General features: G+C 56.7%; 47 protein-coding genes and 3 pseudogenes (1 of these 50 running past the window's edge). 25 read left to right on the plus strand and 25 right to left on the minus strand.

The window, feature by feature from the left end; all coding sequences use genetic code 11:
• Nucleotides 1-743: 743 nt before the first annotated feature.
• A protein-coding gene (locus AC1D2N_RS23430) for an IS6 family transposase (RefSeq protein ID WP_245275440.1) occupies nucleotides 744-1,428 on the minus strand; the annotation gives its coding sequence in 2 pieces (ribosomal slippage) (nucleotides 744-1,367 and nucleotides 1,369-1,428; 684 coding nt in all).
• On the opposite strand from AC1D2N_RS23430, the gene AC1D2N_RS23435 reads away from it, so the two are divergent.
• The 3 genes from AC1D2N_RS23435 (at nucleotide 1,427) to AC1D2N_RS23445 (ending at nucleotide 2,404) form a co-directional block, all read left to right on the plus strand.
• Nucleotides 1,427-1,657 carry a hypothetical protein gene (locus AC1D2N_RS23435; RefSeq protein WP_018517195.1) on the plus strand — a complete coding sequence of 77 codons (231 nt, stop codon included), beginning with the start codon at nucleotides 1,427-1,429 and terminating at the stop codon, nucleotides 1,655-1,657. The genes AC1D2N_RS23430 and AC1D2N_RS23435 overlap by 2 nt on opposite strands.
• A 172-nt stretch (nucleotides 1,658-1,829) precedes the next feature.
• Nucleotides 1,830-2,108, plus strand: a complete 279-nt coding sequence (locus AC1D2N_RS23440; protein WP_018517194.1) for a type II toxin-antitoxin system ParD family antitoxin — start codon at nucleotides 1,830-1,832, stop codon at nucleotides 2,106-2,108.
• A 2-nt stretch (nucleotides 2,109-2,110) separates the two neighbouring features.
• Entirely contained in the window at nucleotides 2,111-2,404 is a 294-nt protein-coding gene (locus tag AC1D2N_RS23445; RefSeq protein WP_018517193.1) for a type II toxin-antitoxin system RelE/ParE family toxin, read from the plus strand.
• A gap of 179 nt (nucleotides 2,405-2,583) precedes the next feature.
• Here AC1D2N_RS23445 and AC1D2N_RS23450 read toward each other — a convergent pair whose 3' ends face one another.
• Complete coding sequence (locus AC1D2N_RS23450) at nucleotides 2,584-3,600, minus strand: zinc-dependent alcohol dehydrogenase family protein (protein ID WP_477982103.1); 1,017 nt, start codon at nucleotides 3,598-3,600, stop codon at nucleotides 2,584-2,586.
• 389 nt (nucleotides 3,601-3,989) lie between these two features.
• Here AC1D2N_RS23450 and AC1D2N_RS23455 point away from each other — a divergent pair, with 389 nt between their 5' ends.
• The 9 genes from AC1D2N_RS23455 to AC1D2N_RS23495 all read left to right on the plus strand — a co-directional run bounded on the left by AC1D2N_RS23455 (nucleotide 3,990) and on the right by AC1D2N_RS23495 (nucleotide 17,216).
• Complete coding sequence (locus AC1D2N_RS23455; protein ID WP_115156440.1) at nucleotides 3,990-5,078, plus strand: alpha/beta fold hydrolase; 1,089 nt, start codon at nucleotides 3,990-3,992, stop codon at nucleotides 5,076-5,078.
• 651 nt (nucleotides 5,079-5,729) lie between these two features.
• Nucleotides 5,730-7,568, plus strand: coding sequence for a methyl-accepting chemotaxis protein (locus tag AC1D2N_RS23460; protein ID WP_018517190.1), 1,839 nt, complete (start codon nucleotides 5,730-5,732; stop codon nucleotides 7,566-7,568).
• A gap of 37 nt (nucleotides 7,569-7,605) precedes the next feature.
• On the plus strand, nucleotides 7,606-8,580 hold the full coding sequence (locus AC1D2N_RS23465) for a sugar ABC transporter substrate-binding protein (protein WP_018517189.1): 975 nt from the start codon (nucleotides 7,606-7,608) through the stop codon (nucleotides 8,578-8,580).
• 541 nt (nucleotides 8,581-9,121) lie between these two features.
• Nucleotides 9,122-10,471, plus strand: a complete 1,350-nt coding sequence (locus tag AC1D2N_RS23470) for an adenylate/guanylate cyclase domain-containing protein (RefSeq protein ID WP_018517188.1) — start codon at nucleotides 9,122-9,124, stop codon at nucleotides 10,469-10,471.
• 448 nt (nucleotides 10,472-10,919) lie between these two features.
• Nucleotides 10,920-12,125 carry an MFS transporter gene (locus AC1D2N_RS23475; RefSeq protein WP_477982106.1) on the plus strand — a complete coding sequence of 402 codons (1,206 nt, stop codon included), beginning with the start codon at nucleotides 10,920-10,922 and terminating at the stop codon, nucleotides 12,123-12,125.
• Nucleotides 12,126-12,402: 277 nt separating this feature from the next.
• Entirely contained in the window at nucleotides 12,403-13,446 is a 1,044-nt protein-coding gene (locus tag AC1D2N_RS23480; RefSeq protein WP_018517186.1) for a tartrate dehydrogenase, read from the plus strand.
• A 19-nt stretch (nucleotides 13,447-13,465) separates the two neighbouring features.
• Nucleotides 13,466-14,923, plus strand: a complete 1,458-nt coding sequence (locus AC1D2N_RS23485) for an NAD-dependent succinate-semialdehyde dehydrogenase (protein ID WP_446957082.1) — start codon at nucleotides 13,466-13,468, stop codon at nucleotides 14,921-14,923.
• A gap of 314 nt (nucleotides 14,924-15,237) precedes the next feature.
• Nucleotides 15,238-16,347 (plus strand): CapA family protein, encoded by a 1,110-nt coding sequence (locus tag AC1D2N_RS23490; protein WP_018517184.1) that lies wholly within the window; start codon nucleotides 15,238-15,240, stop codon nucleotides 16,345-16,347.
• An 86-nt stretch (nucleotides 16,348-16,433) separates the two neighbouring features.
• Nucleotides 16,434-17,216, plus strand: coding sequence for an SDR family oxidoreductase (locus AC1D2N_RS23495; RefSeq protein ID WP_065276575.1), 783 nt, complete (start codon nucleotides 16,434-16,436; stop codon nucleotides 17,214-17,216).
• Between the two features lie 56 nt (nucleotides 17,217-17,272).
• Here AC1D2N_RS23495 and AC1D2N_RS23500 read toward each other — a convergent pair whose 3' ends face one another.
• A complete protein-coding gene (locus AC1D2N_RS23500; protein ID WP_018517182.1) occupies nucleotides 17,273-18,223 on the minus strand; it encodes a LysR family transcriptional regulator in 951 nt (316 codons plus the stop codon).
• Nucleotides 18,224-18,371: 148 nt separating this feature from the next.
• Here AC1D2N_RS23500 and AC1D2N_RS23505 point away from each other — a divergent pair, with 148 nt between their 5' ends.
• Nucleotides 18,372-19,964 carry a class I adenylate-forming enzyme family protein gene (locus AC1D2N_RS23505; RefSeq protein WP_065276576.1) on the plus strand — a complete coding sequence of 531 codons (1,593 nt, stop codon included), beginning with the start codon at nucleotides 18,372-18,374 and terminating at the stop codon, nucleotides 19,962-19,964.
• Nucleotides 19,965-20,137: 173 nt separating this feature from the next.
• Here the strand turns inward: AC1D2N_RS23505 and AC1D2N_RS23510 are convergent, their stop codons facing one another.
• The 7 genes from AC1D2N_RS23510 to AC1D2N_RS23540 form a co-directional block, all read right to left on the minus strand.
• Nucleotides 20,138-20,536 carry a Zn-ribbon domain-containing OB-fold protein gene (locus tag AC1D2N_RS23510; protein WP_063828065.1) on the minus strand — a complete coding sequence of 133 codons (399 nt, stop codon included), beginning with the start codon at nucleotides 20,534-20,536 and terminating at the stop codon, nucleotides 20,138-20,140.
• A gap of 2 nt (nucleotides 20,537-20,538) precedes the next feature.
• Nucleotides 20,539-21,699, minus strand: a complete 1,161-nt coding sequence (locus AC1D2N_RS23515) for a thiolase domain-containing protein (RefSeq protein WP_018517179.1) — start codon at nucleotides 21,697-21,699, stop codon at nucleotides 20,539-20,541.
• Entirely contained in the window at nucleotides 21,696-22,790 is a 1,095-nt protein-coding gene (locus AC1D2N_RS23520) for an amidohydrolase family protein (RefSeq protein WP_128408771.1), read from the minus strand. Before AC1D2N_RS23520 ends, AC1D2N_RS23515 begins: the two co-directional genes overlap by 4 nt.
• Nucleotides 22,787-23,365: a carboxymuconolactone decarboxylase family protein gene (locus AC1D2N_RS23525; RefSeq protein ID WP_065276600.1), complete on the minus strand. Its 579-nt coding sequence runs from the start codon at nucleotides 23,363-23,365 to the stop codon at nucleotides 22,787-22,789. The genes AC1D2N_RS23520 and AC1D2N_RS23525 overlap by 4 nt, the downstream gene beginning before the upstream one ends.
• 5 nt (nucleotides 23,366-23,370) lie before the next feature.
• Nucleotides 23,371-24,189, minus strand: coding sequence for an SDR family NAD(P)-dependent oxidoreductase (locus AC1D2N_RS23530; protein ID WP_065276578.1), 819 nt, complete (start codon nucleotides 24,187-24,189; stop codon nucleotides 23,371-23,373).
• Between the two features lie 92 nt (nucleotides 24,190-24,281).
• The gene (locus AC1D2N_RS23535) at nucleotides 24,282-26,150 is read right to left on the minus strand and encodes a flavin-containing monooxygenase (RefSeq protein ID WP_020572909.1); all 1,869 of its coding nucleotides are present in this window, start codon (nucleotides 26,148-26,150) and stop codon (nucleotides 24,282-24,284) included.
• A 153-nt stretch (nucleotides 26,151-26,303) separates the two neighbouring features.
• Nucleotides 26,304-26,957 carry a GntR family transcriptional regulator gene (locus tag AC1D2N_RS23540; protein WP_018517173.1) on the minus strand — a complete coding sequence of 218 codons (654 nt, stop codon included), beginning with the start codon at nucleotides 26,955-26,957 and terminating at the stop codon, nucleotides 26,304-26,306.
• Nucleotides 26,958-27,143: 186 nt separating this feature from the next.
• Between AC1D2N_RS23540 and tcuA the strand changes: the two genes are divergently transcribed.
• The gene (gene tcuA, locus AC1D2N_RS23545) at nucleotides 27,144-28,553 is read left to right on the plus strand and encodes an FAD-dependent tricarballylate dehydrogenase TcuA (protein WP_018517172.1); all 1,410 of its coding nucleotides are present in this window, start codon (nucleotides 27,144-27,146) and stop codon (nucleotides 28,551-28,553) included.
• On the plus strand, nucleotides 28,543-29,646 hold the full coding sequence (gene tcuB / locus AC1D2N_RS23550; protein WP_018517171.1) for a tricarballylate utilization 4Fe-4S protein TcuB: 1,104 nt from the start codon (nucleotides 28,543-28,545) through the stop codon (nucleotides 29,644-29,646). Before tcuA ends, tcuB begins: the two co-directional genes overlap by 11 nt.
• Before the next feature lie 220 nt (nucleotides 29,647-29,866).
• Here the strand turns inward: tcuB and AC1D2N_RS23555 are convergent, their stop codons facing one another.
• From AC1D2N_RS23555 to AC1D2N_RS23575, 5 genes are all read right to left on the minus strand, one after another.
• Nucleotides 29,867-31,105 carry an NAD(P)-dependent oxidoreductase gene (locus AC1D2N_RS23555; RefSeq protein WP_477982110.1) on the minus strand — a complete coding sequence of 413 codons (1,239 nt, stop codon included), beginning with the start codon at nucleotides 31,103-31,105 and terminating at the stop codon, nucleotides 29,867-29,869.
• A 19-nt stretch (nucleotides 31,106-31,124) separates the two neighbouring features.
• Entirely contained in the window at nucleotides 31,125-31,910 is a 786-nt protein-coding gene (locus AC1D2N_RS23560) for an SDR family NAD(P)-dependent oxidoreductase (protein WP_018517169.1), read from the minus strand.
• A 96-nt stretch (nucleotides 31,911-32,006) separates the two neighbouring features.
• Nucleotides 32,007-32,852, minus strand: a complete 846-nt coding sequence (locus tag AC1D2N_RS23565) for an SMP-30/gluconolactonase/LRE family protein (protein WP_018517168.1) — start codon at nucleotides 32,850-32,852, stop codon at nucleotides 32,007-32,009.
• A 97-nt stretch (nucleotides 32,853-32,949) separates the two neighbouring features.
• Nucleotides 32,950-33,693, minus strand: a complete 744-nt coding sequence (locus AC1D2N_RS23570) for an SDR family oxidoreductase (RefSeq protein WP_018517167.1) — start codon at nucleotides 33,691-33,693, stop codon at nucleotides 32,950-32,952.
• 117 nt (nucleotides 33,694-33,810) lie between these two features.
• Nucleotides 33,811-34,776 (minus strand): sugar ABC transporter substrate-binding protein, encoded by a 966-nt coding sequence (locus AC1D2N_RS23575; RefSeq protein ID WP_018517166.1) that lies wholly within the window; start codon nucleotides 34,774-34,776, stop codon nucleotides 33,811-33,813.
• Between the two features lie 719 nt (nucleotides 34,777-35,495).
• On the opposite strand from AC1D2N_RS23575, the gene AC1D2N_RS23580 reads away from it, so the two are divergent.
• The 6 genes and pseudogenes from AC1D2N_RS23580 to AC1D2N_RS23605 all read left to right on the plus strand — a co-directional run.
• Nucleotides 35,496-36,713: an ABC transporter permease gene (locus AC1D2N_RS23580; protein ID WP_104891214.1), complete on the plus strand. Its 1,218-nt coding sequence runs from the start codon at nucleotides 35,496-35,498 to the stop codon at nucleotides 36,711-36,713.
• Nucleotides 36,714-37,146: 433 nt separating this feature from the next.
• Entirely contained in the window at nucleotides 37,147-38,124 is a 978-nt protein-coding gene (locus AC1D2N_RS23585) for a Bug family tripartite tricarboxylate transporter substrate binding protein (protein ID WP_026242387.1), read from the plus strand.
• A 137-nt stretch (nucleotides 38,125-38,261) separates the two neighbouring features.
• Entirely contained in the window at nucleotides 38,262-39,743 is a 1,482-nt protein-coding gene (locus AC1D2N_RS23590) for an aldehyde dehydrogenase (RefSeq protein WP_018517163.1), read from the plus strand.
• A 167-nt stretch (nucleotides 39,744-39,910) separates the two neighbouring features.
• Complete coding sequence (locus AC1D2N_RS23595; protein WP_018517162.1) at nucleotides 39,911-40,396, plus strand: tripartite tricarboxylate transporter TctB family protein; 486 nt, start codon at nucleotides 39,911-39,913, stop codon at nucleotides 40,394-40,396.
• A 10-nt stretch (nucleotides 40,397-40,406) separates the two neighbouring features.
• Nucleotides 40,407-41,900 (plus strand): tripartite tricarboxylate transporter permease, encoded by a 1,494-nt coding sequence (locus tag AC1D2N_RS23600; RefSeq protein WP_018517161.1) that lies wholly within the window; start codon nucleotides 40,407-40,409, stop codon nucleotides 41,898-41,900.
• 53 nt (nucleotides 41,901-41,953) lie between these two features.
• Nucleotides 41,954-42,090, plus strand: a pseudogene (locus AC1D2N_RS23605) (MFS transporter); the annotation flags it as partial.
• Nucleotides 42,091-42,101: 11 nt separating this feature from the next.
• Here the strand turns inward: AC1D2N_RS23605 and AC1D2N_RS23610 are convergent.
• Together AC1D2N_RS23610 and AC1D2N_RS23615 are read right to left on the minus strand one after the other, a co-directional pair.
• Nucleotides 42,102-42,593 (minus strand): annotated as a pseudogene (locus tag AC1D2N_RS23610) (IS6 family transposase); the annotation flags it as partial.
• Nucleotides 42,587-43,495: a LysR family transcriptional regulator gene (locus AC1D2N_RS23615; protein ID WP_477982113.1), complete on the minus strand. Its 909-nt coding sequence runs from the start codon at nucleotides 43,493-43,495 to the stop codon at nucleotides 42,587-42,589. The gene AC1D2N_RS23615 and the pseudogene AC1D2N_RS23610, both read right to left, overlap by 7 nt.
• Nucleotides 43,496-43,588: 93 nt before the next feature.
• Here AC1D2N_RS23615 and AC1D2N_RS23620 point away from each other — a divergent pair, with 93 nt between their 5' ends.
• Together AC1D2N_RS23620 and AC1D2N_RS23625 are read left to right on the plus strand one after the other, a co-directional pair.
• Nucleotides 43,589-44,713 carry an HlyD family secretion protein gene (locus tag AC1D2N_RS23620; protein WP_130747931.1) on the plus strand — a complete coding sequence of 375 codons (1,125 nt, stop codon included), beginning with the start codon at nucleotides 43,589-43,591 and terminating at the stop codon, nucleotides 44,711-44,713.
• 5 nt (nucleotides 44,714-44,718) lie between these two features.
• Nucleotides 44,719-46,287 (plus strand): MFS transporter, encoded by a 1,569-nt coding sequence (locus tag AC1D2N_RS23625; RefSeq protein WP_130747930.1) that lies wholly within the window; start codon nucleotides 44,719-44,721, stop codon nucleotides 46,285-46,287.
• A 117-nt stretch (nucleotides 46,288-46,404) separates the two neighbouring features.
• On the opposite strand, the pseudogene AC1D2N_RS23630 reads toward AC1D2N_RS23625, so the two are convergent.
• The 4 genes and pseudogenes from AC1D2N_RS23630 to AC1D2N_RS23645 form a co-directional block, all read right to left on the minus strand.
• Nucleotides 46,405-46,575: pseudogene (locus AC1D2N_RS23630) on the minus strand (IS6 family transposase); the annotation flags it as partial.
• A 238-nt stretch (nucleotides 46,576-46,813) separates the two neighbouring features.
• Complete coding sequence (locus AC1D2N_RS23635; RefSeq protein ID WP_477982116.1) at nucleotides 46,814-48,055, minus strand: DUF3422 domain-containing protein; 1,242 nt, start codon at nucleotides 48,053-48,055, stop codon at nucleotides 46,814-46,816.
• Nucleotides 48,056-48,496: 441 nt separating this feature from the next.
• Nucleotides 48,497-49,321: an SDR family NAD(P)-dependent oxidoreductase gene (locus AC1D2N_RS23640; RefSeq protein ID WP_018517154.1), complete on the minus strand. Its 825-nt coding sequence runs from the start codon at nucleotides 49,319-49,321 to the stop codon at nucleotides 48,497-48,499.
• A gap of 72 nt (nucleotides 49,322-49,393) precedes the next feature.
• Nucleotides 49,394-49,708: a hypothetical protein gene (locus tag AC1D2N_RS23645; protein WP_130747929.1), complete on the minus strand. Its 315-nt coding sequence runs from the start codon at nucleotides 49,706-49,708 to the stop codon at nucleotides 49,394-49,396.
• Between the two features lie 29 nt (nucleotides 49,709-49,737).
• Between AC1D2N_RS23645 and AC1D2N_RS23650 the strand changes: the two genes are divergently transcribed.
• Nucleotides 49,738-50,601: a fumarylacetoacetate hydrolase family protein gene (locus AC1D2N_RS23650; protein WP_026242384.1), complete on the plus strand. Its 864-nt coding sequence runs from the start codon at nucleotides 49,738-49,740 to the stop codon at nucleotides 50,599-50,601.
• A gap of 56 nt (nucleotides 50,602-50,657) precedes the next feature.
• Here the strand turns inward: AC1D2N_RS23650 and AC1D2N_RS23655 are convergent, their stop codons facing one another.
• The 4 genes from AC1D2N_RS23655 to AC1D2N_RS23670 all read right to left on the minus strand — a co-directional run bounded on the left by AC1D2N_RS23655 (nucleotide 50,658) and on the right by AC1D2N_RS23670 (nucleotide 56,723).
• On the minus strand, nucleotides 50,658-51,677 hold the full coding sequence (locus AC1D2N_RS23655) for a LysR family transcriptional regulator (protein WP_018517151.1): 1,020 nt from the start codon (nucleotides 51,675-51,677) through the stop codon (nucleotides 50,658-50,660).
• A gap of 815 nt (nucleotides 51,678-52,492) precedes the next feature.
• Nucleotides 52,493-53,926, minus strand: coding sequence for an NAD(P)(+) transhydrogenase (Re/Si-specific) subunit beta (locus tag AC1D2N_RS23660; RefSeq protein WP_018517150.1), 1,434 nt, complete (start codon nucleotides 53,924-53,926; stop codon nucleotides 52,493-52,495).
• A gap of 15 nt (nucleotides 53,927-53,941) precedes the next feature.
• Nucleotides 53,942-55,513, minus strand: coding sequence for a Re/Si-specific NAD(P)(+) transhydrogenase subunit alpha (locus tag AC1D2N_RS23665; RefSeq protein WP_018517149.1), 1,572 nt, complete (start codon nucleotides 55,511-55,513; stop codon nucleotides 53,942-53,944).
• A 184-nt stretch (nucleotides 55,514-55,697) separates the two neighbouring features.
• Entirely contained in the window at nucleotides 55,698-56,723 is a 1,026-nt protein-coding gene (locus tag AC1D2N_RS23670) for a zinc-dependent alcohol dehydrogenase family protein (protein ID WP_026242383.1), read from the minus strand.
• A gap of 592 nt (nucleotides 56,724-57,315) precedes the next feature.
• On the opposite strand from AC1D2N_RS23670, the gene AC1D2N_RS23675 reads away from it, so the two are divergent.
• Nucleotides 57,316-57,671, plus strand: partial view of a sugar ABC transporter substrate-binding protein gene (locus AC1D2N_RS23675; protein ID WP_032990343.1) — the 5' end (the start) only. It continues 580 nt past the right edge of the window; 356 of the gene's 936 nt are visible here — the first part of the coding sequence; it begins with the start codon at nucleotides 57,316-57,318; its stop codon lies off the right edge, out of view.

Below are 57,671 nucleotides of genomic sequence, written 5' to 3' on the forward strand. Positions count from 1 at the left end.
ACGAGATCTTCGGAGGCATCTGCGAGCGCCAGTGCCAATTCCGCAGCCGACCATCCACGTTTCTGCAAACTGACGAGCATTTCCACCATCGCGACTTCGACTTCTCGTCTGCAGCTCGAAATCGGCTTCAATTCGATATGTTTCTCATCACATGCCGTGGTCATCGTAGCCTCCGCTCTGCCATATGAAAGGCAGCGTTAACAATTTCGACAATGGGTGGATATGGTAGGGGTTGCATGCAAGCCTCGAGCCATTACACATCGACACAGATTGCCTCGGCTGCGCGCAACCCCTCGCGCGCCATTATTTGCCGATGTCCGGCATCATGAGCGTCTCGCATGAATCTGCACAATAGGTGGTGGAATTCTTCCCGGCGCCTGAGGGATGCACGCGGAATGAGTCCTGTTGCAAGCCAACGCTTGCGCAAAGCGCGCAAGAACAATCCTCCGATGGTTCACGACCTCTCCTCCTATTTTTGCTTGTTTTGTTTTGAACAAATATCGTTGTAAGTTGCCGGCGCCTCGAAACTACATTGCACCGGCAGCTGCGTATTTTGGAAGTTCCGAACTTCCTTTGGAATTAACCACTACTCATTTAGATATATGAACAGGACGCAATTGTCGTTATCGCCGCATCCTGAAAGTTATCAGTCCGTCCATTTATGCTCGCCAGGGAATATGATAGGTAGCGGTTTTGTCGCAAACTTTCTAAAAGGCCGCAGAAGCGGCCATCGCTGGACACAGTTATGCAGCGAGTGCGGCGAATTGCTGAAATGCCGATTGGCCACTGGTTGAAAATTGGCGCTTGCGGATCATGTGAGCCACCTCGATACCATCCAGGGTTGCTGACGCAGACTGAAAGGATTTGAAGCCCTTCATGGGGCGGGTCAGCTTCTTGATAAACCGGTGGTCCTGCTCAATCGTGTTGTTGAGGTATTTGACCTGCCGGATCTCGATCAGCCAGAACCATCCATACAACAGCAGCCGCCAGTTGATGTTTTGCAATCCTGCCAGGTTCGCGCCGCTCTTGTCGATGACGACCTTTTCGGGCCAGCCATTGTTCTTAATCGTGCGGGCGAAGAACGCGCTGGCCGCGGCCTCATCGCGGTGCTCAGACAGCATGAAATCAAGGGTTTTGCCGAATTTGTCGACAGCCCGACAGAAATAGGTCCACTTGCCTTTGACCTGGATATAGGTCTCGTCCATCCGCCAGGAGCTGCTGGTTGCGGATTTGCGCCGCTGGGCCTGGCAGGCAATCAGGGGCGAATATTTCACGACCCATCTGTTCAGCGTCGCGTGGTCAACGGTAACGCCGCGCTCGGCCATAATCTCTTCCAGATCACGATAGGAGACCGCATATCTCACGTAGGAAAAATACCGCGTATAAAATCACGTCTTTCGGGTAATGACTGCCTTTGAAATCGACCATGATCGTGAAACTCAATCTGCCTGCTCATCTCAACCCCGGATCTACGCCTACAATGCTGGTTGCAAACCCGGTGAAAAGTTTTGCGACAGAACCCTTTCCTCAACTCGCAGCATGTCGAACCCCCTCGGTCATCGGCCTTGCCGCCCAGACTAACCATCTGGTGACGGCAATGCAGATCCCCGTCGATCCGGAATTCGATAATGCCAAATATTGTGCGATCAGTCGTTGAGCATTGCCGGCCTTGAATAGATTCGAACCTACGACCACTGGTTGGCGACTGGGACGGAATGGATAATCAATCGGCTACCGGCGTTGTGTGCTGCTTCGAATGAAATGGTCATGACTTGCGTATGGTACGCTAATCGCATACCATTCAGCAGTAAAATCGGAGGCTGGAAACTATGGCGACGGTCGAGAAAATTACGATTGCACTGACATCCGAAATGGCGGGCTTTGTGCGAAGCGCGGTCGATGCTGGCGAATATGCATCGACGAGTGAAGCCATCCGTGATGCCGTCCGCGAATGGAAGGAGCGACGAGATTTGCTCGGCTACACCGTCGAGGATCTGCGAGCGCTCGTACAAGATGGCATCGAAAGCGGCCCAAGCTCCCGCACGACAATGGCAGAGGTAAAAGCTGCAGCGCTCGAGCGATTAAAATCTGCACGACCCGAACGCTAAGCATGCTTCCAATTATCCGAACCAATCGTGCGGACGAGGACCTGATCGAGATATGGTCCTACATAGCCATTGACAACATATCTGCGGCTGACCGTGTTCTTGACGCGATTGAAGCACGCTGGGACAATCTCGCCCGACACCCCTACTCGGGGGTTGCGCGCGACGATATCGCGCCAGGCATTCGGCATCTCGTTTCAGGTGAGTATCTGACTCTTTATCGGCTCAGTGGCAGTGCCATTGAAATCGTCCGCGTCCTGCACGGGCGCAGAAAGATTTCCTCCAAAGTGACTATATAACGGCGGGCTCGCGGTACCCCTCATATAAGATCTCGGATTGGAGAATCTACACCAAGTGCAGCATGGGCGTTTGAAGGGTAGTGGATCAGCCGAACTCGGCCCCGAGGCATGTATGGCAGAACGCCGGAATCGCGCCCTTCAAAGCGGAAAAATCGAATTTAGACGTCGGAACAGAACAGTTAGACTCTAAGAAGCACTTTGATCGCGCGGCGCTCATCCATAGCGCGATAACCGTCGGCGACATCCGCGAGCGGAACTTCCAAGTCGAAGACCTTACCGGGATTGATGGTCCGGCTTAGTACCAGATCTATAAGATCAGGTAGGAACCGGCGCACTGGCGCGGGGCCGCCCAGCAGACTTTTCTGAGCAAAAAACAGTGTCTGCCCTTCGAACTGCACGCCATGAGGAACGCCAACAAAGCCAATTGCACCGCCGGGCCGGGCGGAACTTATCGCCTGCGTCATCGCCTCTTGGGTGCCCACGCACTCCAAGACAGAATCGGCGCCCACGCCTTTTGTCAGTTCCTTGATCCTGGCGACCCCTTCATCTCCACGCTCAGACACGATATCGGTTGCGCCGAACTCGATTGCAAGATCTTGCCGGGTTTTGTGGCGGCTCATCGCAATGATCCGTTCGGCACCCATCTGCTTGGTTGCCAAAACACCCATTAGTCCTACAGCCCCGTCACCAACGACAACTGCAGTAGAGCCCGGCCCGACGCGTGCTGCCTCTGCCGCATACCATCCCGTTCCGAGTACATCCGATGTCGCAAGGAGGCTTGGAATTAGATCATCGGAGGGTATTTCCGCAGTCGCAACCAACGTGCCGTCTGCAAGGGGCACGCGGTCAAAGGGTGCCTGTGCGGCGGACATGAATTCACGTTGTTCACACGAGGAAGGGAAACCAAAACGGCAATGTGGGCACGTATTGTCGGAGATGCAAAAAGATCCAATTACAAACTGGCCTGGGCGTACAGTCCGCACCGCACTGCCAACTTCAACGACAATGCCGCAGTATTCGTGGCCCATATGCATCGGCCCGGATACGTCTTGCAAGCCACGATAGGGCCAAAGATCAGAGCCACAAATGCAGGACGCTGAGAGCTTGATAATTGCGTCAGTCGGATACAGAATTTTTGGATCTGTAACCTCTTCACATCGAATGTCCCCAGGAGAGCGAAGCACCGTACCAAGCATGAAAAATCTCCTCCAACGACATTCTTCTTGCTGACCGCAGTTAGATCACTGCGGCCATAGCAAGCTTTAACCTCGCATCATATCGTCGAAGGGCATCGCTGATTAGGGAGGGAAATCTGATAACCATTATCGAATTAGCTCATGAATGTTCGCAGTGTCCGTGTGGAATCAGCTTCATAAGCTGGCCAAAGGCGTCGATACGATCTTCGCGGTGAGAAAGGGCTGCATCGGCGGCCCTTTCCATCGGGTGGTACGTGCCAAATACTCTCGGAGACGGCCTTCGCCATTGATGAAATCTACTCATGATCGCAAGCGAAACGTCCTGCCTAATCGAACGAACTGATCTCCATTAGATATCTCCCTGACTGTCACAACCAATGGAGATCGACATGGACACAGCTAATGACACCGTCAATCACGATGAACCCGACACTGGACGCCGCACCTTGCTGAAGATGACCGGTGTCGGAGTCGCAGCGCTTGGCGTGGCCTCGGTTGCTGGTTCGCCTGCTCTCGCCCAAGCCAGTGCAGAATGGGACAAAGTCTTCCCGAAGAGCGACAAAGTCGACCATCAGAAAGTGAACTTCAAAAACCGTTATGGCATTACCCTAGTCGGCGATCTGTATCTGCCGAAGAACCGGGGCAACGGACAGCTGCCGGCAATTGTTGTTGGTGGCCCGTTTGGCGCCGTGAAGGAGCAGTCGTCTGGTCTCTACGCACAGAACATGGCGGAACGCGGATTCGCAACGATTGCCTTCGATCCGTCTTATACCGGGGAAAGCAGCGGTGAACCGCGCAATATAGCGTCGCCAGACATCAACACTGAGGACTTTAGTGCAGCGGTGGACTTCATTGGTCTGCGGCCTGAAGTCGACCGCGAGCGGATCGGCGTGATCGGTGTGTGCGGTTGGGGCGGCATGGCGTTGAACGCTGTCGCCGTGGACAAGCGCGTCAAGGCGGTGGTAGCGAGCACCATGTACGACATGACGCGCGTCATGTCGAAAGGTTACAACGACAGCGTGACCCTCGAACAGCGCACGAAAGCGCTGGAGCAATTAAGCAGTCAACGTTGGGCCGACGCGGACAAGGGAACGCCGGCTTACCAGCCGCCCTATAATGAACTTAAGGGTGGCGAAGCGCAGTTCTTGGTCGATTATCACGACTATTACATGACGCCGCGTGGATATCATAAGCGCGCAGTCAACTCGGGCAACGCGTGGTCGCAGACCACTCCGCTGTCCTTCATGAACATGCCGATCCTGACCTACATTACGGAAATTTCGCCGCGCCCGGTCCTGTTCATTCACGGCGAAAAGGCACACTCGCTTTATTTCAGCCAGACCGCCTACGCCGCTGCGGCAGAGCCAAAGGAACTCGTGATCATTCCAGGTGCCAGCCACACGGATCTCTATGACCAGCTGGACGTGATTCCATTCGACAAGCTGCAATCGTTCTTCGAGCAGCATCTCGTCGTTTAATATTCAGTCGAGCAAGTCTCGCTAAGACCGGCCGACGGACGTAAAACTCCGTCGGCCGGCTTCGTAGTGAGAACAGTCTCTGCTTGCGCAAAGCCACTATCGCATGTGTTCGCGTTCACACTTTATAAGAGAAATGCGACGATGCGTTGAGCGCGCCTTGACGCCCATCTTGTCGAAAAACGGACGACCATTGGGGCGCCCATTTCGGGCAGGCTCACGAAGGCGTGGTTCGCCAGCGTCTCCGGCTTATGGGTTAAGACGCCATTCCCGGCTGGACCGCCTTCAGCACACCAAGATCGCCGACGGAGCAAAATCGGCAATATCGAGGTTCGAGCCGACTTGGTCCTCGGACGATACGCAAACGCCGCGAGGCCGCCGAACAAAAAGTTAATATTGGCTATATTTGCAGGAGAGCGAGATTGCAAAAATCACTTGCATATAACTTCATAGAATATGTCCGGCTTACCTGCGATCTAGTTTGTTGAATTGCCGATCGTTCTTAATAAGCGCGCAACACATAGCCGCCCATTTTCCATTTCAGCCACCTGCCGAACCAGCGGGTGAAAGCGCCGTCATCACGACAGGTCGCGACCAGAAATCATTTCTGCACGACATTTCATCCCATTCACGCATTCCCGCGGAGGACACTCCATGCCTCAACTGACTATTAGCCGTATGTTGCTCCTGTTTGCACTCCTCGTCACTGCGGGCCTTGTCACCGCTCTGGGCGTCCAGACTTACGCTATTAAGCGCGTCCAAATCGACGGTCCGCTTTACAACGAGATCAAGAGCCAAAAGGATCTGTTGGCAGATCTTGTACCGCCGCCGCTTTTTGCCGTGGAAGCCTATGCAGCGATCTATGAAGCAAATTTTCATGCCGATCGGCGAAGCCGGGCGATTGCGCGGATCCACGAACTCAAGAAGCTCTACGACGACCGCAAAGCAGCGTGGGTTGCAGCGGATCTTACCGAGCCGGAAGCGAAGATCATCAGGGAGAAGCTCATCCCCGCTTCGGATCGATTCTGGTTCGTGACTCTCGAACAGTTCATTCCGGCGGTTGGCAGGAAGTACGACACGATGATGGCTGTCATGGATGATTTGGCGCGGGCATATCAGGACCAAAGACAAGCCGTACTCGAACTCAGCGAACTCGCGTCGGAAGTATCGGCTTCCAATGAACGATTGGCGACCAGCGAAGCGAGCTGGCTTGGATCCACCGCACTATACGGTGGGCTCTTGGCAGTCCTGGTGTTCGTGCTTGGCGTAATCTTCATCAGGATTCGCGCTATCTCTCCGCTTGGCGCAATCACCCGCTTCATGGAAAAAATGGCAAGAGGCGAAACTGAACTCTCGGTTCCCTTCAAGAGCCGTTCTGACGAGATCGGTCTCATTGCGAGGGCACTGGAAGTCTTTAGAATGACCGGGATCGAGAAGGAGAAGCTGGAGTTCGAAGCCCAGGCAGCCGGCGTTCAACGCATGCAAGACCAACAGGCTCGGGAAGCCGATGCACTCCGGCGTGCAAATGATACGGCCATGGTGGTGGACCAACTGGGTGCGGCGCTGCGGGGGCTCGCCGACAGCAATCTCCAAGTGAAAATCTCCGACAGCTTTAGTCCGGAATTTGAGCAAATCAGGGAGGACTTCAACCGTTCGATCGAAACGTTGGAGGACACGCTCGAAAGAGTGATGGATGGAACCGTCGACGTCCGTCGCGCCAGCGCAGAATTGAGTGCCGGTGCAGATCATATGTCGAGGCGGACTGAGAATCAGGCGGCCGCACTCGAGCAGGCGTCGGCTGCCCTGGAGCAAATTACCGCAACAATTGGACATCTAACGACAAATACGCAGCTAACGCGCCAACTCGTGGGTCAGGCCCGCACACGCGCCGAAGATTCGAGCGAAGTGATGAAAAACGCGGTTGAGGCAATGCATCGCATCGAACGTTCGGCCAACGAGATCGCTCAGATAATCAGCGTCATCGACGAAATAGCGTTCCAGACCAATCTACTGGCTCTGAACGCGGGGGTAGAGGCGGCACGTGCCGGAGAAAGCGGCAAGGGGTTTGCAGTCGTGGCAAGTGAAGTCCGCGAACTGGCTCAACGTTCGGCCAGTGCGGCCAAACAGATCAAGCTTCTGATCGACAACTCCACGACAGAGGTCAGTCAAGGTGTGAAGCACGTAGCGGAAACAGGCAAAGCCCTAACAGAAATTACCGCGTTCGTTGCGTCCATAGATGTGAAGGTCGTTGATATTGTCGTCGGAATCCAAGAGCAGTCGACCGGCCTGCGTGAGACGTCAGCAGCAATCAATGCCCTTGACAGCACGACCCAGCAAAATGCTGCGATGGCTGAAGAGACGGCTGCCATGAGCAGCACGCTGACCGAGCAGGCGGCGGCACTGGCTGAAGAAGTCCAAAAATTTCAACTCAACAACACGCAACAAACCCATGGACAACGCAACGTGCTGCGATCGCGGCTCAACGCGGCCTAGCGGTTCTGTGACACTCAAACGACAAAAGGTTGATTTTATGAATAAGCTCTTGAAGGTCGCCAGTCGTACGGCGGTGGCATTGAGTATCGCAACTGTCTTCGCCGACAGCGTAGCCGCCAAGGATTTGACCTTGGGATACGTCGTCGCCAGTTTGAAGATCCCTTTCAACGTCGCCACGAAAAAAGGCTTCGAGGAAGCTGCGCGGGAAGCCGGCGTGAAGACCATTGTCATAGACCCGGAAGGCAGCATTCCCAGACAGACCGCAGCGATTGACGAACTTATCGCAAAAGGGGTTGACGGCATTGGCTTTTTGCCAATGGACTCGGTGCTGGCTGCGACCTATGCGGATAAAAGCTTGGCACAGAAAGTTCCAACCGTCTCAGTCGCAGTTCAAGTTGGCGACAGCACGACACGCAGTTTGCGCGATGTCTATTCCAGTCTATCGGCATTGGTGACCACAGATGATGTCGCAATCGGGGAACGGGCTGGAGAGTTGGCAACCGGTTTGTTGCCGAAAAATCGTCCTGTGAAAATTGCAATCATCGAAGGCGCGCACGGTTATTCTGCAGTTCCCCAAAGGACGCAAGGCTTTCGAGCAGCTCTTGACAAAGCCGGCGTGGACTATCGGATTGCGGGATCGCAGCCCACAGACTGGACGCCCGAGCAAGGTGCGGCCGCCTGCCAGAAGTTTTTGTCGGACAACCCAGATCTGGACCTCATCTTCAGTCAAGCAGATCCAATGGCCATCGGCTGCGCCCAAGCGCTTCGCTCTTCCGGCTCTGCGGTGAAGCTTGTCGCCACCGGCGGTGGTTCTCTGGAGGGAAATGAAGCGATCGCAAAAGGCGATATCGATGGATCAGTATGCACGCGGCCCGAGCTCTTGGGCCGGCTTATGTTGAAAGTGCTTTACGAAGCGGCGACGAATCCTGGCGCCCAAAAGGCTCAGTTGGTGACATATGACAGCGCGCTGATTACGAAGGAGACACTCCAAAATTGCCCGCCTGAATGGTGACAGCCTTTTCCGTCGTTGTGCCATAGATATGATCCCACTATATCGGAGAAATCGTTGCCGGGCTGACCTCTGCGCCAGCCTGGGCGCCAAATTGGCCAGGTAACAGGATGGGTTTGCCGGGAGGTCGTAACCGGCAAAGCCGGTTGGCATCTGCCTTTCCAGTAACGCCTTGCCTTGGATGCGCTTGTGATAGTCACAGCGACGATCGTGCCACAACACAATGATACCGATCTCTTCATCCTCGATCATTCGAGAGCCGGTTTCGTCCTGAAGCTATTCGAATCAAAGTTGGTGGATCCGCGCTCGAGCAGCCATCCAGAAACATTCATGAGCACAGCTAATCATAACATGCGGCAGTTGCCTGCTAAACGAGCGCTCCGTCCTCGTCTATAAATCCAGAAACACGCGGATTGATTACAGTTTTTCTGTAATGGGAAGCACTTTGCAGGCCCGACGCAAGTCAACGGTCGTTCGACCACCATGAATAGCTCGGCAGAATGGGATCCCTAATCGTAAGGCTTGACCGGAAAGAGGCGTTGATTTGACCATTGAAACCAAGTCGGGCAGCACGCCGGACATGATCGAGACGGCCCTGAACGACGCAGAAAGGACAGGTTTCAAGATCGCCGCCGTTGGCCGGACGATCGCCGTAACTCTCATCGCTCTGGCTTTTCTTCCAAGCTACTATTTTCCCATAAACATCGGGATTTCTGCCATCACGTTGGCGATCGCGTTGATTGGGCTCACCTCTCTCGCCGCAATTGGGACGCGCTATGAAATAAAAGCTCGATTCGCTATCTTCGCGTTTGATGCCACCGTTGTCACCGTTTTGCTCGCATTCATACCGCTGAGCAGTGGCGGGGATATACCTCAAAATCTTGTCTTCTTGACGAGTTCTGTCCAATACTACTACGTCGTTGTCGCGGCATCGGTCTTGACCCTTTCGCCTCCGATTGTCATCTGGACGGGATCATGGGCCACAGGCGGACTTATTTTCGCAACATGGTGGATCCGGTCTGGAATGGACAAGGTGCTGAGTTACGGCGATTTGCCGATCGCACCATCGCCAGAGATCTTTTTTGAAACCGTATTGAGCCCGAACTTTCTGGGAATGGCATCTCGCGTACAAGAAGCTCTCATCATAGCTCTGGTGACGGCGATAGCGGCGTTGGCGGTTCATCGAGCAAGACGAGTTGTGCGCAATCACGCGCGCGCGGAGGCAAGTGAGCGGCGTGTGCAGCGTCTTTTTGGACGTTACGTGCCTGCTCCTATACTGCGCGAACTTTTGGATGCTGGGCACCTGGCACCACAGACGCGGTTCGCGACACTTCTCTTCGCTGACATTGAAGGGTTCACACGCCTTTCAGAAAGCATGCATCCGACGGAGCTCGTTCAGTTGCTGAACGAGTTTTTCACTGCGGTTACAGAGATAGTCGGCCGCAACGGCGGTGTCGTCATCAACTACATCGGCGATGCTTTGCTTGTGTCGTTCAACGCACCGCTTCCAGTCGAAGACCACGCCGATCGTGCTCTGGCTGCCTCTCTGGAGATCTTGGCAATGACGACCAGTCAACAGTTCGACGGGCAAACCATCCGTTTGCGGATCGGTATTGCGACCGGGCTCATCGCTGCCGGGACGGTTGGTGCTGCCGATGACCGTCAAACCTACACTGTTTACGGAAACCCCGTAAATCTTGCTCAAAGACTTCAGGAACTCACCAAAGACATGAATACGAATTGTCTCATCTGTGGTGTCACAGCGCAGCAAGCGCGCGCGGTTGGCCCTACCCTGACCCGCCTCGGGCTTTTCACCATTCGAAATCTTGCAACACCCACCGAGGTATTCGCGCACGCCAATAGCGGCGCGCCAACGGCTCCAGATGCCTCGTGACACTTTCATCAAGTCCTTGAACCTGATCTGCCAGACGATCAACTTTTCCTGCGGGGCCAAACTCAAGCGATCCGGGTGACTAGCTATACAAGGCCCTGCCTGTGCTAAGAAGGAACCTGGAAAAGTCGTGGGCTCAAAAGCTAGGGCTCGCTCGCGCGCCATCATCGCTGCCCACAGACGCCTCGCAGATACGCACTCTTTTCCTGCTTTGGCCCATCGCATTCATGAGAGAGCTTCATGATTGCATGCGCATATCAGCCGCTAATCGCTTGTGCGTTCTAAGTCTATATGTGCCTGGCGGACCCTGGTTCGCAAGACCGCGGACATCGCCGCGGTCGAAGATACGCGCCCGATCGCCCGGACAAGTCCGGCCAGACTTCGAATTTGGCGACCTTTAGTACGCCACCGCCGTTGGGCGCCCACCGCGTGAAAATAAAGAGGCTACAATATGCTACTAGAACTCTCTTCGACGAGCGTTTCCGATTCAGGCCGTGGTTCATCTTGGGGCGGGGTGTTTGCGCTGGCTCTGGGGGCCTTCGCCCTGGTTGCGTCCGAGTTTATGCCGGTCAGCCTTTTGACCCCCATCGCCGCCGACCTGCAGATCACGGAGGGTCAAGCTGGCCAAGCGATCTCGGTCTCCGGCGCCTTTGCCGTCCTCACCAGTCTTCTCATTTCCGCCGTTGCCGGCCAGCTCGACAGAAAACTTGTCCTGCTAGTGTTGACGGCTCTCATGATCATCTCGGGGACGATCGTGGCAATGGCGCCAAATTACGAGATCTTCATGGTCGGCCGCGCCTTTGTCGGTATCGCCATCGGCGGCTTTTGGTCGATGTCGGCTGCGACCGCAATGCGTCTTGTACCGAGTGATCAAGTGCCCCGCGCTCTGTCGATCCTCAATGGCGGCAATGCATTAGCAACAGTAATCGCAGCGCCACTCGGGAGCTTCTTAGGTGGCTTCATTGGCTGGCGTGGAGCGTTCTTTTTTGTCGTGCCAATCGCCGCGATCGTCTTCATTTGGCAGCTGTTCAGTTTGCCGTCGATGAAGACAGAAACGCGAACGAGCGTCGCGGGCGTGTTCCTGGTCCTCAAAAGGCCCGTGGTCGCACTGGGCATGGCTGCGGTCAGCWTCTTCTTTATGGGGCAGTTCGCTCTGTTCACCTATCTCAGACCATTTCTGGAAACGGTCGAGCATGTCGACGTTTCTACCCTCTCCCTTGTCCTCTTGATGATGGGCGTGACCGGTTTTGTCGGCACTTCGCTTATCGGCGCATTTTTAAAGGATCGTCTGTACCGCACAATTATCACCATTCCCGTCATCATGGCGTTGATCGCGGGGGCTCTGGTTCTGTCCGGCACCGGGGTCGCGATGACCACCCTTTTGCTGAGTATGTGGGGTTTGTTTGCCACCGCGGCACCAGTCGGCTGGTGGACATGGGTCGCCAGGACGTTGCCGAACGACGCGGAGGCAGGCGGGGGCCTAATGGTCGCAGTCGTCCAGCTGGCGATCACGTTTGGTGCCGTTGTCGGCGGAATTCTGTTTGATACCACCGGGTATCAGGCGACCTTTGGCGCCAGCACCGTCCTACTCCTGATCGCCGCGGTCTTGACAGCGCTGACCGCGCGCAGCGCTCGCACGGACACGCAAAACGCTTAAACGATACCCAGCTGTTGCGGCCATCGGCTGTCCCATCTTGAGCGACCGCTCCGTCCACAAGGGGGGTGCATCAAAGGTTATATGGTGCATTTGCCGGCATCTTCACGAAGGCCGGGCCGCATGCCATACGAGGAGCGAGTTGTGCTAGGGCGGGGCCCGAACAGCCACGGCTCGTGCCGGTGGGGCACCAGGACATTGTGCCGAGCTGGCAAAGGGCGCTGCTTTAACGATTAGAAGCGCATCCGGAACCGTAAGGCGACAGGTTTGAGGAAACAGCATGAAAAAATACTCCATAGCTCTCATCCCCGGCGACGGAATCGGTGTCGCCGTCACAAACGCGGCACGGGAGGTACTGGAGACGGTAGCAAAGAGGGAGAACTTCAAGGTCGAAGCGACGAGTTTTCCCTGGTCTTGCGCCTTCTATAAAGAGACGGGCGCAATGATGCCCGAAAATGGTATCGAGGTTCTTCGGGGCTACGACGCGATTTTGCTGGGTGCAGTCGGTTGGCCTGCCGAAGTCCCGGATTCTGTGTCGTTGCACGGTCTATTGCTGCCTATTCGCAAGGCCTTCGTACAATATGCCAATATTCGCCCTCATCGTCTTTTGCCCGGCGTGCAAGGTCCGTTGAAGTCGAGCGATTTCGATATCCTGTGTATCCGCGAGAACACGGAGGGAGAGTATTCTGGTGCTGGCGGCCGCGTTCATGTCGGCACGCCCGACGAAGTTGCGGTGGAGACATCGATTTTTACCCGCAATGGTGTCGAACGCATACTGCGTTTCGCCTTCGAACAGGCACGCCAGCGCCGCCGGAAGCTGGCGTCGGTGACAAAATCGAACGCGCAAAAATACTCCATGGTTTTCTGGGACGAAATCACCGAGAAGCTTTCCAGCGAATATGCCGATGTCGAGGTGAAGAGCTATCACATCGATGCCATGGCGGCACGAATGGTCATGGCGCCTGAAAGTCTTGATGTCGTCGTCGCGTCAAACCTTTTCGGCGATATTCTCACCGACCTGGGCGCTGCTATCCAAGGGGGCCTCGGATTTGCGGCTTCAGCGAATATCAACCCCAACCGTACCGCACCATCCATGTTCGAACCGGTCCACGGCTCGGCGCCCGACATCGCGCATCTGGGCATAGCCAATCCCATCGCTGCGATCTGGTCGGCGTCGATGATGCTCGATCATCTTGGCGAAACGGCAGCAGCTGCAGAGATTATCAGCGCCGTCGAGACCGTGACCACCCGTGGTATCGGGATCAAGGCCGGTAGCAATAAGACAGATGAGATCACCGCTGCCGTCCTCGCGGCTCTTGCTTGAGTGGAAAGGTTAATTCCCCATGGAGACATTGAAAGACCCGAGTCTATTCCGGCAAAAATGCCTGATCGACGGCGCGTGGTGCGATGCCGCGACTGCTGCGTCTGTTCCAGTAACGAACCCGGCAACCCAGGATGTAATCGGTCATGTCCCTGATATCAGCGGCGAGGAAACCCGCCGGGCGATCAAGGCCGCGCAGACCGCGCTTGCACTGTGGAAGGCAAAGACCCATGCCGAGCGAGCTGCCCTTCTAGAAGCATGGTACCGGCTGATGGTGGAGAACGAGCAGGATCTGGCGATGATCCTGACGATCGAACAGGGAAAGCCGCTGGCTGAGGCACTTGGCGAAATTCGCTATGGCGCCTCATTCGTCAAGTGGTTCGCAGAAGAGGCGCGCCGCATCGGCGGCACCACCATTCCATCGCCAACGCCCGACCGGCGCATCATCGTTCTCAAAGAGGCGGTGGGGGTTTGTGCTGTTATCACGCCGTGGAATTTCCCGAACGCCATGATCACCCGCAAGGTTGCCCCGGCACTGGCAGCCGGCTGCACAGTGGTGGTCAAGCCGTCGGAGTTCACCCCTTTTTCGGCTCTGGCGCTCGGCGTACTGGCTGAACGCGCGGGCATTCCTGCAGGCATCATCAACATTGTCACCGGTATGCCCGCAGAAATTGGCAGTGAGTTGATGGCCAATGAGACTGTGCGCAAGATATCCTTTACTGGTTCTACGCGCGTAGGTTCGCTGCTAATGCGCGGAGCAGCTGATAGTATCAAGCGGTTGAGCCTCGAGCTTGGCGGTAACGCCCCCTTCATTGTCTTTGACGATGCAGATCTCGATCTTGCCGTCGAGGGCGCCATCGTTTCAAAGTTTCGCAACGGAGGCCAGACCTGCGTATGTTCTAACCGCATTCTCGTTCAGGCAGGCGTCTATGATCGCTTTGCCGAGAAGTTGTGTGCTCGGGTCTCAGCCATGAAGGTCGGTCCCGGTGCAGGCCCGCCCGTCGATATCGGGCCAATGATCAACGTTGCGGCTATCGATAAGATCAACCGCCATCTGGAGGATGCCCTGTCCAAGGGCGCACGCATCCTTTCCGATCCTCCGGCCATGCCCGAGGGCGCGCAATACGCTGTGCCGGTCGTCTTAGGCGATGCTACCGCCGAGATGCTGTTGGCCAATGAAGAGACATTCGGGCCTGTCGCGCCGCTCTTTCGGTTCGAGACGGAGGAAGAAGCTGTCGCACTCGCCAATGCGACGCCGTTTGGTCTCGCCTCCTATTTCTATACCGAGAGTCTAAAGCGTTCCTGGCGTGTCGCCGAAGCGTTGGAATTCGGGATGGTGGGACTCAATACAGGATCGGTATCGACCGAAGTGGCGCCTTTTGGAGGGGTCAAGCAATCGGGACTTGGGCGCGAGGGCGCGCAATGCGGTATCGATGAGTATCTGGAGGTCAAGACCTTCCACATCGGTGGGCTGAGCTGATTTCATGAGGCGCAACAGAGCACCATATTTGCGCTAGAAGGATGTCGCGCGGCTTAAATTAAGACCGGAAACTGTCGCTTGCCGCCCTGAATCCATCTGTCGAAAGCAAACCTCTTTTGCTCCTCACGCAATAATAGGGAAGAGCGGCGTCAAATTGCGGGGATTAACAACCATTTACGGCGATGACCACGGACGTTGGAGATTATAGCGCGACTCTGTTGTGTTGCAGCCCGCAAGGCATGCTGGTAGGCAGCTCAAAACAAGGCGGCTTTTCATATGTGAGGCGCAAGATCTGAAGCTTCCAGGGAGGGATTATGGCAGCGAACGTGATAATTGCAGGCGACTGCGGTCCGGCACATGGGCCGAAAGACGGTTTCCCGGTTAGCGGCTACATCGACCTTATTGCGCCAACCCTGCAGGCCGCCGACTTTCGGCTGGTGAATTGCATGCGAACCTACTCGACCAACGCCGCTGAAAGCTCCGATGCGCCGCAAGTGGCGCAGCCGGTCGAGATGGCGGAGCTCTACACGCAAGCAGGTTTCGATGGCATCACAATGGCGAACAATCACGCCTTTGACGCCGGTCCACAGGCGATGATCGACACGGTAGACCTCTTTAGAGCCCGTGGTATCCAGGTGACCGGTGCCGGCCGTAACTTTGCCGATGCAAGCCAGCCCGTTATCATGGAGAAGGAAGGTCTGCGCATCGCCTATCTCGGCTGCACATCTCTTGGCAAGTCTGATGGATCAGCAGGCAGCACTACGCCGGGTGTGCTCAACGTAAGCATCAACACCAGCTACGAGCATCGTGGGCCCCACGCTCCGGTCCGCATTCTCACCAATCCCGACCAGACCGAATTGGCGAAGCTACTCGTCGTCGTCCGCAACCTGCGCCCTTCCGTCGACCGTTTGATTGTTGCGTTTCATTCTGGGGTCATTCGCGTTCCTCGAGTCATCTCTGACTATCAAGTGACAGTGGCACATGCATTGATCGATGCAGGCGCTGACCTCATTGTCTGCCATGCACCTCACATCCCTAAGGGAATTGAGGTCTACAAAGGCAAGGTGATTTTCTACAGCATTGGTGTTTTTGCCATGACCAAGCCTTTCGCTGCGCCGTCGTGGTCTGAACCAGCATGGTCGCACGGCGCTATCCGCAATCACATGGATCTTGACCCCAACTACCCCTTCATGCCCTACGGAACGGACAGCCGTTTTGCGCTTCTCGCAAAAGCTGGCTTTGCTAAGGATACTGCCACGCGTGTCTCTTTCCTGCCGGTGTTCTTCGACCAGACCTATAAGCCACAGGCGCTGGAAGCAGGAGACCCGCGCTTCACAGAGGTCGTTGAGTATATCGAATGGGCATCGGTCGACATGCCCCACACGTTTACGGTTGCAGGAAACGAAGTCGTCGTCACTGCCTAATTCGAACCGGCACGGCAGAACCTAGCCGTGGACGGTACCGACGGACTTTCGTATTCTAAAATGACAACGCGCTTGGGAGGTTAACAATGGATCTTGGGTTATCCGGTAAAGTTGCTCTAATCACGGCATCCAGCGGCGGCATTGGAATGAACGTTGCCAAACGTCTAGCCAGCGAAGGTGCCGACGTTGTCCTCCTGGCGCGTTCAGCAGAGAAACTGGAGACGCTGGCTGCGACATTCCGCGATGAATATGGTGTGCGCGCCTTGCCCGTCGTGGGCAGCATGTTGGAGACAAGCGATCACGATCGGCTTTTTGCGGCGATCAAAGACGAGTTCGGCAGGCTTGACATCGCCATTCTCAACACCGGCCGGCCGCCGTCGCCATTGCGGTCGGCGCTCGACGAAACGGATCGATCCCGATGGCACCAGTCCTACGATACGCTTCTGTCTTGCGTGATCGAGATTACCCAGCGTGCCCATCCGCTGATGTCAGCCAACAGTTGGGGCAGGATGATTGCCATTACCTCTGCCTCGGTCCATCTGGCGATGCCACATCATGCTCTTTCAACTGTATTTAGAGCTGGCGTCGAAGCCTACATGAAGCATCTGTCCAGCGAAATCGGCAAAGACGGCATCACGGTCAATTGTGTTGCGCCTGCGTTGATTGACTCTTCCCATCGCGAAGCGGCGGTGTCCTATTCGCCCGAGCAGACTGCGAGACGACGAGAGATGAGTGCTATGAAGCGGCTTGGCACGCACGAAGAACTCGCCAGTGTGGTGACCTTTCTCGCCTCCGTGCCGGCAGGGTTTGTGACGGGCGAATCCATTCGCGTGGACGGTGGAATGGTTACCGCCGCGCTGCACCGTTGACGATCGGCCGGGTCGGCGCGCCGACTACGGTCAGAGGCCGACAGTGCAGCAGGCGTTTATGGTCGACGAAATAAGTCCACCAAAAAATCGATGAAGACGCGCGTCTTGCGAGTCATGCCTCTGGCATTGGGGTAGACCGCGTAGACACCGGTGTCGACGTCGGTCGGACTAACCTCATATTCCGGGAGAATCTGTTTTAAGGTGCCATCTGCCAAGGCCGACCGCACTGTAAACTCCTGGAGCACGGCCAAGCCCATACCCGACAATACGGCGGCAACAAGAACGGGACTGGTGTTTGTTCGCAGATTCCCATGCACGGTCACATCAATCTGCTCGTCGCCCTTGGTGAAGCGCCAAAGATCTTGATAGATCGAACCCTGATATATGATGCAGTTGTGCTGGGTAATTTCTTGGGGAGTTGAAGGGACACCCCGCTTTGCAAGGTAGGCTGGACTTGCGCAAATCACACGCTTGCTGGGCGTCAACCGCCTGGCAACGATGCGCGAATCTTCCAGGTGCCCGAGCCATACGCCCACATCAATTTTGTGGGCGACCAGATCGAGCCGTTCGTCGCTCAACATCACATCGAGAACCAAGTCTGGATGACGCTCGAGGAAGGCCGGCAATGCAGGAAGGATCACCCTGCTTGCGGAGATCCGCAGACACACACGCAGCAACCCCTTCACTGTTGTCTGGAACGAGGACGCTTCCTGCTTTGCTGACCGCAATTCCGTGACAACTGTGCGAGCGCGTTCGTAAAAATTGGCGCCGGGTTCCGTCAACGAATTGCTGCGGGTCGTCCTGTTGAGCAGTCTGACACCGAGTTCATCCTCCAGCGCCTTGACCTGGCGAGCGACAGAACTGACGGTCGTGTCCTTGCGCCTTGCCGCGGCAGAAAAGCTGCCGCATTCAACTACGTCGATAAAGGTTTTGATATTGCCGAGTTCGTCCACAATTTGCCCTCCCCATTCCTTGCGCTGCACGCTAAAATGCAAGGTCGGTCCCATGCGTTTCTACGGCATTTGAACACTGAATCCTTTGTGAAGACAATGTCTTTTGCGCGTAGCGCCACAATAAGCCTTCGCAATTGATTGACGAGAACACGACGAGGACTAAAATCGACACCCAAGAAAGAACGAATTATTGGGAGGTCCCGTGCTTGAACCGCTCGAGGTGCTAGAACTTTACCCGCGGCATGACGACACCCTGAAGGGTCTCTTTGACAGCCGCGCTTCCATTGACCCGCATCGACCGCTTCTTGGCTTCGGAGAGCGAAACTATAGCTGGCAAACGTTCGCGGAAAGGGTCGACCGAGTCGCGGCCATGCTTCACCGGCGAAGCGTCGGTAAGGGGGACCGCGTGGCCATCGTTGCGACCAATAGCGACGCTCACGTCATCCTGCTGTTTGCACTGGCACGCCTTGGCGCGGCCATGGTCCCGCTCAATCCCAATTTCGGGGTATCGGAATTAACCTATATCCTCAACCATGCAGAAGTGCGCGGCGTGCTGGTGACGGAGGCGACGTTGCCGACTGTGCAAACCGCGCTTGACCAGGGTGATTTCCGGCCATGGCTATTACCTCTTGACGTTTCAGTCGACGGCGAATCGGATTTCTTCGGGACGGCTGTGCCCGACGTCCAGGCCCCTGTCCAAGGCGAACCCGGCGACACCTGCCTGATAATCTATACGTCCGGAACCACGGGACTGCCGAAGGGCGTCATGCACAGTCAGGGGAATTACGTTACCTGTGCGGAAATCGCTTCCGGGCGAACTGCGGTGCAACCCGACGACAAGGTCCTGATCATCCTGCCGTTCTTCCATGTAAACGCGCTATTCTACTCGCTCGGTTCGATTTTCGCGGCTGGTGCAAGCGGCGTAATATTGCCGAGGTTTTCCGCCAGCACATTTTGGGAGAGCGTGGTGCAGACGCAGGCAACCCATGTCAACATCATCGAAGCTGTTGGCAACATCTTGCAGAAACGACCGCGCGAGGAGTTCCGTCCACTGCATCGGCTACGCGTCGTCTATGGCGTACGGGCGGCATTTGTCAGAACCTTTCATGAGGAGTTTAAAATCCCAACGCTGGTCACGGGCTTCGGGATGACCGAGTGCCCCGGCGTGCTTTGCAACCCGCTTCAGGGTCCTGAAAAGCCAGGTAGTGTCGGGATCCTGGGCAGTCATCCAGATACATCGCGGCCGTCAACCCGTGCGCGTGTCGTGGACGATGAGGGAAATGACGTGGCCAATGGCCAGGTCGGTGAATTGTGGCTGGATTCTCCGACCCTGATGCAGGGTTACTTTCGGGATGAGGAACATACAAAAGCCGCTTACCAAGATGGCTGGTTTACGACTGGCGACCTGGTTCGCCGCGATGATGACGGCTACTTTTATTTCGTCTCGCGCAAGAAGGATATCATCCGCCGGCGGGGCGAGAATATTTCAGGTGCGGAGCTCGACCGCGTCATCGGCGAGCATCCTGGTGTCTATGAGGCTGCTGCCATCGCCGTGCCAGCGGAATTGGGCGAAGACGAGATCCTTGCCGCAGTCGTTCTGAAAAAAGATGTCGAGCTGCAGGCAAACGACATCGCCACGTGGTGCCGTGAGCATCTCGCGCCGATGAAAGTCCCGCGTTATGTCCTGTTCCTGGATGAACTCCCGCACACGGCGACGCACAAAGTCGCAAAGGCGCAACTGCGTGCAGATCCTAGTTTGCGCGAGCGGGCAATGGATCTGGAACAGCCCACCTAATCTGCCGAGCAAGACGGTGAACATTCGTTCCCTCGACCCGTGAGGATCTCCTTAGCGGAAGTAGAGCGCGCAAACCGAAAGTTTTTTGCAGACACAATGCTCCTCTGCCGTGACCGCTGCGAGGGCGTGCCGCCGCCGCTGGTGCGCACGCCAACCTACTCCGCCGAGTTGGGCTAAGATGCTCCAATCGGCCGGAAGACCGGATAGGCGCCGTTCACCGTGTCGTCAGCAGCAAAGTGAATTTGCACACGTTGCCCGATCGAGATCGATGCCACATCCCCGGTCACGATTGTGGTCAGCATACGAGGCCCTTCGTCGAGCTCAACATAAGCAATGACATAAGGCGCGTCGGTCCTTCGAAAAAACGTTGACGCATAGACATGGCCGAGGCCGCGGCTCTCTTGCCATCCAATCTCACTTGATAGGCAAAATGGGCACACCGCTCGCGGGTACCAATGGACTTGCCCACAGTCGATGCACTTTGGCAAAATGAAGCGCCCTGCCCGCGCGGCTTGCCAGAAAACAGCACCTTCAGAGCCAAAATCCCCCATCCGGACTTCTCGTTGTTCCATCCTCACGTCCGTTCCAGAATAAGCGTTGCGCTGGCGTGTCGCGTTGCCATGTGGCCGCCCGTGGCTTGGACACATGCGAGTTCGCAGTTCTTGACCTGGACCGCCGGCACCGCTTCTTGGCGCAATTGCCGGACCGCCTCGATGACTTTCGTAATTCCACCACGATTGGCCGGGTGATTGTTGCAGAGCCCGCCACCGTCAGTGTTCACTGCGAGCCGGCCGACATTGGCAATGAGGTTGCCGTCTGCCACGAAGGCTCCGCCCTTGCCTTTAGGACAAAATCCAAGGTCTTCCAACTGGATGATAACTGTGATGGTAAAGCTGTCGTAGATTGACGCGTACCTGATGTCGGCTGCGTCGATCCCAGCCTGCGAAAAGGCTTCCCTGCCCGATTGCGCAGCTGCCGAGTAAGTCAAGTCTATCGCCCCGGCCTCCTGATGTTTCAAGGCCAGACCCGCGCCCCTCAGGCGAATTGCCGGGCGGCGTAACGATACCGCGATTTCGTTTCTCGCCACCACGATAGCGCCGCCGCCATCGGTGATCAGGCAGCAGTCCAGTCGGTGCAAAGGGTCGGAGATCAAAGGCGATTGCAACACGTCATCGACGGTCACCAGCTTGCGCAACACTGCGTTGGGATTGTGTTGCGCGTGATGGGATGCGGCTACCCGGACCCAGGCAAGCTGTTCACTTGTCGTCCCGAATTCGTAAAAATGCCGCGCGGCTACGAGCGCGTAGTTGGCGACGTTCGGAACTGCGTAGGGCAGTTCCCAGATCACGTCGGGCGCCAAACTGTCCTTGACGATCTTTTTGGTCCCGGTCGTCACCCCTAAAGACTTCGGCCGCCCAGCCTGAGTTATCAGAGCCACGTTGCATTTGCCCATCTGGATCGCGGCACAGGCCTGCGCTACCTGAGCGACGGCAGAACTTCCCCCGACATCCAGCGTATCGCAATGCCTGAGCCTTAGATTCAGGTAGTTGGCCATGGACAGGGCGCCGCCGGGAGCATCTCCCGAGCAGAAATATCCGTCAACGTCATCTTTGGTTAGACCCGCGTCGGCGAGCGCACCTCGTGCGGCTTCTGCGTGGAGTTGAGCCACCGTTTTGTCGGGTGCGAGTCGTGTCGGGTGCTCGAAGGCACCGACGATCTGCGGTACGCCATTCATATATCGGCCTTCGCGTGACGTGCGCTATCCATCCCGGCGTCGACGGGCAGACGATAGAAGCGAGCGGCGGAGCGCCAGAACAAATCATCCTTCTCGGTCTGGTTGAAATTTTCTGCAATCCGCTTCATGGCGTTCCAACCATTGGAATAGCTGTAGCTTCCCTTGTCCATGGGAAAGTTGCTCTCAAACATGCAGCGATCGGTACCGAAAGCGTCCAAGACCGTTTCCATATAGGGCCGCCACGTCGCGGCCAGCTGCGCCGATGACGGTGCTACCGGTTGTTGTTCAAATCCGAACCCCGACAAGCCCAACCCTAGTCCACCAAGTTTAACCATGACATTCGGGCATTTGGCTAGATCTGAGATACCGGCAGACCACACGGAAAAGACTTCGTCCCGCTTTCCAGCATAGGCGCCAATCCCCGCGATACCACCGCAATGATCAAGAACGATTTGCGTTTCCGGAAATGCGCGAGCCAACCGGGCAAGGTGTGGGATCTGGTGAAACAGCAGCCACGCATCGAAACTCAGGCCCAATGGCGAAAGATGGGCAAACCCCGTTCGAAAAGCAGCGCTTTCGAGCATGTTTTCGGTTGGTTGATACGCGGGATTGACCATCGCCGGATCAGGATCCCATACGGCAATGTGACGTATGCCCCGAAATCGCCCTGGACCTTCGCCGAAGGCGCCGGCCGCGGCCAGATGAGCCTCCAGCACGGGCCGCACCGCATCGCCGCGCAGGAGGTCAGCAAAGCCGACAATACCAGCACATACGCGCACATCGCCGTAGCTTCCGCTTTCACTCATGGCTGCCACGCCGTTGGCAAACTCGGTCTCGCCGATCGGCCGCATGATGTCGGGACCGTCGGTGCGCAGCATGGCTCTTCCCTGCACATAGACAGTCGCCTGGACATTGTGCCCCTCGCCAATGTCCACCAACAGGTCGTCCAGAAGGTAACGCCAGCCCGGTCTGTCGAACAGATGATGGTGAGCATCGATGATCCTTTGGCCGGGCTGTAGCGCCTCTTCCTGACATGTGGCAAGCCAGAACGGCCGGATGGGGATGTGGCTGCGCTTCCCATTGTTGCTCATAGTTCTACCGCGACACCCATGACTTGCGGATCACGAAGCTCGGCGGCCCTGTTTTCCGGCAACCCAAGCTCGAACGCGTTGGCCGTCATCGCCACCAGGCAATAGTAGCCGATGATGGCAACCAGCTCGACCACGCCACGCTCTCCGAACTCCGCATTCGCACGCGCGTAAAGCGCATCGGACACGCGTCGTTGTTCCAGAAGCGCCTTGCTAACGTCATAGACGATCTGGTCCCTGGGCTTGGTGAAGACGGGAGCCATGCCAGCGGCGATCGTTTCGATAACCCATTCATCGATGCCGTATTGCAACGCGTACCGCCTGTGCGACGTCCATACCTGGTGCGCCGTCCAGTGTCGCGCAGTGAAGAGGATAACCAATTCAACCAGGTCAGGCTCAAGGCTTGTCTGGAACCGAAGAACCTCGCCCAGCTGCTGTCCGCGGCGGGCCAGTTCTGGATTCTGCAGCCAGGCGATCATCGGCGACGGGATCTTGCCTCGTGGGCCTGAAATGACCTCAGCGCATGCCGCGCGCTGTTCGTCCGTCATGGTTTGCACGTCAAGAGTGATCCTGGGCATGATCGTCACCGCGCTGCTGTCAGGCCGCCGTCAACAACAAGTTGCGTGGCAGTGATGTAACCGGCTTCGTCGCTGGAAAGATATACGACTGCGTTTGCAATGTCCCACGCGTCTCCCATTCGGCCGATCGGAATGCTGGCGTGGCGTTTCGCGATGAAGGCCTCTGGATCTTTCACATTGAGCTGTTTGATCAATCGGTTCTCGACCAAGGGCGTGTGCATGGTGCCGGGAATGACGACGTTGACGCGGATACCTTTCTTAACATAGGCGATTGCCGTGGAGCGGGTAAACGCCACCACGCCGGCTTTCGATGCAGCATAGGCGACGTGGACGCGGCCACCAACGGCCGCACTCAGGCAGGCAACGCTTGCCATGTTGATGATCGCGCCACCCTTGCCCTCGGCTGCGAACTGTTGCTCCATCACTGGCAGCACATGCTTGCATCCCATAAAGGCAGTCTTGAGGTTAAGCTCCATCTGGTTGTCCCAGGCCTCCTCGCTCATGCTGACAGGATCGCCTGGTGCGCTGCCCCCGACGTTATTGACAAGGATATCGATCCGGCCAAACTTATCCCGGCAACTGTCGACGGCGGCCTTTACCTGGCCGCTATCTGTCATGTTGCAGACTTTCGTGGCCCAATGTTCGTGCCCCTCCTGCGCCATGACGGCGGAAGTCGCCTCCAAAGCCTCTCCGCTCAGATCCACGCCGAACACCTTGGCGCCCTGACGTGCCATCAAGACTGCGATAGCCTTGCCGTTTCCCCATCCCTCGCCGGCAGACCCTGCTCCGGTGATGAAGGCGACTTTTCCCGTAAGATCAAGCATATGTCCTCCCTATGCGGGCGTGTCATGCACGCACCGCTCCATTGTCTTTGCCGCGCCGGAGCAAGCAAATGTCGACCGGCGCAGTCCAGGTGTCAGGCGATCAGCCCCTCTTCCAGGGCCTTAATCTGAAGCGCCAAGGGTTTGGAGTAGATCCGGCATTGCGCGAGACCTCCTCCCATGAACCAAAGGCCTTTCTGCGCAGTCGGTCGGTACATGTTGTTCATCTCGCCGTCCGGCGCGATGCCCCATACCGGTCCGATCTTGTCGGCAATCTCGCTTCCCAGAAGATGGCGCACCAACTCTTGTGGAGACAGATATCCGCTGGCTGTGACGATCAGGTCGGCTTTCTCGATCCGGCCGTTCTTCATCTTCGCGCCGTCTTCGCCAAAGCTGTCGATTTCGTCGAAATGCAACAGGCGGATTTTGCCATCGACGATGAGTTCGGAGCAGCCGACGTTGAGGTAGTATCCTCCGCCACGACGACGCAGCTTCATCTGGTGTCCCGTGTCGTCCTCGCCCATGTCGAGTTTGAAGCCTATAGCCTTTAGACCTGCAATCAGGTCATTATCCATCTCCACCATCTTCTTCACGTTAAGCTGATAGCTTCGGATCAAAATGGGGTTGGTGTTTGCTGACGCGATCAGGTCGCTGTCCTCGATCGGAAATCCTTCTGCGTAAAGAACATGGTTGATTTGCGACGCCTCGATACTGACAACGGTCGTTGAACTTCGCTGAACGATGGCGACGTCGGCTCCGTGGCTATGGAGATCCTGGGCAACGTCATGTCCACTGCTGCCGGTTCCAAGCACCAAAGCACGCTTGCCTTTCCATGCAGAGCCATCACGATAGTGGTGGGTATGCATGATCTCGCCCTTGAACGTCTCAAACCCCGGGAGATTAAGGTATTTTGGAATGCCGTTTACGCCATTGGCAAAAATGAGATGGCGGGGCCGCAGTTCCCGCTCACTGCCGTCCTGACGTCGAACGGTCGCAAGCCATTGGCCGGCCGCCTCATCGTAGCTTGCCCCCCTAAGCTCGGTTGCGGTCCAGACGTTCAGTTCCATCGCCCAGGCATACATCTCGAACCAACCGGCCAGCATGTCCTTTGTCAGAAGCTTCGGCCAATTCGGCGGGAAGGGAATATAGGGCATGTGATTGCGCTGCACCTCGTTGTGGAGGGTGAGCGAATGATAGCGGGAACGCCAGTTGTCACCCACATGCGCATGTCTCTCGACGACGAGAGTATCGACGCCGAGCATCTTGAGCCTTGCAGCGATCCCAAGGCCCGCCTGACCTGCGCCGACAACGATAACGGCGGGTTCCCGGTCGCTGTAGGCCTGCTCACGTTTACGGATGTCGAGCCAGTTTTCGCCGCCAAAACCCTTGGAATAATTGCTTCCCGAGGGGCGATGCGCATAGAGCGGCTCCTCATGCCCCTTCAACTCGTCAACAGAGGTCAGCAACACCCAGGCCTTGTCCGGCTCGGCAACCGGCAGACGCAACAGCCCTTCCCCACGGCTGACCGGGGTTTCGAAGTCGAAGATTGCCTCGATCACCTCAACACCCGCTCGGCTGACGCGCCTTGGCGGCGTTCGGCTCGTCGACACGGAAAACCGCGCGGCCTTAACCTGCGTCTGAGTCTCGATCAACCGAGTTACAATCGCTGTTTTTCCCTCGAATTGGGAAACAGTCCAGGTGAACGCGACCAGATCCCGCCAATGGCAATCCTCACAGAACAGGTTTCCCAGCGATGTCCTGTCCGCGTTGGTGAGCGCATGTTCAAAACTGTCGAGCCACTGCTGGGCTCGTTCCTTTGCGGTGGCAGCCGATACATCGATCAACTCTTGTGCAAATTGCACTGTGGTCACTGGAAACCTCCCGGAAATGGAGGCGAGCCGTTCGCGGATAAATCCCTTGCGCAGTCTCGCCATGTCCTGTGGATGACCGGCAAACCGTGTCATCCTGATATGTTCCGCGGCACCCTAAGGCGATATCGATCGACCGCCTATAATCGCCTGCGCCAAAGATTATGGCGCAGGGCGCAATAATAGCGACCCGCAATTGCCCCTGTGGACATCAAGGGGGTGAGTGGATTGGAGGAGTCAGTGGTGGGGTCAGGCGACGGCGGCTCGGATCATTGCAAGCCTCGTCGCCAATGAGCGCGAAATGTGGTCTCTCGCCACATCCGCAGCCGCGTGGGCGTCCCGTGATGAGATCGCCTTGATGAGTGCTGAGTGCTCTCGGGCAGCGCTCTCTAATCTGTTTTCATGCGAAAAGGTCGTCTTGGGCAAAAGAGCAATGGTCTCCTGCAGATCCTCTACCGCTGCCCGAAGATAGCGATTGCGAGCGGCGTCATAAAGCCGGGCATGAAAGGATCGATTTAGTTTTGCGGCTTCGCGGGGCGATGTTGCCGCGGCAAATTCTGCATTGAGGTCTTGAAGATTTGCTATCTCCGCATTGGTGGCATGTTGCGCGGCAAATTGCGCAACCAAAGCTTCCAGTTCCCCTCGCATCGCGTAGAGCTCGAACACCTGCTCTGTGTCGAGCGTTGCAATTGCCAGACCCCTGCCGGGTGCTGCCTGCAGGAGTCCCTTCTGTTGCAGTCGACCCAGCGCCTCGCGCACAGGCGTGCGGCTGATACCCAGCCGCTCGGCGACCTCTTCTTCGCGCAGCCGCCCCCCAGGCGGATACACGCCATCGCGAATAAACTCGAGAATGGAGCGATAGGCGTTGTGCCCCAACATCTGCCGCTCACCGGTTTTTGCCATGTCACTCGTCTCCGGCCGTCGCTCGTTCCGGTACTGGATTCTTTCGATAGGACCGCGCTCGTTTCCAATGCGGGAGACGGTCGACGGTTGCCAAGCAAAAGCAGATTTTGTGATATTGCGCAACTTTGCGCGCTATTGTATACAAACGAATACAAATCTAGAATAACACCGACTTTAGGGGCTGGGATGTCGAGACAGCAGCAGACAGCGCTGGCGCAGACGCGCTGGGACGTGATCGTGGTCGGTGGGGGCAACGCCGCGCTTTGCGCCGCTATCGAAGCCCGGCACGAAGGCGCGCGCGTGCTCCTGCTTGAAGGCGCGCCAAAGCCCTATCGTGGCGGCAATTCGCGCCACACCCGAAATTTTCGCTGCATGCATCAGGGGCCGATGTCGGTTTTGACCGGCGCTTATCGGGAGGACGAGTATTTCGACGACTTGATGCTTGTAACCAAGGGACGAACTGACGAGCATCTCGCCCGTATTGCCATCCGCAACTCCGAAGCCTGTCTGCCCTGGATGGAAAACCACGGTGTGGTGTTTCAGCCATCCCTGTCAGGCACCCTGTCGCTCTCCCGCACGAATGCCTTTTTTCTGGGCGGCGGCAAGGCACTGGTCAATGCTTATTACAACACGGCGTCCGACATGGGCGTTACCATCGTCTACGAAGCCAAGGTCCGTCACATTGTGCTGAAAGACGACCTGTGCGAGGCCATTCGTGTCGTTATCGGCGGGGAAGAGATTGAGCTTTCGGCAAAAGCCGTCGTGCTCGCCTCCGGCGGCTTTCAGGCCGACCTGGACTGGCTGGCGCGCGCTTGGGGTCCTGCCGCCCGCAACTTCCTCATCCGCGGAACGCCCTATAACCGAGGCGAAATTCTGCGCGATATGCTTGATTCCGGTGCAGAAAGCGTTGGCGATCCGACCCAGTGCCACGCGGTCGCGATTGACGGTCGGGCACCTCAGTATGACGGTGGTATCGTTACCCGTCTCGATTGCGTCCCTTTCTCCGTAGTTGTCAATAAGCATGGCCAGCGCTTTTACAACGAGGGAGAAGACGTTTGGCCGAAACGCTACGCTATATGGGGGCGCTTGGTCGCAGCTCAACCAGATCAGGTGGCATACTCCCTGATCGACGCCAAGAGCGTGGATCTTTTCATGCCGTCTGTCTTCCCGGCGATTTCGGCAAATTCGATACCTGACCTCGCCGAAAAACTCGGTCTTCCGGTCGATGCGGTGGAAAAGACCGTAGCCGCTTTCAACTCCGCATGCCGGCCCGGCAAATTTCATCCGACGGAACTGGATGGTATTTCAACCGAAGGTCTTGAGCCGCCCAAGACTAACTGGGCGCGGCCGCTCGATACGCCGCCCTACTATGGATACTCGCTGCGTCCCGGTGTCACGTTCACCTACTTGGGACTTAAGGTTGACGACAGTGCCCGGGTCAGTGGTGCGCACGGACGCTACCAGAACGTCTGGGCGGCCGGAGAAATCATGGCCGGTTCAATCCTGGGGCAAGGATATCTGGCGGGCTTCGGTATGACTGTTGGAACTGTCTTCGGACGCAAAGCCGGCAAGGAGGCCGCCGCTCATGCAAATTGATCTTTTTGCCCTTGCCGCCGCATCACCTTCGGAGGCGACGGCTACGGAAGAGGCTCGCCGCCAGCTCGAGATCTGCAATGCGTGCCGTTATTGCGAAGGCTATTGTTCCGTCTTCCCGGCCATGACATTGAGCCGGGCGTTCTCCGATGGAGACGTGACGCAGCTCGCCAATCTTTGTCACAATTGCCGCGGCTGTTTTCACGCATGCCAATATGTCGAACCGCACGAGTTCAAGCTCAACCTCCCCCGCGCCCTGGCCGAAGTTCGCGTCGAGAGCTGGGAAACGTTTATCTGGCCCCATGGATTGGCCCGATTATTTCAGAAGAGCGGCGTCTCACTGGCAGCTGCAATGATTGCGGGGATAGCCCTTATCCTCGCTGCGGCCTACGCGCTGCGCCCGGAGAACGGTCAGGGTTTTTACGCGGTTTTGTCCCATACTATTATGGCATCACTGTTTTCCCTCGCCTCGGTTTTACCGTTGATTGTCATTGCCGGCGGGCTCTGGCGTTATTGGCGCCATGTCGGCGGTGATCGTGTGACGCTTGCCCACCTTCGCTCCGCCTTTATCGATGCGGGTAAACTCAAGAACCTCTCCGGCGGGGCGGCCAAAGGGTGCAATTATGAAAAGGAAGATCGTTTCACCATGTCTCGCCGCTGGGCGCATCAGGCTGTCATGTGGGGATTCATGCTCTGTTTTGCCTCAACGGTGTCCGCCACGATCCTGCACTACGCGATTGACCTGAAAGCGCCCTATCGACTGCTTTCGCTCCCGAAGCTCCTGGGCGTGCCCGGCGGGATCTTGATGACCTTGGGCGGTATCGAGCTGATAAGATTGAAGATCCGGGCCGAAAAGGCACTAGGAGCTCCGGCGGTTTGGGGTGGCGAAATGGCCTTCGTGCTATTGCTGACAACCATCGCCGCCTCGGGTCTCGCACTCTATGGCGCCACTGGAAGCGCTGCAGTTCGACCCCTGCTGATCTTCCATCTGGGTGCCATCCTGGCCTTCTACCTGACGTTTCCATACACGAAAATGGTCCATGCCTTCTTTCGGCTAGCAGCCCTCGTGCGTGATGCACAAACCCGTCGCGACTGAAGGCAATCCCCTCATTGAAGGCTTGCCCGGCGAGTGGATCGCCGGGATTATCGACCTGCCGAAGTCGTCAAAGTCTGCAATGCGCGGGGACACAAGGGGCGGGCCAGAAAAGTAGAACCGCCTCACCCGGCACGGGCGAGGCCAACAGCAGCAACGACTGATGAAACGCTCCGATCAAGACATGACAGGTGAACCGCCTGGGCATGACGATGTTGCGTCGTTAGAGCAACCTGTCGCGAAACCGCGCGAGCGCAATACCAGGCATAATGAAGGGCAGACCAATCTGGGCGGCCAGCTGTGCGGCATGTTCAAGCGCTTGGTGCTCTATTTGGTAGCGGCCAATATCGAGCGCATCTGCTTCTACGGACGATAGCAGCTCTCCTGCGATGTGAGACCACGCAGAGCCAGACCCAATCACGCGCGCTATATCCGCCACTGCGAGCCCGAATTTTCGCCCGACCTCAACCGCTTCCAGGACGGCGACCACATTGCACGCTGCGACGGCTCGTGCGAGAAGCTCATCCAGATTGCCTGTGGAGACAGGCGTTTCATGTGCTTGCCTGTTGTCATGAAGCTCGTCTGCAAGTCTGACCGATGAGAGTTTTTCGGTGAAAGCAATGACGTCATCGAGGCGCGCATCTTCGCCGAAAAGACCAATGACGCTTTGCATCAAACCGCGAGCGGTCGCGGTGAGTGGCAGAGTTGAGGCGGTTTGCGTCCCAAGATCCAAGGCACCATTGAGATCTTTGACCATAAGCGTCATGGCGAAATTCGTCGTCGAGCGGCCTTCGACCAGACCGACGAGCATGTTGCGTGAGGTGAAATTCGCGCCGACGCTGCGGTTCAATGCCGTGACAAAATCGGCCAACGGAAAGCCGGATTTGCGCCAGAGCGCCACGAGCTCAAGCGTGGCAAGCCTGTAGCAGGCCCCGATTCCATTTGTCAGCAGCTTCAAGGCCTGACCGTCGCCGACACGCTGTCCGCACCGCAAGGTTTTTGTGCTTAACCTTTCGAGAATTGGCTTGCCCCGTTCCCAGGCACCATCGGAACCGGACGCTATGATCGTTACCGTGCGATTTTGCGCCGCTGGGATACCGCCACTGACCGGCGCATCCATGAAGAGGACCTTACGTTCGGCAAGCCTGCGGGCAAAATCGATCGTCAGCTCAGGCACGCCGCTTGTCTGGTCGATCACCAATCCGCCTGCACGGAGGTACCCCGCGATTCCATCTGCGCCAAAGAGAAGATCACCGACATCCGCAGATTTCGGAAGGCACAGCATGACGACGTCACAGCTCTGCGCCAGCGCTTGCGGCGTATCGGCGATGACTGCGCCAAGTTTTTCGAATGCGGCCAACGTGGCGGGATTTCGGTCATAGACCACAAGTCCCCCGTTCGCGATCAGATGACGCGACAGCGAACCTCCCATTGCCCCCAATCCGATATATCCAACCTTCACCGCAGTCTCCTCGCGTTGTTCAGATGCGGTCTGACCTGCCGCCATCCACATTCAGTGTCTGGCCGGTCACATAGCTTGAATCATCCGAGGCGAAGAACAGGATGACCGATGCCAGCTCGTCCAGGGTTCCGACGCGCCGCAGAAGCAGATGTTTCCTGCGATATTCAAGATGGTCCTCGACTTGTTGAGGCGTCCTGGTGGACGAGGAAAACTCTGTCAGGAAACTACCCGGTGCCACGCAGTTGACGGTGATGCCATCCGGACTGAGCTCGCGGGCCAGCGTTGTCGTCAACATGATCACTCCAGCCTTGGCAGAGGCGTAGGCCGCGCTCCCGCCGGGTGAGCCGGCCGTATTGTGGGGAGCAGCCCCCGTTCCGAGGGCGGAAGAAATGTTGACGATACGACCGGATTTGCGCGCGCGCATGTAAGGCGCAACGGCCTGCGAACAGAAGAAGACACCCTTGAGGTCGACCGCGAGGACGGGATCCCAATCGTCGCTGGTTGCCTCGGCAAACGCACGGTAGCGGGAAATACCGGCATTGTTGACCAGGATGTCGATCCTGCCAAACTCTGCATCAACAGACTTCATAAGACGATGAGCATCGTCTCGATTGGAGACGTCACAAACGTGGCCGGTCGCCGTTACACCCTTTTTTCGAAATTGTGCAACGGCAGCGTCTATGGCGGTGACATTGATGTCTGCGATGACAATGATCGCGCCCTCGGCCGCAAACGCATCGGCTGTCGCCTTGCCGATACCGGATGCGCCTCCGGTAATGATTGCTACCTTGTCCTTCAACCGCATGGCGGAACCTCTCTTTGTATCAGATCTGGATTTCGAACAGTCTGTGACGATTGCTCGGGAATTGATTGTTCTGGTGGGGTTGAGCGCATGCCCTTGTTAGAAACCGCTCGTCGGCACATCGACCTTGGCTGTGAACAAGGCGCCCCTGCGGTCGCCGGCCGCGATGCATTCGCTCGGCCCAAGATAGGTGGACAAAAAAAGCTGACGCCCGTCAAAGCCACCCAGTGTGCACGACACGCCACGCCCTTCGAATTGGAAGTGGTCGGTGACTTCCCCACCTTCCAGCACCCGAACAAATTCTCCGGTGTTGAAGCAAGCGACCCAGACCGCGCCTTCGGCGTCCGCACAAATTCCGTCCGGTTGTCTCTCGCCCATGTCGGCAAAGACGCGGCTCCCGCTCAGTGTACCGTCCGCGGCAAGATCAAACGCGGTCAACCGTCCGACCCATGTTTCGGCGACCACCAGCGTACGTCCCGCGTCGATGACAACCGCGCCGTTGGGAAACTCTACTCCCTTGGCGACTTCGGTGATCGAACCGTCGAGGTCGACCCTATGCAGTGACGTCGATCTCGGCGTTTCGCCTGCGTCGTAATCGTAGCCGAAGTTACCGACGTAGATCCGACCAAGTTCATCGACAGCAAAATCGTTTACGTCGCCCGCGGCGTGAGCGCTAAGATCTGCGTATTCTTCCGTTTTACCACCGTGAAACCTCAGCAGCCTCTTATCTTTTGACGAGACGATGATCAGAGATCCGTCCGGTAGGAATCCAAGTCCGGAGGGACGGTGGGGAACCTGGCAGACGACCTCCCGTTCTCCTTCCGGTGAGATCGAATAGACGCGGTGATCGAATACATCCGACACCCAAAGACGGCCATCCCTCCATTTGGGGCTCTCCAGAAATATGAAATCGTCTGCGAAACGTTGCGCGTGCAGATGCCGCATCAAGCCCCTCCTCGGTTCTCTCGTAGATGAGTTGTTGCACCGTGCACCCGAATGATCCTCCATCATCCGAAACACAGCCTTTCATCAAATCACGATGCTACCAACCCGCATCAACCTGGATATTTTGGCCACTGATCAAGTCGGCTTGCGCCGACGACAAGAAAACTGCGAGATTGGCAATATCCATTGGCTCTATGCGGCGTTTGACGCTCTGACGCTCCAGAATCCATTGGTGATATTGCTCGCGGCGATCACCGTAGTGACGATACTCGGCGTCGGATACGACCGCACCTGGCGAAATTCCGTTGACGTTGATTCCAAATGGTCCCAGCTCACGTGCAAACCCCTTGATCAACCCGAACATCGCCCCTTTGGATGCAATATAGGGCACGAAGCCATCCCAATGGCCAGTAAGCGTCATAGAGGTCAGATTGACGATCTTGCCGTATTTCTGCTGCTTCATGTGGCGGCTTGCAACGCGTGTCAGAACAAAGGCAGCTGACGAATTGATGCGCACCTCTTCTTCGTATTCGTCGATGGAAAATTCTTCAAAGGGTCTGTTGTGAACATGCGCAGCATTGTTGACCAGAACGTCAATTCCACCCACGTCTTCTGCAAGTTGGGAAACGGCGGCTTCAGTCCCCGGCAAATCACCAAGATCACATCCGAAATAACGCGCGTTTGGGGACAATTTTGAAACCGTCTCCTGCGCACCGGGAGATTCTGGACGATCCAAAGCGACAACATTGGCCCCCTCTTCGCTGTAGCGGGTCACCAGCGCCTGGCCGATCGTGCCGAGGGCTCCGGTGATGAGGACATTTTTGCCAGCCAATAGGGCCATTTCATTTTCTCCTATTTCATTGCACTATCGTGCTTCATTCAACCGATAATGAGCCTTGCGCGGCGCCAGGCCGCGCAAGGCTTCAACGTCTTCCTGCCTTGGCTCAAAAGCGCGGGTTCACCATTCCGCCGGGCAGCCGGCCAGTGTGTCCTTTGTGATGATGGGAAGGTCGATAGTAACGAACTTGCCCTTCTTGTAGTCGGCATTGGTGGCTGCCGCATACATCTCCTTGAACATCAGCCGGCCAAGCATTTCAGGTTTGACGCAGACGGAGCCACTCAATTCGCCGGCCGCAATTGCTTCATTTCCGGTCTTCGAACCGCCGCTGGTTGCGATCAATTTTGTTTGGGAGCCACTTGCGCTAATGGCGCGGGCGCAGCCGATCGCCATGTCGTCGGCCTCGCTAAAGATCAAGTCGAGATCAGGCCGCGAGGTCAGGAAATTCTGGCAAATCGTCTGGCCGCTCTCCGGCGTCCAATCCGATGGCTGCGATGCGACGATTTCATATTTCTGGGCTGCGGCGTCGAGCCCCTTCTTGAAGCCCCGAATGCGTTGCTCGACAACGGCGTAACCGGGAGCGCCTTCGATGATCGCGATTGTCGCTGAACGATCTTTCGGCAGCAGGTCGAGTGCCAGCTTGGCAGCCTGCTCGCCCTCGACCACGTCGTCGGGGGCAACAAGCGCAGTGAGGCCCGGGTAGACGTCCCGCAGTTCGCGTTTGACGGGATCACCAACCTGGAGCGCAACGGCAACGATCGGAATCTTCTTGTCGCTGACACGGTCAACGAAGGATTGTGCCACGACCGAATCAAGTGGCAGAAAGCCAATCGCATCAACCTTCTGCGCAATCAGATCGTCGATCGAATTCCCCTGTTTTTCCACGCTCCCACGGGGGTCGAGCACCACTGTCTTGACGCCAGCTGCCTTAGCCTCGGCTTCAAAGCCTTTGGCTGTCGCCACGTTGTAGGGATATATCATGCTGCCTGGGACATAGCCGAACGTGAGGTCCTTCGCCCAGGGGTTTCCAGACATGACTGCAAGACTGCCGGCGCAGGCCAGTATAAGACGCGCAAATTTCTGCATTGGTTTCACTCCTCCTCTTTCCTCCCTGCCGATGTTGGCAGAGCGGTCTATTGGCCACGTTGTGGCACGCTGTCCCCGTGACATTTCGCTTGGCTGGCGTTCTCCCGACGCCATCTGCCTGCAATGTCACGCGGATAAACACTTAGCGGGAAGGCCGTTGGGCTTATATGAGTGAATCGGCAAAAGAATTTTGCACCTGGCGCAAAGATGGATTGCGCAGCGAGGTCTTAGAGGATGCTGTTTCGCCTATCTTGGGCATTGATATTGGCGCGCCATGGAACATGTGAAACGCAAGGACTGATCCGAATGGTCATCGTGGATGTAGACCACGACAATCGGGCGATCTAGAGCAAGGCCGGCTTCATAGATTATTCCGACATGTCCGTGCCTTTCGGCAGCCAATCGTTGACTCAGTAACGAGCAATTCTGACATTCAGCTTTGCAGCCAACGCAACAATCTGGCGCGATCGGGGTCTCCCTGGCGACTTAGGTCACTGTATTTTCGAGGTTTTCGGGCGCCGAACATCGTCGGTGGTGCAAATATGCTTTGGACCGAGCGCCGCGCTCACAGTTGACCGATTATTGGCGTTCATCATCATACGCCGTCCGTATTCAAGGGGCTGACGGTCGCTTCGGGAGGCGCGATGAATAAGGTGCCTTCCATGAGAGCCGCTTGACACGAGAGACGCTCAGCCAACCCATATGTCAGGAAAAAACCGATGGTCCCGTCTGAAGCAACAATCGATTGCGCCACAGCTCCAGGCGAACCGCAACGACTTAAAACGGATTGGAAACATATATTCAGTCTGCGGGAGATGGGCGTTTACTACGCGCTCCTTCTCCTTGTCTTGGTGCTTTCGATGACAACGACCTATCTTGGTCGTGCCAATTATCTAAGCCTGCTGAATGTCACCAATGTTCTTTATCAAGCGTCGTTGATCGGCATCATGGCGGTGGCGATGACTGTCATTCTGATCAGCGGTAATTTCGATCTTTCGGTTGCCTCCGTCGCCGCCCTGTCTGCGGCCGTCTTCGTCGGCAACGCGGATGCCATTGGCTTTTGGCCGGCATTTGCCGTCGCGATGACGGTGGCAATTGGGTCCGGCTTGCTAAATGGCGCGATCGTGCAATTCCTGGGAATAAACGCATTCATTGTGACGTTGGGGACGATGACCGCACTTCGTGGCGTCGTCCTGCTCTATACCAACGGTTATGCCCTGTCGGTCGAAAACACCGAAGTTATCGCAGCTATGCAGGCATTCGAAAGCGGTCGCATCAATGTTGGTTTCGTCATGTTGGCGCTCGGCATTCTTTTCCTGGGATGCGGCGTGGCAATGCTCTTTCAGGCACAAAAACGTTCCATTGCGGTGCGCCCGGCTATGGCCGCACTGGCCGTGATTGGTGTGTGTCTTCTTGCCCTGAGCTGGACGACCAACCTACAACTCATGTTGCCCAAGCCCGTCCTATACCTGTTCGCCTTTACGGCGATTGCCTGGTTCACTCTTACGTTCACAATGGTCGGACGGCGGCTTTACGCAGTTGGCGGGAACGCAGAGGCTGCGCGGCTTTCGGGCATTAACGTGCTGCGCTACAAGATCCTGGCATTCGTGCTGTGTAGCGCCTCTGCAGGCTTTGCTGGAATCCTGTTTGCAAGCAGGCTTAGATCCATCAATCCGGGCGGTCTCTCCGGCGCAGAGTTAACGGTCATCGCGGCGGCGATCCTCGGGGGTACGTCACTCTTTGGTGGTGCAGGAAGTGTCATCAAAACGTTGGCCGGCGCGTTGCTGCTGTTTTCGCTGTCCAACGGCTTCAATATTCTCAATCTCGGTGCGAACTACCAGGGTCTTATTGAAGGAATCGTCGTCGTGGTAGCTGCTGCGATCTATACGGTTGGCGGTAAGAATCGCGCCAAGACGCTCGGTGCAAAGACACAATAATTCAACTCATCTCTACTCTTCGATATCTCATTTTGTCTTCGCCCACGCGCACTCTGCCTTAGCGCATTTTCGAAAAAATCGGAGCCAAGTTGATCTGCGTGAGCCCCTAATGTCACAATGGCAACTTACCGCGAGAGCGTGATGCGGGAGGGCAGACGAGGTTCGGAGTCATGTGCCTGATAGATGCCTGCCCAGCCTTCCAAAAATACACCGTGAGGGATGGTGCAAGTCAGCGAAAGATATAATTTCAGCTTATATGCCAAGGGACAGATCTTGGCTTTTTCCTTTACATAAGGGGCCTAACGAGATCGATTGGCCACCGTATCAAAGCCGTCGGGTGGCCTTGAGCACAGGCGTGCTGGGAGGTCAGCGCGGATGCCAGATCATGTTGACCTGAGCATCTGGCTTAAATGCCAAAATTTGGGAGGAAGTCATGATTTCAAGAAGAGAAGTATTGATTGGGGCTGGCGCGGTTGGATCAGCTGCCATGCTTTCGAGGGTTGCCAAGGCGCAGGCCAAATGGCCTGCCCGCCCGATCACAATTACAATCGCCAATGCGCCGGGAGGCGATGACGACACGTTGAGCCGGTTCTTGGCGGAAACGCTTACATCCGAACTCGGCCAAGCCGTGGTCATCGAAAACCGTGGAGGCGGATCGACCACTATCGGAGTAACCGCAGCTTCATCGGCAAAACCCGATGGCTATAACTTTCTGTGCCTGCCCACGTCTGGTCTCGTACAGACCGTTCTGCGCGACAAACTACCCTACACTCTTGACAGCTTCACGCCGATTGTCGGGATTGGCGGTTATCCCCTGGCGCTTATAGCGTCCAAGAAAGCTGGGATAAACACCATCGATGACCTTATGGCTGCGGTTCATTCTCCCGAAGGCGTGACTTTTGCGAGCGCCGGCGTTGGCACCATTGCGCACCTGACTGGGACGGCGTTTATCAAGGAAGCCAAGGGCAAAGGTATCAATGTCTCCTATAAAAACAATCCGGACGGCATTCAGGGAATTGCCGGCGGCTTTACCCAAATGATGTTTGTGTCCGCACGTGAAGGGGCAATCCTCAAGGACGACGAGAATGTGAAGGTGCTTGCGGTCACATCGGCGGCCCGCACCAGCAATCTTCCAGACGTGCCGACCACCACTGAGATCGGTTACCCGCAAATCGATGGGCGAGTCTGGTACGGCTATCTTGCCCCCGCCGGTGTTCCTGAAGAAGTCGTGGCCAGGTTTGCTGCGGCGGTCGTCAAGGGAGTTCAAGATCCGAAATTTCAGGACCGCTTTGGCCCTCTCTCATTCCATACAGATCTCAAGACCGGTGAAGAATTCACGGCATTTCTCAGGAGCGAACAGGATCGGTTTCGCAAGATCATCACCGAGAACGATATCAAGCTGAATAACTAGGTCCATTGGCCATCTGCAGCCAGGGTGACGGCCATTTGCCAAGGACCGTCCCGCCTCTGCCCAGTCGTTCGACGCCGACGCCAGGAGTGGCGTCGACTTTTATCGTAACACCATCAGGACCGAGTTCAGGAGTAAGCATGCAAAGGTACCAGCTCTTTATCGACGGCGCGTTCACCGATGCAGAAGGTGGCGAATGGATCGAAAGTGAGGATCCTTATCAGGGCAAGGTTTGGGCAGAGATCGCCCGCGCAACGCCTGGTGATGTTGACCGTGCCGTCAATTCCGCGGTCAAGGCAATGGAGCGCGGTCCGTGGAGTAAAATGACAGCCAGTGCCCGCGGCAAGGTTCTCCGCAAGATCGGTGATCTCGTCGTCGCCAACGCCGACAGGATCGCGCGGATCGAGGCGCGCGATAATGGCAAGCTTCTCACCGAGGTTCGCGGCCAGCTGAACGGCGTTGCCGAATGCTGGTACTACTTCAGTGGTCTTGCCGACAAGATAGAGGGATCCTCGATTCCGATCGAGAAGGCGGACACTCTTGCGTTCACTCTTCGCGAGCCCATCGGTGTTGTCGCAGCGCTCACCGCCTGGAATTCACCGATATGGTTTGCCACCGTTAAATGTGCGCCCGCGCTGGCGGCTGGATGCAGTGTTGTCGTCAAACCGTCCGAATTCGCATCCGCGAGCACGCTTGAGCTTGCTGCTCTCGTTAAGGAAGCCGGCATGCCGGATGGCGTGTTCAATGTCGTCACGGGTTTTGGGCACGACGTCGGCGCTGCACTGGTCGAGCATCCTGGCGTGACGAAGATCACCTTCACAGGATCGGATGCAACCGGCGCGAAAATCTACGAAACGGCTGCCAGACATATGAAACGCGTGTCACTCGAACTCGGCGGGAAATCGCCTAACATCGTGTTTGAGGATGCGAATCTCGATCTGGCCGCCGCAGGTGTTGTATCCGGGATTTTCGGTGCGTCTGGCCAAATGTGCACGGCCGGCTCCCGTCTCCTTGTCCACAAGTCGATCAAGGAGGCTTTCACCGCGAAACTGATCGATCTTGCCAGCCACATCAAGCTGGGCGATCCGATGGACCCGAATACAAACGTCGGCCCCATCGCAACGGCGCCCCAGTTCAAGAAGGTTTTGGATTATCTCGATATTGCTCGGGCAGACGGAGCTCGCTGTATTTTGGGTGGCTACGCTGCTACCGGCGATGGCCTCACCGGCGGACAGTTCGTCCAGCCGACAATCTTTTCCGATGTGACCAATAGCATGCGCATCGCCCAGGAAGAGGTCTTTGGCCCGATCCTATCGATCATTGAGTTTAACACGGAGGACGAGGCGATCGAGATCGGGAACGATATCGCTTATGGTCTCGTCGCTGGGGTCTGGACGCAGAATATCGGCCGCGCCATGCGAATGACGAAGGCATTGAAGGTCGGTACGGTGTGGGTCAACACGTATCGCGCTTACAGCTACATGATGCCATTTGGCGGGATGAAGAAATCGGGGCTGGGACGCGAAGGCGGAATCGAGGCGATCAATGAATACCTCGAGACGAAAAGCGTGTTTCTGTTCACGTCCGACGAAGGGCCGGTCAATCCCTTTATCATGCGGTAGGTTCGGTAAAGGCTCGCCGTCTGCCACTTTTCGTTGACGTGACGAGCTGCCACGGATCGGCATCCTGACATTGCGCGATCTATATCGAATGACAGGCCCATTCTTGAGACATGCTGACAGGCATTCTGCTCACCGAGGACCTAACAAAAATTCGGGGAAGACCTCAAATGCAAGACCAACCGGAAGAAACCACAACTGGAAAATTAAACGCCAAGGATATTGCCACCGGCGTGTTCTTGATTGCCGTCGCGGCCATCGGTTTGCTCCTGAATCTGGAAAACGCAACGGGCACGGCCGCCCAAATGGGCCCCGGCTACATGCCCATGCTTATTTTCTCGCTTTTGGCGATCCTCGGTGTCGCTGTGATCGTCGTTGGATTGCGAAACGGTCCAGATCCGCTCGAAAGGTGGGCGTGGAAAGAATTGGTTCTTATCCTTGGAGCCATGGCCGCGTTCGGCGTGCTGATCGAACGGATTGGCCTCGCTTTGTCGGTCGCAACCGTTGTCGTGATCGCCAGCATCGCCGACCGCTCGCACTCCGTGTTGGGCATCGCAGGCATGACGATTGCTCTGGTTTTCATCTGCTGGCTGGTTTTCATCCTGGGCTTGAATTTGAACGTCTCGTTCCTGCCCCCTGGCCTGACCGAACTGTGAGCGAATAAACATGATCGACAATCTCGCGCTCGGCCTCTCGGTCGCAATGACGTTTCACAATCTCGGCTTTGCATTCATGGGCTGTCTGATCGGCACCGCCATTGGTGTTCTGCCGGGGATCGGGCCGTTGGCGACGATCGCTCTGCTCTTGCCTCTTACCTTCGCACTTGATCCCGTGACAGCAGTGATCATGCTTTCCGGCATCTATTACGGGGCACAGTATGGAGGATCCACTTCGGCAATCCTTCTCAATCTGCCCGGGGAGGTCACGGCTGTCGTGACGACGCTTGAGGGCCACAAGATGGCCCTGAAGGGCCGAGCAGGCGCCGCGCTGGCGGTCTCTGCGCTGGGATCGTTCTTCGCCGGCACGGTCGCCACCCTCGTGGTGGCCGCCTCTGGACCGCTGTTGACGTCGTTTGCGCTTTCGTTCGGCCCCGCCGAATACTTTTCACTCATACTTCTCGGACTGATCATTGCAACGGTCCTTGCCCAGGGCAGCATCTTCAAGTCCATTGCAATGCTTGCGCTCGGTTTGGCGCTTGGATTGGTCGGAACAGATATCCAAAGCGGCGAGGTTCGCTTCTCGCTCGGGTTTTTCGAACTCTTCGAGGGGATTGACTTCGTTGCTGTTGCCATGGGGATATTCGGTGTAGCCGAGATCGTCAGGAATCTGGAAAATCCAGAAAATCGCAACAAGACCATTTCCAAGGTTGGAAGCCTGATGTTGACCAAGGAAGAATTCCGGCGAGCAACTCCTTCGGTCATTCGCGGCACCATCGTCGGATCCGTGCTGGGAATTCTTCCCGGCGGCGGTTTGGCCCTGTCGACATTCGCATCCTACATTCTGGAGCGGCGCGTCTCAAAATACGGCCATGAATTCGGAACCGGTGCGATTGAAGGTGTTGCCGGTCCGGAGAGTGCGAACAATGCCGCGTCCCAGACCTCGTTCATCCCCATGCTCACGCTAGGCATTCCTGCCAATGCGGTCATGGCGCTGATCATCGGTGGTCTGATGATCCACGGCATCCAGCCGGGTCCGGGAGTGATTCAGTCTCAACCGAAGCTCTTCTGGGGCCTGATTGTCAGCATGTGGATCGGCAACCTCATGTTGCTTGTCATCAACCTGCCGCTCATCGGTGTCTGGGTGTCGCTGCTCAAATTGCCTTACCGCTACCTCTATCCAACCATCCTCGTTTTCTGTGCCATCGGTGTGTACTCCGTCAACTACTCCGCGTTCAACGTTTTCGAGACGGTGCTCTTCGGTTTCGTTGGCTACCTGCTTTACAAGCTGAGGTGTGAACCTGCGCCTTTGCTGATCGGCTTTGTACTTGGCCCGATGTTGGAAGAATATCTGCGACGAGCCATGGTTGTCTCTCGCGGCAATCCGATGGTGTTCGTTGAGCGTCCGGTCAGCGCAGTCTTGCTCGCGATTGCGGCTGCTGCACTGCTGGCAATGCTGCTGCCAACTATTCGGAAAAAGAAGGATGAGGCGCTGGAGGAATAAAGTCGGGTGGCAGGTTCTGTGGCTCCGGTAGAGTGATCAGAAAGAACCGGTGCCTGCCGCGCGAGGTGCTGCCGGCGGCGGCGCTGAACAGCATGGGCACCAACATCACCCGCCCGGCAGGTCCGGCGATCGGCGGCGCGATCGTCGCTGCGGCCGGTGCGCCGCCGCCTTCGCCGCCAACACGCTCAGCGCATAGTGAACTTAACTGCCGCACGTCCATACTCGAGCGCCCGTCTTGTTGGCCGTCAATGCCTGAGCGATTTTTGCCCACTGGTCCATTGCTGCCGTGCGCACCACGCGATGATGGCGGGAAGATATGTCATGGCGCGGGATATTGAACAAGTTGGCAATCGGGTCATGAACAGAGACGAAGCGTTGGAGATGTCGCCTCGACTTGAAGCGCTTCATGATCCGTTCTCGTCGTCGGATGGGCTGACGGGAATTCTCCGCCCGATTGTTTTGTCCCTTGTGCGATCGACGCTCTAAACCGGGCATGATATCTCGCTTTGCGGCGTCGCAAGGGCGCAGCTTGTCGGTGATCATCACACGCGGCGTGCGGCCTTGACCCCTTAAGAGCTTTCGCATTAGGTGCTTTGCCGCCTTGGCGTTGCGGCGGCTTTGCACCAGAACATCGAGAACGAAACCGTCCTGATCGGCGGCACGCCACAGCCAGTGTTTCTTGTACTTCAAACTTCGTTACGCAGACATTCGATGTAATTGAGCACGGTTGCGCTGTGAACGCCATGCCGCCAAAGCAAACTCATCTCCATCTCCGGCAATGGGTCCAAAACGTCCAGGAAGACGACACCTGGAAAATTAAGCGTCCGCACCGCTGATGGCGAGAACGCGACGCCCAGACCCGCCGACACGTAAGCCATTAAGCTTGTAATGTGGGTGGTCTTGTAGACGTGACGCGGAGAAAGACCGGGTATTGACGACAATGCTCCTTCGACATTGGACCGGCCGTCGGCCTCTGCATAAACAGCCAGGCTCTCTCCGGAGATATCGGCGATAGACGCCGACCGGGCAACCGCAAGCCGATGGTTGTCCGCAACCAGCAGAAGCCAGGGCCATCTACCGACCGCTTTTGATTCGACGCCCGTGACGTCACTTCCGACAGTTGCCGCGAATCCAACGTCGATCTCGTGCTTGAGCAGCGCCTCCGGGATCTCTCCGCTGGGCATTTCCTTCAACGTCACGGTGACCCGCGGCCAGTTTAACTTGAAACGTCTGACCGACGAAGAGACGAGACCGCTGATGGCAGCGTTCGCACCGAACCCGAGCCGAAGGGTTCCGGTCGCCCCGCGCGCGAACTCGATGACTGTGTCTATGGCGTTGCCTACCTGGGAAAGTGCGGCGTAGCTTTCACGGAGAAACTCCCGTCCGGGCTCCGTCAATTCCACCTTTCGTTTGGACCTTTCGAGCAGTTCGACGCCAAGGATGCGCTCGAGAGACTTTATCTGCGCGGTGAGGGCCGGCTGGACAATATTGAGCCTGGCAGCCGCCCGCCCAAAATGGAGTTCTTCCGCAACGGCCACGAAATAGCGGAGATGACGCAATTCGACCGCTGCCTTGCTTGTTCCATGGACATCCATCTCTGATCACTCCCGATGATTGCACGCAAAGCAAAAGCTATTGGAAATGATAGATCAACCTGTGCTTTTTGTCTGTCAAAAAGGTAAGACAAAATGCTTCAACAAACGCCCGTGAAAGGCTCGACACTCGCTTCGCCCAAAACCTCCGAACAGCACCAACTCGCACGTCCGCGGGGGAACTACACGAAAGTCCTCGTCCCATTGCTGGTGGTTGGAACTGTATGCGTTCTAGCAGGCCTAAGTTCGCAGCAGTGGGACCGCTGGACATCGGGCGCTGATGAGCAAACGACGGATAACGCCTATGTACGGTCCGAGTTGAGCCATCTTAGTGCTCGTGCCTCGGGGAACGTGGTGGCCGTCAAGGTCGGCGACTTCGAGCATGTGAAGGCCGGTGACGTGATCCTTCAAATCGATCCATCAGACTACGAGGCAAGGCGCGATCAGGCTAAAGCGACATTGGGCGCAGCGGTTGCCCAACGCAACAACCTCGACAATCAGGGGAATCTTCAAAAGGCCGAAATCCGTCGGTCAGAGGCTCAAGCCGTGGTTGCCCGCGCGAACGCGGATCTCGCCAAGATCGTTGCAAACCGGCAGACCACGCTCCTGGAAAAGGGTGTCGGTGCCCAGCAGCGGCTGGACGAAGCTACGGCGAACGAGAAGACGACTTCCGCTACCGCAGGCGCGGCGGAAGCCGCAGTCGCATCCGCCGAGGCACAGCTTCAATACATTGATGGTCAGAGAGCCCAACTCTCGGCAAACGTGGAGTCGGCCAAGGCAAGTCTCAGATCCGCTGAACTGGCTCTTTCCTATACGACCATCCTGGCGCCGTTTGACGGCATCGTCAGCGAGCGACAGGTCCACGTCGGGGATTACATCACGGCTGGCACCAATGCGATCTCGATTATCCCGCTGCCGAATGTCTACCTGATCGCCAACTTCAAGGAGACGCAGCTCTTTCGAATGCAGGAGGGACAGGCCGCAACGGTCACGGTCGATTCGCTTCCCGGACAGGCCTTCACCGGCAAGGTGACACGCCTGTCACCCGCATCCGGGTCGCAGTTCGCATTGCTGCCGGCCGACAACGCGACTGGAAACTTCACGAAAGTCGTGCAGCGCATCCCTGTGCGGATTGACTTTAACGGCTCATCCGCCCTCGATCGGCTTCGGTCGGGAATGTCGGCGGTGGTCACTGTATCGGTCGCCTCCAACCGTGAGTAACGACCATGGCCGATATCCTCCGTCTCCCGTTCTCCTTTACCGCGCGGCGAACGCATCACCCGATCATTGCCTTGTGCGGCATCTTCATCGGCCCCTACATGGCGGCCTCCCACACCCGGCTCTTCGGCCTCGGCCTTGGTGATCTCAGGGGCGTGTTCGGCCTGAGCTTTGACGAAGGCTCCTGGCTGAGCACGCTGGCCACCGCGCCTCAGCTTTTGGTGGCGCCTGCCGTGCCCTGGCTTGCCGCTACGTTCGGCGTGCGACGGGTCATGGTTGCTCCGGCGCTACTTTATGCACTTATCGCGGCGCTGATCCCGTTCGTCCGTGGTTTCGAGGCGCTCGCCATCTTGCATATTATCCAGGGCACGCTGCTCGGTGTCTTCGTGCCAGCGACGTTGATGATGATCTTCCGCAATCTTCCCGTGAGGTGGTGGATCACGGGAATCGCGCTTTACGCCTTCCGAACGGCTTTCACGTCGAGTTCAGGTACAGCACTTCTCGACTTCTATGTGCAGCATGTCGGATGGCAGTTCGTCTACTGGCAGGACGTCTTCCTGGCTCCCTTAATGGCACTCCTGATCTTCGTTGGCGCGCCGCACGAAGAGGTGAACCGCGATCTGCTTATGAAAGCGGATTGGGGCGGAAAGCTTCTGTTCGGCGCGGGTCTCGCAATGCTCTTCATCGCCGTCGATCAGGGCAACCGGCTTGACTGGTTCGAAAGTGCAGTGGTGATGTCCGCCCTGATCGGAGGTGCGGTGCTCATCGTTGCCTTCTTCATCAACGAAATGCTGATCGAACACCCATGGGCGCACATTAGCGCATTGGGCTCCCGCAACGTCGTGCTGCTTATGTCGATTGCCCTATTCTACATGATGACCAGCTTGTCGAACACCACGCTAGTCCCGAACTATCTGGCGACCGTCGCAGGTCTGCGGCCGGAGCAGATCGGTGCGACAATGGTCCAGTGGATTTGTATGCCGCTTGTCGTCATGACGCCCATCGCCGTCTGGGCCATGCACAGGACGGACGGCCGCTTCATCCTGTTGATCGGCCTCTGCTGTTTTGCGGCAGCCTCTCTTTTGGGGACCGGCCTTACGCCCGACTGGAGCGGTGACAATTTCCGAATGATCTACGTCCTTCAGGCCGTGGGCCAGATCCTGGCATTTCTTTCGATCATCGTATTGAGTGTTGCGAACGGCGACCCCAAAAGGGCGGCTGCCATAGGGGCCTACATACAGGTTATAAGGCTCCTTGGCGTGCAGACGGCCCAGGCACTGATGGCAACATTTCTTCGCAAGGGAGAACAGCTGCATTCCTACCTGATCGGTCTCAATCTCGAACGCGGATCGGAAGAATCGAACGTCACGATCGCCGCTCTCACTCACAGACTGACCAGCGCCGGTCAGGCAGTCGCACAAAGCCGTGCAACGGCGGTGTTGGCCCAACAGATGCAAAGACAGGCCAACGTCCTTTCCTACATCGACGCTTTCTGGCTCACATTCTTCTGCGCAATGGGCGGCGTAGTGATTCTTGCATTCGTTGGAAAAGCGCCGAAAGGCCCCCTCGTTGGCTGAAACCTTAACAGCCCGACAGATGTGATGGGTTCTGGTAGCTGCGCCGCCTCGGGCAGTCCAGTCGACGCGTGCGGTTTGTAATGTCCCGGAGGAGTCGCCAGCCTACTGGTGGAGGCACTTCTCTGCCCACAGCCGGACTGTTAGGTGCGAGACGATGATGCCGCGGGCGGCCAGCATGTCCTCGACCATCCGCAGGCTGAGAGGGAAGCGAAAATGAAGCCACACAGCGTGGGCGATGATCTCTGCAGGAAAGCGTTGGCGACGATAAAGCGGATCACGGAGCGTCATGATCCGTCATCGCACATAGACGTCCACGTTTCGTTAAGTTGACGATGCCATTGGACATGCATTGAGCACCACGTGTCTGGCTATGACGAACGGACAGGCGACAGACAATCGGGTTAGCATCCGTGCTGGATTGCAATGGACAACCAATGTAAAGGCATGCGCAACGCGCCGCTTTGCCCGACTGCCCGATCAAAAACTGATCAGACGCGCAGGCGCCTAGCACGAAAGTCGGAATTGCTTACGACTTGAGGGCGTGCTTGACTCTAAGAACTGTGATGCAGACTGCGCCGATCACCACAGGCACACAGATCAACATCACGAGTGGGTCAATATGGTAGCCTGCATGATCGGATGTTTCCAACACCAGTTTGATCAGACTGAGCAAATAGTAGCTGATCGCGAGGATCGAAAATCCTTCGACGGCGCGCTGGATCTTGACCTGCGTTGCTGCTCTTTCCGCCATCGCTTGGATTTGCACCGCGTTTTGATATTCAATTTCAACCTGGATGCGGGTCTGGAGGAGATCGATGAGATGCATCGTTGCGTGCGAGAGCTGCTCTAATCGCACAGCTGTCGCTTCACAGGTCCGTATCGCGGGCTTAAACCGTCTGGCCACAAAGACACCGTAGCGCTGGAAGCCGGGAACATGAGATTCCCTCAATTCAGCAATGCGTTCTTCGACTATCTTTGCATAGGCAATCGTAGCGCCGAAGCGGTTTCGTGTTTTCGCCGTCGCTGAGATCACCTGTGCAGACAGGATGGAGATCTCTTCAAGAAGGCTTCTGTGCTCGCTCGTAGGGGTCGTCAAATGTCGGTTGGTAAGCCCAACCAGCTTCCTGTCATAGTCAGCCAGCAGCGGTCCAAGACGCCGAGCTTCCGGCAATCCCAGGAGTGCCATGACCCGGTACGTCTCGATCTCGTAGACGCGCCGAACCATCCGACCCAGCCTGTAGGCATTAAGATCGGTGTTGAACAGGATGGCGCGGCTGCTGTTGGATGTGCTGACGCGAAAATCCGAACAAACCAAGGCCCCGCCGCCAACGATAGAAGCTGCAGTATCCGCGAATGCGAAATCTGTGAGGACAGAGCTGATGTCGCGCGGAGGCGCGCCTGAAACGAGAATCTCCAGTCGACAGATCAGCGTCGCATCTTTCAACCCGGACAGACCTCTGGCCTCGTCGATTGTCAGATTTGCTGTTGGCCAAACTGCCGGAGCATCCAGCAGCTTTGTTACCCTTGTGACGGTAACGAACTCGGTATGAACCTCGATCTGTGTCTGAACAGTTCCATCAGGCCCTTTGTCTCCGGATGCACGATGACCCGAACTCATCGCGACAGGTGTGGCTGGGCGCAATGCAATATATTCAACGAAGGACTGACCCGAAAAATAGATGGACGGTCTCGCATGCAATTCGGCATTGAAGTCGAGATCAACGTCGGTCACTTCTACCATTTCCTCGTTGCGTCCGGCCTGCGTCATTCAACGCGGCTATGCCGGTGGTCAAGCATTATTTCATTCAGGCCGACATGTGAGGTTGACGACTGGCAAACAGCTTCGGGCAAGGCCGTCCGCTGCCATGCCGACGGCGCCAACGAATTGCTTTGACCCAATCCCTACTACGTCGACGCTACGCCTGGCACTATTGCCGGTCACGACACAGGCGCCAAGTGCCGCGACCACTCGGCTATAAGATAACGCTATATGGCAGGCGTCGACGCTTCGCTTAGACGCTCGGTCCTGACGCGCGGCTATTCAAGAGCACAAGGGGTCCAGCGATTTCATCTCAACGTCAATCGCTGGACCCTTGCGCAATCTGCAGGAGGAAGCATTACGGGCGCGATCGCTTGCGTTACCCCCGTGTCCTCGTGTCAAAACCCGCATCGTGGTTCTGAGGGTATTTCACGTGGTCACGCAACGTTCCTAGCTGCTGTGCGTGTATCCACCATCGCATGCGATGGTCTGCCCGGTGATGAAGTTCGACGCCGGAGTGGAGAGAAACATCATGATCCCCACGAGATCGGTAGGCAGCATGCTTCGCTTTATACACTGCTGTGTCAGCTGCGTTTGTCGCAGTTCCAACGTCGGATTTACCGCCCGCTCCACTTCTGTCGAGACCGCTCCAGGTCGAATGCAGTTAACGTTGATCCCGTCGTCGCCGAGTTCGCGTGCCATGGCATTTGTCATGCCGATCATAGCCGATTTCGAAGCGACGTAATGCATGTAGTTCATCACGCCCTTCGTCACCGCATCTGAAGAGATATTGATGATCCGGCCCCACTTGGCCGCTCGCATTACGGGAGCGACCGCCCGGGCACACAAGAATGGCCCGGTGATATTGACCCGCATGACGCGGTCCCACTCGTCAAGCGGAATGTGTTCGAATTTGCGCTTGTCAAGGGTCGCGAATATCGCGGCATTGTTGATCAGCACATCGAGGCGACCATGTTCATCGATAATCGACTTCACAAGTCGGTCGACGGATGCCGCATCAGCAATGTCGACCTCGGCTGCGCTCGCCCGCCCTCCAGCTGCCAAAATTTCGGCTCTGACTCGTTCGGCGTTGTCGACATCGAGGTCGGCGACAATGGGGATAGCCCCTGCGGCGGCAAACTGACGGGCAAGCTCCCGCCCAATCCCTTGACCGGCGCCCGTGATCAAAATCACGCGATCGGTGAGGCTGAAATCCCGAGCCCAGCCGGGAACCCCAGAATCCTGAGGGGCTTGGACTTTGATATGTTCGGTCAATTGTTGTCCTCTCAAGGTCGAAAACAGACGTGGCCAGTGTGATGCCGCGCGGAGACAGTTGTTGATTGCGACCTATTCGGTGGTGGCAAACACCATGCTCCGTGTGGATTGGAAAATCTCACTTGCCGATGCAGGGCGGCGTGACAGCTTTGAAATCGAAACGAACATGCGGCGGACGCCTGTTGGAATCAACTGGGAGGGCAACGTCTGCAACCACAGGAGATAACAAAAGCTTATACCGCGGTTGGATTGCGCCTGTCCGGCGCTTGTAAGTGTTCGTAGAATACACCCAGTTGCCGTTGCCCAACCTGGTTCAAGCAGGTCGATGACGATGATTGTCTGATAGACAAAAGCCACGCCGAGGATCGGCGCAGTGCCGCGCGCCACTTTTTCCTCCTGCTGTAAGATGGGACGCTATGAAAGTTGCACGATTTATTGATGCCGGCCGGCCCAGAGTGGGTATTGTTGATACCGCAGCGGGACGCATTCATCCGCTCGATAAAAAGCTGAGCAATGTCATTGGTTTGATCAGGCTCACGACTGGCGGTTTTACCTATGGCGGATCAGATGGTAGCGGAATTCCCCTCGATACCGTGAAACTGCTGGCGCCGATCATTCCGGAGCGCAACATCTTTTGCATTGGCAAGAATTACCACGCGCACGCAAAGGAATTTTCTGTCAGCGGTTTTGAAGCTGGCGCTGTAAAGGGTCAGGAAACTGACGAATATCCGGCCATTTTCAGCAAGCCTCCAAGCACGGTCGTCGGGCCAGACGATATTGTCGAACTGCACCCGCAAGCCACCTCAGCGGTGGATTATGAAGCTGAACTTGCTTTCGTGATCGGGCGTCCCGGCCGCAATATTTCGGAAGCGGACGCTAGGAAACATGTCTGGGGCTACACAATCATCAATGACGTAACGGCTCGAGATCGGCAAAAAAATCACAAGCAGTGGCTTGCGGGCAAAGGGCTCGACACATTTTGTCCGATGGGACCGTGGATCGTGACGGCAGATGAAGTCGATGCCGAGAATTTGGACATTACATGTCATGTCAACGGTGAACTGCGACAGCAGGCGAATACCCGTGACCTCATCTTCAAAATTCCTCAACTGGTTGCAGCAATCTCTGCCGGTCTCACGTTGCAGGCTGGCGACGTTATCGCAACCGGAACCCCAGCAGGTGTCGGGATCGGGTTTAATCCACCGCGTTTTTTAACGGCCGGCGATCGCGTGGAAATATCAATTTCCGGCATCGGAACCATAAGCAACTCATTCGGCTGATGTGCAATAGCGCGGCCCGTCTACTTCCAGCTCATGGCCAACGCACCACGGCTGCGTTACGGACGGTCCCCCTGCGACACCTTGCGCGGGCGCGGACACTCCAGCCGTGTCGCTTCCTGCAGGCTGGCTTGCTCAGCCGGTCCCGCCTCCGGCCGACGACAAAGCTCCTGACCGACAGCTTCGACGAATTTCACCAGATCACGACTATGACCATCGAGATGATATCCATCTCGAAAGAACACAGCGATGTTCCGATCCAGAGCGGGATCGGTAATGGCAAGGCCGCATAGCCGTCCGTCCGCCAGTTCTGAACGAACAGCATGGGCAGGCAACACGGCAAGGTGATCACTGTCGATGACGAGCGATTTCAGCAATGTGACTGAGCCGCACACAGTGACGCGCTCCGGTGGCGCCAATTTTGCAATCTTCAAGGCGGCGGCAAGAATGGCATGCGCGCGACGCGCGGTCGGTGCCACCCAGGGGTAACGAACCAGAGTTTCCCAACTCAGATTTTTTGCTGTGCTTAGAGGATGTTCGGATCTGGCAATGACAAGAAGCTTGTCGCGAAAGAGGACGCGTTGCCGCAAGCCGTCTTCCAAATCATAGCACTCCGTAAATCCGAAAACGAAATCGAATTCACCCCGCAAAAGACCAATCAAAAGGTCGATCTGTGGGGCCTCGACGACTTGCAGATCGCGATCAGCGTGAGCCTCCCGCCATCTGCTTAGGGCCATGGGCATGACAGTGCTCGCCAAGCTCGGGAGACTACCAATGCGGATGGAGAGCGGGTGATCTCCGTTCACGTTCAACAATGCCCGTTCGGCCAATTCAATAGCGTCGCGCACCAGCCGCGCATGACCGTAAAGGACTTCACCGATCGGCGTGGGAGTCACACCGGTTGGTCCTCGCAGGAGAATTTGCAAACCCAACTCAGCTTCCAGTCTGCTCATGGACGTGGACAGAGCGGGTTGGGATATTTCAAGCGCCTTGGCCGCACTCTTCAAGCTGCCGCTTTCGATTATCGAGGCAAGGTAAAGAAGCTTCTTCGGATCTAGGTTGAGATGACTGGCGGGCATGGTGTTCCTACTCAGTTTTCCGATAGCCAGACATTGTTTGATGGCCACGGCCCAGTGCTGAGGCTCCACGGCCCAAGCGGAAATGAATCAGGTACGCTTGAAGAGCAGTGCCAACTGGCGCAGTCGACCGCGCGCTGCCTGCTTCGGGAATAATGATTACATTATAGAGCGTGGAGGTTCGCGGAACTGGGTATTGAATATATTATACCCCCCGTGCCGTCAACCTGGGTCAGTGCATTGGGAATGGCTGAACGAGTGGAAACAGGCTTTGTCCAATCGCCGCCATCCTTCAAATGAGAGGTCACTTCGATATAATCACTTGGCTGATTCAAGTTGCCGAGGCTTGAGTTTTCACCGGGCTGGCGATTGGTCCGAGCTGCCCCCGATGGTCAGCGTCACAGCGTGGCCAATCCTGCGACAAGGATGCCGCTCGCTACACAAACGCCCAAGACAACCCCTGACGTCAACAGGTCGGACCGAGCTTGCAAAACGGTGCACCCTTGTTTGAAACGTCGAACGCTTCGCCAACGACCATTTGAAGTGCGCAAACGGTGAAGGCGCGGCTGGCAAATTGCGATGGCGCAGGGATTTAAGTGAACGCACGCAAGGTCCATCGCGTGCCAGGGTGCCAACTGCGTGGCTGTCCTCGGTCGCCATCACCTCGCTGGAAATGCGAGATGGGACCTTCGTATCATCTTAAATTCTTCGCCTGAATGAGCCCCATTCAGCGTTGAGACATCGCTATCATGCATACCGACAGGACGGAATAAGGCTCGCGGCTGAAACTCCCAAGAAGTTTTGCGCGCCTCGTTTGATTAGGCCATCAGCGGTATGACGCTATCGAGTGACTTCTTGGCATCGCCGTAAAACATCCGCGTGTTTTCCTTGTAGAAAAGCGGGTTCTCGATCCCGGAATATCCAGTTCCCTGACCGCGCTTGGATACCAGGACGTGCTTGGCCCTCCAAACCTCCAGCACGGGCATTCCGGCAATCGGTGAGTTGGGATCTTCCAGAGCTGCAGGATTGACGATGTCATTGGAACCGATGACGATAACGACGTCCGTACTCGAGAAATCCGCGTTGATCTCATCCATCTCAAGAACGATATCGTAGGGTACCTTCGCCTCAGCTAGCAAGACATTCATATGTCCAGGAAGGCGGCCCGCAACCGGATGAATGGCAAAGCGAACCGTTTTCCCGGCTGCACGAAGCTTTCGAGTGAGTTCCGAGACCGACTGTTGCGCTTGCGCGACCGCCATTCCATAGCCTGGAACGATGATGACGCTATCAGCCTCGTTCAGGGCCGCTGCGACACCATCAGCATCGATCGCCACCTGCTCGCCGACAATCTCCATGGTGGGCCCTGTGACACCGCCGAAACCGCCAAGGATGACCGATATGAAGGACCGGTTCATAGCCTTGCACATAATATACGACAGAATTGCGCCAGAAGAGCCGACCAGTGCCCCGGTGACAATCAGCAGATCATTTCCGAGCGTGAACCCAATTGCGGCCGCCGCCCAGCCGGAGTAGCTGTTCAGCATCGAAACAACGACAGGCATGTCTGCGCCGCCAATGCCCATGATAAGGTGGTAACCGATAAAAAATGCGACGCCAGTCATCAAGATCAGCGTCCAGGCGCCCTGACCGTCGACATACATTAGCAGCATCATTAGGCACAGGATCGCCGCTCCGGCATTGAGAAAATGGCCGCCAGCTAGCTTTTTGGCTTTGCCGTCGACCTTGCCGGCAAGCTTGCCGAACGCGATGACGGAACCTGTGAACGTTACAGCGCCGATGAAAATGCCAAGAAAAACCTCGACCTTCATGATCGACAGCTCAACAGGTGTTTTATGGGCCAGGATGCCAGGAAATCCGTCCAGTGCGGCCCGCGTCGCCTCGTCCATGCCGGCAATCCGCAAAGCCTCGAGGTGGGCGTTGAAACCGATGAATACGGCGGCCAGGCCAACAAACGAGTGAAGGGCTGCCACGAGTTGGGGCATTTCGGTCATTTGCACACGGCTCGCAACGAAGTGCCCTAAGAGAGCGCCGCCTGCCACCATGAACGCAATGATAAACCAACTGCCAACGCCCGGGCCAAATACGGTTGCAATCACAGCCAGGGCCATTCCGACAATGCCATACCAGACAGCACGTTTGGCGCTCTCCTGTCCCGAAAGCCCGCCGAGTGAAAGAATAAAGAGCACAGCCGCAGCGATGTAGGCTGCTGAAACGATCCCGATCGTCATGACAATTCCCCCCGATCAAGACTTCTGGAACATGGCGAGCATGCGCCGTGTCACCAGGAAGCCGCCGACAATATTGATCGTTGCAATAAGCACCGAAACGGCAGACAGCGTCACCACCAACCAGCTTTCGGAACCGATCTGCAGCAACGCGCCCAAGATGACGATTCCCGAAACGGCATTGGTGACCGCCATCAGCGGCGTATGCAGCGAGTGCGAGACATTCCAGATCACCTGGAAACCAACGAAGCATGACAGCACGAACACAACGAAATGGCTCATAAAGCTTGCAGGCGCAAAAGCCCCGACCAGCAACAAAGCGGCCGTTCCACCAGCGAGAAGAAAGCCTTGGCTTTTCGTCTGCGCCTTGAAGGCGGCGACCTCCTTTGCGCGCTTCTCTGCAGGTGTTAGCTCCTTGGTCTTGTCTTTGGGTTTTTGAGGGGCGATCGCCTTTATCTTTGGCGGCGGCGGTGGGAAGGTTACCTCACCCCGGTAGGAAACCGTCGCGCCACGGATGACGTCATCCTCCATGTCATGGATGATCTGCCCGTTTTTGTGTGGCGTGAGGTCTGAGATCATATGGCGAATATTATTCGAATACAGCGTCGAAGCCTGTGCGGCCATGCGGCTTGGAAAGTCGGTGTAGCCGATGATGATGACACCATTGTCGGAGACGATCCGTTGGTCGACCGCCGTTAGCTCACAGTTTCCGCCGCGCTCGGCAGCCAAATCCACAATCACCGAACCTGGCTTCATCGCCGACACCATGTCCGCAAGCCAGAGCTTCGGTGCATCGCGGCCCGGAATGAGGGCCGTGGCGATGACGATATCAATTTCCGGGGCCAACTCCCGGAACTTTGCCAGTTGTGTCTCTCGGAACTGCGGTGATGAAGGCGCTGCGTAGCCACCGCTTTCGGCGCCATCTTGCTGGTCCTCAAAATCCAGAAAGACAAACTCAGCCCCCATCGATTCGATCTGCTCGGCGACTTCTGGACGCACGTCGAATGCATATGTGATCGCACCAAGCGATGTAGCTGTACCGATTGCGGCTAGTCCTGCGACACCAGCGCCAATGATGAGAACTTTGGCGGGAGGAACCTTGCCTGCGGCGGTTACCTGTCCGGTGAAAAAGCGCCCGAAATTGTTGCCGGCCTCGATTACCGCGCGATACCCTGCGATATTCGCCATGGACGACAATGCGTCCATTTTCTGCGCCCTGGAAATGCGCGGCACCATGTCCATCGCAATGACATTGAGCCCGGTGTGTTTTGCCTTCTCCAGCAAGCTCGCGTTCTGGGCTGGATAGAAAAACGAGATCAGCGTTTTTCCAGCTGCCAGTTTGTCGATCTCGCCGGGTTCCGGCGGCCGAACCTTGATGACGACATCCGATGAAGAATACACGGCTGCCGCGTCTTCGACGACGAAAACCCCAGCGTCGCCATAGGCTTGGTCAGAGAACCCGGCCTGCCGTCCTGCTCCCGTTTCGACGATGCACTCGTATCCGAGCTTCTGCAGCTGTAGGGCGCTTTCTGGCGTCAGCGCCACACGCGCTTCCTGCCCTGCAATTTCCCTTAGTGCTCCAATTTTCATAGAACGCCCCTCCGGCGCGATTGTTACCGCCCGGCTGATCGCCGGCAACGAACGCTGTTACATTGTGGGAAGCAGCTTTGACCTGACCGTTCTCTGCGATTTCCGCTGAGGCCTTGATCGGTACAAAGCAGGTGAAATGGTCCGCGACGAACTTCTCGTGCGATCACACGTCGCCAAGCAGTGGTCAGTCGAATATGAAAACGCCTTTGCCGATTTTCCTTTGCTCGAACAGTTCATAGGCTTCGGCGGCCTGGTCGAGCGAAAATTCATGCGTGAAAAGCGCATCAACGTTGATACCGCGCTCCGCGACAAACTGTGCACACTCGTCCTGAATATTCTTGCTGAATGTCAATGAGCCAACCAACGATTTTTGCTTGGTGATAAGTTCGTTGCATTCAAATTCCATCGCCCCATGAACGCCGACCAGGCAGGTCGTTCCCCATTGGCGCACCACTTTCATTGCCTGTTGGCGCGCAATGGGGTTTGAACTGCATTCGACCGCTTTCTCCACGCCAAGTCCACCGCGGGTGAGATCGCGTATTGCCTCGACCGGATCATCCTTGAGAGGGTTGATTGCGAAATCGGCGCCAAAGTCGCGGGCCATCTGCAGGCGTTCTTCACCGACATCCAAAGCAATGACACGTGCGCCGAAGGCTTTTGCAAACATCGTGCAGCTTAGACCGACAGGGCCTTGACCAAAGACAGAAATCGTTTCGTCAGCGGCGAGATTGATCCGCTTCAGCGCGGCATATGCTGTTCCGCTTCCGCAACCAACAGCCGCTCCCGCCTTGAACGACAGCTCATCCGGCAATTTGATAATCGTATGTGCCGGGACCTTCATAAATTGGGCATGGGCGCCATGACCGTTGCCGCCAAATGCAATCCGATCATGATCGCAGTTTTGCATCCAGCCGGAACGGCAGTTCGTGCAGGTCCGGCAGCCGTCATAGTGGTAGACCATGACCCGGTCGCCAACTTTCGCTTCCGATGATCGAACGGCCGAGCCCACTTCCGCGATGACCCCACATGGCTCATGGCCTTCAATGACGATCTGGTCTTCACGACGTTTTGGCTCGTTAAGGTGATTGAGATCACTTCCACACATGCCCGACGCTTTCATCCGAACAATAACCTCGTCAGGCCCGGGTGTGGGGTCCGCATACTCGCGAAACTCCATCTTCCCCTCGCCGAGAAAAACCAGTCCCTTCATTTTAATGTCCTCCACGACTTAGGCGTTCACAGGCATCACGCGAAAGCGCAGGCCTCGTCGTAATCCGTACCGCTCGTGACAAATCCAAGCGTCGCGCACAATGACCTCAGGCGAGAAAAGCGTCGGAGGCGCACCGCGAGTATAGGCTCAGGTTATAACCCTGCCCGTGCGATTCCCTAATGCCGATTTAGGAGACAACAGCGCAAACAGCTGTGCCACCGGCAGATCGGGACGCATCCAGCTGAAATTGGGTCATAACTTGGCATTATATCCTACCTGCCGGAGGTCTGTCTCCAACCGCCCCGGCATGTTAGGCAATCGTTAACGGGAGGATCCGTGGAGGACGGCTTCAAAGCAGGACTGCCACGCATGCTTCAGTTCATTCAAGACATCCTGCGGGCACCGACAGGGATTTTGACTGCACAGCATGAAGGCTCGGGAAACGCGGAGGCGTACCACGGTCGCCATGGGTCAGGTCGGTGTGAACAGACACAGCAAGTATTCATCAAGGGAGGAACTTATGCACACTCAATCACAGACACGCAGCACCACACTCTTCGGCGCCGCTCGTCCACTGCTTCGCTCATCCGTCATGACCATCGCTACGGTTCTTTGCATCGGCTCAGTCCAGGCAAAGGACCTGACATTTGGGTATGTGCCGGCCAGCCTTGAATATCCCTACAACGTGATGACGGCCAAGGGTTTCGAAGAGGCAGCCGCGGCCGCGGGCGTCAAGACAGTTGTTCTCGATCCACGTGGAAGCGTTGAGAAGCAGGGCAACTCTCTGGATGACCTTATCGCCCAAAAGGTCGATGCCATCGGCTTTCTACCGCTCGACTCCGTCGTGTCCGAATCCTTTGTGGACAAGATCAACGACGCAAAGATCCCGGTGGTCGCTATCGCTCTTCAAGTCGGCGATTCTGCATCACGCAAGGTGACCGAGCCTTA

It is taken from the genome of Rhizobium sp. P1_B8, assembly GCF_056406515.1.

What these genes read in the sequence shown, in the direction of transcription:
- AC1D2N_RS23460 (WP_018517190.1), top strand. Translation starts at nt 5,730, where the DNA reads ATGCCTCAACTGACTATTAGCCGTATGTTGCTCCTGTTTGCACTCCTC.
- AC1D2N_RS23665 (WP_018517149.1), bottom strand. Translation starts at nt 55,513, where the DNA reads ATGAAAATTGGAGCACTAAGGGAAATTGCAGGGCAGGAAGCGCGTGTG.
- AC1D2N_RS23670 (WP_026242383.1), bottom strand. Translation starts at nt 56,723, where the DNA reads ATGAAGGGACTGGTTTTTCTCGGCGAGGGGAAGATGGAGTTTCGCGAG.
- AC1D2N_RS23655 (WP_018517151.1), bottom strand. Translation starts at nt 51,677, where the DNA reads ATGCCCGCCAGTCATCTCAACCTAGATCCGAAGAAGCTTCTTTACCTT.
- AC1D2N_RS23615 (WP_477982113.1), bottom strand. Translation starts at nt 43,495, where the DNA reads ATGGATGTCCATGGAACAAGCAAGGCAGCGGTCGAATTGCGTCATCTC.
- AC1D2N_RS23490 (WP_018517184.1), top strand. Translation starts at nt 15,238, where the DNA reads ATGGCAGCGAACGTGATAATTGCAGGCGACTGCGGTCCGGCACATGGG.
- AC1D2N_RS23515 (WP_018517179.1), bottom strand. Translation starts at nt 21,699, where the DNA reads ATGAATGGCGTACCGCAGATCGTCGGTGCCTTCGAGCACCCGACACGA.
- AC1D2N_RS23580 (WP_104891214.1), top strand. Translation starts at nt 35,496, where the DNA reads ATGGTCCCGTCTGAAGCAACAATCGATTGCGCCACAGCTCCAGGCGAA.
- AC1D2N_RS23535 (WP_020572909.1), bottom strand. Translation starts at nt 26,150, where the DNA reads ATGACACGGTTTGCCGGTCATCCACAGGACATGGCGAGACTGCGCAAG.
- AC1D2N_RS23525 (WP_065276600.1), bottom strand. Translation starts at nt 23,365, where the DNA reads ATGCCCAGGATCACTCTTGACGTGCAAACCATGACGGACGAACAGCGC.
- AC1D2N_RS23495 (WP_065276575.1), top strand. Translation starts at nt 16,434, where the DNA reads ATGGATCTTGGGTTATCCGGTAAAGTTGCTCTAATCACGGCATCCAGC.
- AC1D2N_RS23650 (WP_026242384.1), top strand. Translation starts at nt 49,738, where the DNA reads ATGAAAGTTGCACGATTTATTGATGCCGGCCGGCCCAGAGTGGGTATT.
- AC1D2N_RS23510 (WP_063828065.1), bottom strand. Translation starts at nt 20,536, where the DNA reads ATGGAACAACGAGAAGTCCGGATGGGGGATTTTGGCTCTGAAGGTGCT.
- AC1D2N_RS23560 (WP_018517169.1), bottom strand. Translation starts at nt 31,910, where the DNA reads ATGCGGTTGAAGGACAAGGTAGCAATCATTACCGGAGGCGCATCCGGT.
- AC1D2N_RS23565 (WP_018517168.1), bottom strand. Translation starts at nt 32,852, where the DNA reads ATGCGGCATCTGCACGCGCAACGTTTCGCAGACGATTTCATATTTCTG.
- AC1D2N_RS23445 (WP_018517193.1), top strand. Translation starts at nt 2,111, where the DNA reads ATGCTTCCAATTATCCGAACCAATCGTGCGGACGAGGACCTGATCGAG.
- AC1D2N_RS23595 (WP_018517162.1), top strand. Translation starts at nt 39,911, where the DNA reads ATGCAAGACCAACCGGAAGAAACCACAACTGGAAAATTAAACGCCAAG.
- AC1D2N_RS23625 (WP_130747930.1), top strand. Translation starts at nt 44,719, where the DNA reads ATGGCCGATATCCTCCGTCTCCCGTTCTCCTTTACCGCGCGGCGAACG.
- AC1D2N_RS23455 (WP_115156440.1), top strand. Translation starts at nt 3,990, where the DNA reads ATGGACACAGCTAATGACACCGTCAATCACGATGAACCCGACACTGGA.
- AC1D2N_RS23435 (WP_018517195.1), top strand. Translation starts at nt 1,427, where the DNA reads ATGATCGTGAAACTCAATCTGCCTGCTCATCTCAACCCCGGATCTACG.
- AC1D2N_RS23620 (WP_130747931.1), top strand. Translation starts at nt 43,589, where the DNA reads ATGCTTCAACAAACGCCCGTGAAAGGCTCGACACTCGCTTCGCCCAAA.
- AC1D2N_RS23635 (WP_477982116.1), bottom strand. Translation starts at nt 48,055, where the DNA reads ATGACGCAGGCCGGACGCAACGAGGAAATGGTAGAAGTGACCGACGTT.
- AC1D2N_RS23660 (WP_018517150.1), bottom strand. Translation starts at nt 53,926, where the DNA reads ATGACGATCGGGATCGTTTCAGCAGCCTACATCGCTGCGGCTGTGCTC.
- AC1D2N_RS23480 (WP_018517186.1), top strand. Translation starts at nt 12,403, where the DNA reads ATGAAAAAATACTCCATAGCTCTCATCCCCGGCGACGGAATCGGTGTC.
- AC1D2N_RS23590 (WP_018517163.1), top strand. Translation starts at nt 38,262, where the DNA reads ATGCAAAGGTACCAGCTCTTTATCGACGGCGCGTTCACCGATGCAGAA.
- AC1D2N_RS23530 (WP_065276578.1), bottom strand. Translation starts at nt 24,189, where the DNA reads ATGCTTGATCTTACGGGAAAAGTCGCCTTCATCACCGGAGCAGGGTCT.
- AC1D2N_RS23520 (WP_128408771.1), bottom strand. Translation starts at nt 22,790, where the DNA reads ATGAGCAACAATGGGAAGCGCAGCCACATCCCCATCCGGCCGTTCTGG.
- AC1D2N_RS23485 (WP_446957082.1), top strand. Translation starts at nt 13,466, where the DNA reads ATGGAGACATTGAAAGACCCGAGTCTATTCCGGCAAAAATGCCTGATC.
- AC1D2N_RS23465 (WP_018517189.1), top strand. Translation starts at nt 7,606, where the DNA reads ATGAATAAGCTCTTGAAGGTCGCCAGTCGTACGGCGGTGGCATTGAGT.
- tcuB (WP_018517171.1), top strand. Translation starts at nt 28,543, where the DNA reads ATGCAAATTGATCTTTTTGCCCTTGCCGCCGCATCACCTTCGGAGGCG.
- AC1D2N_RS23585 (WP_026242387.1), top strand. Translation starts at nt 37,147, where the DNA reads ATGATTTCAAGAAGAGAAGTATTGATTGGGGCTGGCGCGGTTGGATCA.
- AC1D2N_RS23575 (WP_018517166.1), bottom strand. Translation starts at nt 34,776, where the DNA reads ATGCAGAAATTTGCGCGTCTTATACTGGCCTGCGCCGGCAGTCTTGCA.
- AC1D2N_RS23600 (WP_018517161.1), top strand. Translation starts at nt 40,407, where the DNA reads ATGATCGACAATCTCGCGCTCGGCCTCTCGGTCGCAATGACGTTTCAC.
- AC1D2N_RS23540 (WP_018517173.1), bottom strand. Translation starts at nt 26,957, where the DNA reads ATGGCAAAAACCGGTGAGCGGCAGATGTTGGGGCACAACGCCTATCGC.
- tcuA (WP_018517172.1), top strand. Translation starts at nt 27,144, where the DNA reads ATGTCGAGACAGCAGCAGACAGCGCTGGCGCAGACGCGCTGGGACGTG.
- AC1D2N_RS23450 (WP_477982103.1), bottom strand. Translation starts at nt 3,600, where the DNA reads ATGCTTGGTACGGTGCTTCGCTCTCCTGGGGACATTCGATGTGAAGAG.
- AC1D2N_RS23570 (WP_018517167.1), bottom strand. Translation starts at nt 33,693, where the DNA reads ATGGCCCTATTGGCTGGCAAAAATGTCCTCATCACCGGAGCCCTCGGC.
- AC1D2N_RS23440 (WP_018517194.1), top strand. Translation starts at nt 1,830, where the DNA reads ATGGCGACGGTCGAGAAAATTACGATTGCACTGACATCCGAAATGGCG.
- AC1D2N_RS23500 (WP_018517182.1), bottom strand. Translation starts at nt 18,223, where the DNA reads ATGGGACCGACCTTGCATTTTAGCGTGCAGCGCAAGGAATGGGGAGGG.